Raw genomic sequence first — 57671 nt, 5'->3', positions numbered from 1 at the left:
TTCTTCTTTCAGAAATTATTACATCGTACCCAAGCACATGCTGCTGCTATTGCATCCGGAGCTGAGGCTGTGATGGAACTGGATGAAGCGGCCTTTGCATTCTAAGTCTGCGCGGAACGGTCTGGATTTATTTAGGAGTCTAAACAGAAATGGAATTTGAACATATTTTGCTTCGTCAACACAATTGTGTCGGTTATTTGACACTGAATCGTCCAGAAGTGCTGAATAGTTTCAATGAACACATGCATGGTGAAATTGCTGCAGCCTTAGATCTGTGGGCAGTTTCGAAGGAAATCAAAGTGATAGTCATCTCTGGCGCAGGCAAAGGGTTTTGTGCTGGACAGGATCTAAGATCACGGGGGATGGATGTTATTGCTGCGCCAGATTATGATGCAGGCGCGGCTTTAGAAAAATTCTATAATCCGCTGGTACTTAAAATTACAGACATGACCAAGCCTGTCATTGCTGCGGTGAATGGTGTCGCTGCCGGTGCAGGTGCCAATCTGGCATTGGCCTGTGATTTGGTGGTGGCGAAACAGTCTGCTGCCTTTATACAGTCTTTTTGCAAGGTTGGCCTGATCCCTGATGCGGGGGGAACATGGAATTTACCGCAACTGGTCGGTTTGGCCCGTGCCAAAGGGCTGGCCATGCTGGGAGAAAAGCTTTCTGCCCAGCAAGCCTTGAATTGGGGGTTAATCTGGGAGGTCTATGAAGATGAACTGTTCGAAGCGAGCGTTACTACATTGGCTGAACAGTTGGCCGAACGCCCCGGTAGTTCGATTGCATTGATAAAAAAAGCGTTAAATCGTGCTGCAGACAACACGCTCGCTGAGCAATTGCAGCTGGAGCGCGAATTTCAGCGTATCGCAGGACAATCAGACGACTATAAAGAAGGTGTGGCCGCATTTATGCAAAAGAGGAAACCTGACTTTAGCTAGATGCATTGACTATGCATGGCCTTTACATCTAAAAATGAAAAAGAGTATTTGCTATCAGAAGCACTTAAATAGGGATATAACATGAGTTTAAAAGACATGGTTTCGACAACTGAATGGGAAGCGCGTTGTCAGTTAGCGGCTTTATATCGATTGATTGCCTATTATCGGATGACGGATCTGATCGATACCCATATTAGTCTGCGTGTACCTGATGAGAAGGGGCATTTTCTGATTAATCACTATGGCATTCCATTTGAAAAAATGAAAGCCTCGGATCTGGTGAAAATTGATGGTGCAGGCAATATCGTAGAACATTATGATCAAGGTAAAACAGTCAATGTCGCCGGTTTTGTCATCCATTCCGCATTGCATGCCGCGCGTGAAGATATTCACTGTGTCATTCATACCCACACTGCCGATGGGATTGCAGTTTCAGCACAGCAGCAGGGTTTGTTACCCATCTCACAACATGCACTGAAATTTTATAAAAAAGTCAGTTATCACGAGTATGAAGGTGTCGCACTATCGACTGAGGAAAGAGTACGGCTGGTTCAGGATCTGGGCAATCATCGTGTCATGATTTTAAGAAATCATGGCTTGCTGGCAATAGGAGATAGTGTGCAGCGTGCTTTTCATGAAATATATTTTTTAGAGCGAGCATGTCAGGCCCAGATCAAGGCGCTTGCGGGTGGGGCGGAATTGCATTTTCCTTCCGAAGCGGTGTGTGAACATACAACCCAGCAGTTCGAATCTAACGGTGTTGAAAAAATTATTCTAAATGCTTGGAACGCCGCCTTGTCATTGATTGAACAGCAGCGTGAGGAATACTGTACATGATCGTAATTGCCACCACGGTGCCCAAGGTCCAAAAATGGCTTGAAGATGCATTTTTACAATATGCTCCACCAGGTTCGTACTGTCTGGCAGACAGTGAGCAGGCTCAATTTGCCACCACGGCAGTCTCATGGTTTCCCGATCTGGATCATCTGGAGAAGTTACCTGAATTAAAACTGATTCATTCCATGGCCGCTGGCGTTGAGCACCTCAATCTACAAAGAATTGGGTCGCAATATAAAGTATGTCGGGTGGTCGATCAGCTCCATCAACAAGGGATGTTCGATTATCTGCAATGGGGTGTTTTATATTATCAACGGTTTTTTGATCAGGCCTTTGCACAAAAGCAGCAACAACGCTGGCGACAATACCCGCAACGCGCGCATGCTGAAGTAAAAATCGGAATTATGGGGCTCGGCCAAATGGGTGCCTATATGGCGAAACAGTTTGCCGCACTGGGTTATCAGGTTGCTGGCTGGTCACGTAGTCCTAAACAGATCGCACAGGTCACATGCTATGCCGGTGCTGAAGATTTTCATCAGTTTTTAGCACAGGCGGAAATTCTGATTAACTTATTGCCACTTACGGAAAGTAATCAGGGGATTTTAGCAAAGTCTTTATTTGACCAGCTTCCTGAGCGGGCCTGTATCATCAATTGTGGTCGTGGTCAGCATCTGGTTGAGCAGGATTTATTAAGTTATCTGGATTCTGGACGTTTACGTGGTGCGATTCTGGATGTTTTTAGCAAAGAGCCCTTGGCTGAACATCATCCACTTTGGCAACATGAAAAAGTGGTGATCACGCCGCATGTTGCTTCACATGCACCCTGGTCAATTGTAGTGAATCAGATTTTGGAAAATGATCAACGGGTGATGCAGGGACAAGCTTTGTTGAATCAGGTGGATACCTTAAAAGGCTATTAAATCGGGGAAACAGCTATTTGTGTGGATGATCATCTATTAAGATTGATTTTTGAATTGGCTGGCGGAGCCACTCCCTTTTGATGGGACTGACTCTGCCAGTGATTTATTTTTTTAAGTGTTGTTATTCAACTGAGTTGATAGCTCATCCCAGCGTTGATTGGCGGATTGCATCGCCTGCATTTTAATATGGCCAAAACCACGTACTTCCGCTGGAAGCTCGGCAATCTGTGCAGCCACCGTCAAATCATACTGTTGAGGTGCTGCAACCAGTGTTTTCACAAATTCAATGTAGCGATCACGCCATGCATGCTCATGTTGGCGTTCTTCCTGACGTGCAAATGGGTCAAGGAAGGTTTCGCGCAGCCATTGTAAGCGGGCGAGTAACATCATCGGGAAGCGCATCCAGTAACCAAAAATGCGTTTGCGGACGTTGGTACCCAGCGTCGGTGGGGCAAGGTGATAGGATAAACGTACCCCACGTCCGAATTGTGATTCGATTGATTTTTTAAAGCTGGCTCCTGTGAGCAGGCGCGCTACTTCATATTCATCTTTATAGGCCATGACCCGATAAAGCTGTGTGGCAATCGTGCTGGCCAGTTCTTCCGGTAATACCTTCGCGGCCTGTTGTGCAAGATTTCGGTATGTATGGGCGTACGCATCATTCCAGTAGTCTTGCAAACGGACCGAACGATCATCGATCAGTTCTGGCAGTGTTTGCGGCACCTGCTGTTTAGGTAAGCTATCCAGTAGCCGCTTGGCCAGATCCGGATCGCTGGCGAGATGGCAACCTACACGGAAAGCTTCCAGATTCTTCTCGACTGCCGTACCGTTCAGTTGAATGGCTTTTTCAATGCTCTCACGCAGTAATGGAATCTGACCCGATTGCCATGCCATTCCCAGCAAGAGCTGGTTGGCAAAGATGGCATCGCCCAAGACCTGTGTCGCAATACGTGCAGCCGGTAAAGACACCAGTTTGCCCTGATCAACACGACCACGCAGACGATTGATCAAATCCGTAATCGGGGCAAACCAGTCACGTTTATTGATAAAGTCAGAGGTTGGGGAACCATCTTCATTGACGATCACCATCGCATCCGGTTTTAAACGTGATAGGGCGGCATTACTGCCTGCCACCACTGCATCGGCACCAATCAGAAGATCACATTGACCGGCGGGAATTTTGGTTGCAGAAATTTGTTCATCATCTGAGGCCAGTTGTACGTAGGAATAAACCGTACCGCCTTTTTGTGCCAGGCCAGCCATGTCCATGACGCGTGCTGCTTTACCTTCCAGATGTGCTGCCATACCGAGTAAAGCACCGACAGTGACCACACCGGTACCCCCCACACCACCAACCATGATCCGGCTTGGTGTACGATCGAGTTGAGGAAGAACCGGTCGTTCAGGCCAGCCTGGGGCAAAACCTTCAAACTTGTCGGGATGTTTCATATCACGGGTATGCACAGTCACAAAACTTGGACAGAAGCCTTCTACACAGGTGAAATCCTTATTACAACTGCTCTGGTTAATTTGACGCTTGGTGCCCAACGCGGTTTCGATCGGTTCAATCGACAGGCAATTTGATTTTTTCGAGCAATCACCGCAGCCTTCGCAGATATCGCTATTGATATAGAGACGTTCAGCGGGGTCCGGATACATATCACGTTTACGGCGACGACGTTTTTCGCTGGCACAGGTTTGCACATAGACCAAAGCGGTGACACCTGAAATATCACGCAATTCACGTTGCACCGCGTCCAGATCATTGCGGTGGCGGATTTCTACATTTGGCGCAAGGTGTTCTTCTGCATGAATCAACGCTGGCTCATCCGTTACGATGACCTGTTTTTTAATGCCTTCGGCATCCAGCTGACGCGTGAGTTGGGCGACACTCAAATGTCCATCGACATGCTGACCACCCGTCATCGCAACCGCATCGTTATAAAGGATTTTATAGGTGATATTGATATTGGCTGCAATGGCTTGCCGAATCGCCAGATAGCCTGAATGGAAATAGGTGCCGTCACCGAGATTGGCAAAAATATGCTTTTCATTGGTAAAGTGCGATGCACCGGCCCAACTCACACCTTCACCGCCCATTTGCGAGAAGGTTTCCGTCCCACGATCCAGTGACACCGCAATATAATGACAACCGATACCGCCTAAGGCGCGACTGCCTTCTGGAACCACCGTGGACGTATTATGCGGACAACCGCTACAGAAATACGGTTTGCGGTCTGCCAGATCCAGCACACGGCGGGACTCCTGTTCTGCTTTTTGTAATAGATCGATGCGATTCTGAATTTGTTGTCTTAAATTCTGTGGTAAATCAAGTTGTAGAAAACGTGCCGCCAGCATTTTGGCAATCGGTTCAGGCTGGAACTCATAATGACCAATCAGCGGCGCTTCTTCAATTGAGGTACTCCATTCACCTTTACCATGAATTGCTTTGCCGAAGACGTGTGGACGTTGCTGATCAGGCAGGGAATACAGTTCATCCTTGATTTGTGATTCAAGAATAGGGCGTTTCTCTTCAACCACAATCAGCTCTTGCAAGCCCTTGGCAAATTCACGGATCCCTTGTGGCTCTAAAGGCCAGATCAATCCAACCTGATAGACCCGTAGCCCAAGCTGTTGTGCGGTTTCGTTCTCAATCCCTAGAATGCGTAAGGCTTCAATGGTGTCGAGATAGCCTTTACCGCTGGCCACAATCCCGATACGGGCATTTTCGCACGACCAGGTGATCTGATTCAGCTGATTGGCGCGGGCATAGGCCAGCACAGCGGGTAAGCGATGTTGATACAGACGCTGTTCTTGCTGGATGCCATGATCCGGCCAGCGGATATTGACGCCGTCTGCAGGGAAGTCCACATCTTCTGGAATCACGGGAGTGACCCGATCTAAATCCACATTGACAGAAGCAGAGGTTTCTACAATTTCACTGACCAGTTTCATTGAAGTCCATACGCCAGCAAAACGTGACATTGCAACCGCATGCACACCCAGATCAAGAATATGTTGCACCGAGGTTGGATAGAAAATTGGAATGCCACAACCGATCATGACATGTTCAGATTGATGGGGAACGGTAGATGATTTACAGGAATGGTCATCACCAAATAAAGCGACTACACCGCCATGTTCAGCCGTTCCAGCCAGATTGGCATGACGCAGCACATCGCCGGAACGGTCTACACCAGGGCCTTTGCCATACCACCATGAGGTAACGCCATCATATTTTCCCTGACCTGCCAGATTGGCTTGCTGGGTGCCCCAGATTGCGGTTGCTGCTAAATCTTCATTAATACCGGGTTGAAAAACGACATGATGATCTTTAAGTATGCCTCCAATTTGCCAAAGGAAATTGTCATAGTTACCGACTGGAGAACCGCGATAACCTGAAATAAAGCCGGCAGTGTGCAATCCGTTCAATTCATCACGGCGCGTCTGTGCTAGAGGTAACCGAACGAGTGCCTGAATGCCTGTCATATAGGCTGAACCGTGATCACTGATATATTTATCGTCCAGTGATACATCTTTAGTAGCGATCATTTTTGAAGTAACTTTTGTCGCTATATTCATTTATGTCTCCTTAGAATTGTATGTAGTTTTGACTACTTTCTTTTTTCAACATCCGGTTGAATATTTGGAGTAAGTACATATTTAAAAGAATGATTGATCAGCGGCGTTCGCTAAAAAAACTGTTCAATCAATGTACATATTTGTCATTGTGGTTGATCCAAACTGGTGCAACAATGCGTAATTTAGAAAAAGATATTTACGTTATGCGCAAAAATCTTGATGGTGGACTTTTGCATGCCATGCATGCCTTCCTGAAAGTGATTGATAGCGGGAGTTTCACGGCTGCCGCTGAACAGATGGAACTGACAACTGCGCAAGTTTCGCGATTAATTAGCGAATTAGAAGGGCGTTTAGGTACAAAACTACTACAACGATCAACCCGCCAGCATGCCTTGACCGAGATTGGTGAGACCTATTCCGAGCAGTGTCGACAGGTGCTGGCCATGGTGGAGGAAGCTGAAGCGCAGGCAATGGGCATGGCCACCAAGCCGCAGGGCCGATTACGGGTGCTGAGTATGGCGAGTTTTGGTCATCATTATCTGGCACCGATGATGGCGGAGTTCTGTCAAACCTATCCCGACCTGACAGTGGAATATCGAACCTCACAAAATGTACCCGATCTATTGGGTAAGGGCATTGATGTCAGTCTTTACTTGACTGAATCTCTGGCGGATTCAAGATTTGTGGCGCGTCGCATTGGTACGATTTTTTCGGTGTTATGCGCTTCGCCTGCCTATCTGGAAAAGCATGGCGAACCTCAATCACTGGATGATTTGCAGCAACATGCCTGTTTACGTCTGGTCAATCCTTCGATTACACCGCAGTGGCATCTGACCAGTGAAAATAGCTGTTCGTATCAGATTGATATCAATGGCCCACTCATTGCCGATACTCCTGAATTGCTACTGGATGTGGTGCAGCAGGATATGGGTATTGCCTTGTTGCCTACCTTTTCCTCCATCGATGCAATTCGCACAGGTCGATTACGCCGTATTTTACCAGCGTGGCGTTCTCCCGATATTGGCGTGTATACCTTGCTGCCGTCACGGGATTTTGTCGATGTCAAAACGCGGACATGGCTGGAGTGGGTTGAGCAACATGTTTCTCCAAAAATACAGCAAGATACCGATTATTTTTTATAAATTATTTGAGGTGGGGTAGTAAAGAAACCCAAAATAATAAGGATTAAAATTAAAAGTAGAAAATGCTTCTTTAGAAAGAGGCATTTCATACAGAGATAAACCATAAATTTTAAAAAAATTGCATGAAGAATTTAATCCCAATTCCTGAATGAAATGAGATAAAGATGAGAGAGGATGATCTGGTACTTTGCTTAATATTAAGCCTTATACCAGATGCAGACCTATTTTGATTTATGATTAGGCACACTTGGTTTGCCAATACGCATTGGCATAATTCGACAAGCTTTTTCGGTTGAGTACCTTGCTAATATTCTGGCTGGCCTGCATCAGTTTTTCCAGATCAATGCCCGTTTCGAAGCCCATATGAGAGAGTAAATAAAACAGATCTTCAGTCGCTACATTACCAGAGGCACCTTTGGCATAAGGGCAGCCACCTAGTCCTGCAAGAGACGAGTCAAAAACACGAATGCCTTGCTGTAAAGACTGATAAATATTGGCAATCGCCATGCCGTAGGTATTGTGGAAATGCCCAGCTAAAACGGTGCTGTCCAGTTCAGCCAGACAGGCTTGCCAGACTTTTTGAACGCGATCTGGTGTTGCTGTGCCAATGGTTTCACCTAAAGACACTTCATAACAACCCATGTCATACAGCCGTTTCACGACTTTTACCACTTGCTCAGGGGCAATTGCGCCTTCATAGGGACAATCGACAATACAGGAGACATAACCGCGCACACGGATATGCTGTGCTTTGGCTGCACTTAGCACATCCGCGAATTTTTCAAAGCTTTCGTCGATTGAGCAGTTGATATTTTTACGGGTAAAGCTTTCCGAAGCGGCGGTAAATACCGCTACTTCTTTACATCCGACTGCTTGAGCAGTCTCAAAACCTTTGATATTGGGCGTGAGTAGGCTAAATTGCACATCGCTTATTTGGGGGAGTTGCTTAAACAGCTCGTCACTCTGCGCCATTTGTGGCACCCATTTTGCCGACACACATGAACCCACTTCAATGGATTTCAGTCCTGCATGAATCAGGTCGTTAATAAAGTTTAGGCGTTGTTCAACAGTTAACGCCTGCTTTTCATTTTGCAGGCCATCTCTGGGGCCGACCTCCACGATTTTAACAAACTCACTCATGCAACTTCCTCCTGAGCAGGTTGAAACTCCACAAGTTCATCGCCAGCTTTGACCTGATCACCGACTTGGAAATAGGAGTCTACAATCAAGCCGTCTTTAGGCGCACGGATGGTGTATTCCATTTTCATGGCTTCAAGCGTCATTAAAATATCGTCTTTCTTCACGCTATGATTTGCGCTTACTAACACTTGAGTGACCACACCTGGCATGGGTGCTTTTAAGTGGCCTTCATCGGCTTGGTGATCTGCCTGATTAAAGTCGTGACGGATATAGGCAAACTTGTAGCTTTGTCCATTTTGGAACAAGGTAATGCCTTGCTGATTTTGGTTAAAAGACAGCTTTTGCTGAGACCCACCAATTTGAACAGAGGCCGTATGCGCATCAATCAATTGGCCAGAAATCGGGTAGCTTTGACCGTTATATTCTGCGGTAAAGCCATCTTTATTTGAGGCAAATTTAATTTTAATGGGCTGATCTAAATAGTTCAGTTTAATACTGTGCTGATAAGCAATATTTAAACGCCAAAGTGGTTGAGCCTGCCAAAGCTGTTTTTGGCTTGAGCTGTTGTTATTAAGTTTGCTTAGAAACTCAATAAATGCTGCTGCCACGATAAGCTCAGGTTTTGTCTGTTGCGTGTTAAACAGAAAATCATGTTCACGTTGAATCAGGTTGGTATCAAGCTTGGCTTGTTTAAACGATTCGCTGCGAACAATTTTTTCCAGAAAGGCAATGTTGTTGCCTAAGCCATCCACATGAAACTGGCTGAGCGCATGTTGCATTTGAATAAGCGCAGCTTCACGGTTTTTACCCCATACGATCAGTTTGGCAATCATGGGGTCGTAATAGGTGGTGATTTCATCGCCTTCTACAATACCGCTGTCGACACGCACATATGGGGTTTGCGTTGGGTAATGCAAATAGTCAATTTTACCAATGGCAGGTAAAAAGCCTTTTTCAGGTTCTTCTGCATAGATTCGTGCCTCGAGCGCATGGCCGTGAATGTGCAATTGGTTTTGTAGTTTAGGCAAAGCTTCGCCATAAGCGACACGAAGCTGCCATTCAACCAAGTCTTCACCTGTAATCATTTCGGTAACAGGGTGTTCGACTTGTAGGCGGGTATTCATTTCCATGAAATAAGCGGTACCGTCTTGTTCCACAATAAACTCAACCGTACCTGCGCCAACGTAATTTACCGCACGTGCAGCATCAATGGCTGCTTGACGCATGGCATCAAGCTTTTCGCTTGGCATTTGTGGAGCAGGGGCTTCTTCGAGTACTTTTTGATGGCGACGCTGTACCGAACAATCACGTTCAAATAAATGTACATAGTTGCCATGGCTATCACCAAATACTTGTACTTCGATATGTCGTGGCTGAATCACATAACGCTCAATCAAGACATCATCATTACCAAAGCTCGATTTGGCTTCACGTTTACAAGAGGCTAAGGCATGCAAAAAGTCTTCACTGCGTTCAACCAGACTCATGCCTTTACCGCCGCCGCCAGCGCTGGCCTTGATTAAAACAGGATAGCCAATGCGATCAGCCTGTTGTTTTAAAAAGTCGGCATCTTGGTTGGTGCCGTGATAACCCGGTGTTAACGGAACACCTGCTTTTTCCATTAACGCTTTAGAGGTCGCTTTTAAACCCATTGCTAAAATGGCATCCACTGGCGGGCCAATAAAGCAAATATTGTGTTGTTGGCAAGCGAGTGCAAACTGGTCATTTTCAGACAGGAAGCCGTAGCCTGGGTGAACCGCTTGGCTGCCGGTATCAATTGCTGCTTGAATAATGCGGTCGGCTTGCAAATAACTTTGTGTTGCAGGGGACTGACCAATATAAACTGCTTCATCTGCAAGTTTGACGTGTTGTGCATTTGCGTCTGCATCTGAGTAAACGGCAACCGTTGCAATCCCTAATTTTTTAGCTGTACGAATCACGCGGCAGGCAATCTCGCCACGGTTCGCAATTAAAATCTTTTCAAACATGATGATCGTCCTTAATTGTTGTTATTCGAGTTAGAAACCCAAGCAGGCTGCTGTTTATTTAAAAAGGCACTCAGCCCTTGTTTTGCCTCACTGCCTTGACGAACTTGCGCAATATGCTGTGCTGTCTGTTGCAGCAAGTCATTGCTCATGGTCTGGTTGCTCACCATTTGAATGAGTTGTTTTGAGGCCGCTTGGGCATGCGGGCCACCGAGTAATAGCGCATCAATCATTTCTTGAACTTTTTTATCCAAGTCTTCAGCATCTGCGACTTCGTGCGCCAAACCAATCTGTTTGGCTTCACGTGCTGAAATTCGCTCGGCAGTTAAGAAGTAACGAGAGGCTTGTCTTGCACCAATCGCACGAATCACATAGGGACTAATGGTAGATGGAGCAAGTCCTAAACGAACCTCAGAAGTTGCAAACTTGGCATCCGTGCTGGCAATGCAAATATCACATGCCGATGCCAAACCCATGCCGCCACCAAAGGCAATGCCATGCACTCGGGCAATGGTCGGTTGTTTAAGGGTTGCGAGTGCATCCAACATTTGCGCAAGTTTTAAGGCATCGGCTTCATTTTCTGCTGAAGAGGCCTGACCTGCCTGTTTCATCCAGTTGAGGTCGGCACCTGCCGAAAAGCTTTTACCGCGACCCGCCAAAACCACTACACGAACATCATCACGGGTATTGATTTGCTTAAAGCAAGCATGTAGTTCTTCAATGACGGTCGTATTAAAGGCATTGTGCAATTCAGGGCGGTTCAGCCAAACATAGGCAACCTGATCGTGTTGTTCGAGTTGTAAAAATTGATAGCTCATGGACACCTCTTACATGCGGAACACGCCAAATTTGGTTGGTAGAATTGGAGCATTCATCGCAGCAGCAAGACTTAAACCGAGTACCTGACGAGTTTGCGCAGGGTCAATGACACCGTCATCCCAAAGGCGGGCAGAAGCATAGTACGGATGGCCTTGGCGTTCGTATTGTTCACGAATCGGTTGTTTAAACTCGTCTTCTTGTTGCGCTGACCATTCGGCACCTTTTTGCTCAATTTGATCACGTTTTAAGGTTGAAAGTACGCTTGCTGCTTGTTCGCCGCCCATGACTGAAATACGAGAGTTCGGCCAAGTCCATAAAAAGCGGGGTGAATAAGCACGGCCACACATGCCGTAGTTACCCGCACCAAACGAACCGCCAATAATCAGGGTGAGTTTGGGTACATTTGCGGTGGCAACTGCCATCACCAGTTTGGCGCCGTTTTTTGCAATTCCTTCATTTTCATACTGGCGACCCACCATAAAACCGGTAATGTTTTGTAAGAATAACAATGGAATATTGCGCTGAGTACATAGCTCAATAAAGTGCGCACCTTTTTGTGCGGACTCAGAGAATAAAATCCCGTTATTGGCAATAATCCCGACTGGCATACCATAGAGGGACGCAAAACCGGTAATCAGCGTTGAGCCGAAGCGCGCCTTAAACTCATCAAAACGTGAGCCATCTACAATACGGGCAATCACTTCACGTACATCAAACGGTTTACGTGCATCACTTGGGACTACGCCATAAAGTTCCGATGCATCAAACAATGGTTCATCAACTTGTTTATTTAAGTCATTAGGCTTTTTATTTAAGTTGGCAACAATGTTCCGTGCAATGGCAAGCGCATGTTCATCGTTTTCAGCTAAATGATCCGCCACACCTGAAAGACGGGTGTGAACATCACCACCACCCAAATCTTCACTGCTCACCACTTCGCCAGTTGCAGCTTTGACCAGAGGAGGTCCACCTAAGAAAATCGTACCTTGGTTTCGGACAATAATGGTTTCATCAGACATGGCAGGCACATAGGCGCCACCTGCGGTACAGCTCCCCATCACCACAGCAATTTGGGCAATCCCTAGGCTCGACATACGTGCCTGATTATAGAAAATACGTCCGAAGTGATCGCGGTCAGGGAAGACCTCATCCTGCATCGGTAAGAACGCACCACCTGAATCGACCAGATAAATACACGGCAAATGATTTTGTTCGGCAATTTCCTGGGCACGTAAATGTTTTTTCACAGTCAGGGGATAATAGGTGCCACCTTTAACTGTTGCATCATTGGCGACGATCATGCAGGTCACACCGTTGACTTGCCCAATACCTGCAATCACGCCCGCAGCAGGAATATCATCTTCATAAACTTTGTAAGCAGCCAACTGACCAATTTCTAAAAACGCGGTACCCACATCAATCAGTTGATCAATACGGTCTCGTGGCAGCAGTTTACCTCTGGCGAGATGCTTTTGACGGGCATTATCACCGCCACCAAGCGCCACTTTTTGAGCAACCTGTTGAAGGTCTGCAACCAAGGTCTGCATGGCTTGCTGGTTGGTTTTGAAGTCTTCACTTCGAACATTGATCTTGCTGTGTAATTGGTTCATACGCTGCGTCCTTATTGTTTATTATTATTTGGTTTCATTGAACAGTTCGCGGCCAATCAGCATACGGCGAATTTCAGAGGTGCCTGCACCAATTTCATAAAGTTTGGCATCACGCCATAAACGGCCTGCAGCGTATTCATTGATATAACCATTGCCGCCTAAAGTCTGAATGGTTTCACCCGCCATCCATGTGGCTTTTTCGGCCGCATATAAAATCGCACTTGCTGCATCTTTACGTAAGCTACGGTCATGATCAGCTTTGTCACAGGCAGCACCCACAGCATAGACCAGTGCTTTACACGCCAGCCAGGTGGAATACATGTCAGCCAGTTTGCCTTGCATGAGCTGGAATTCACCTAAAGCCTGACCAAATTGCTCACGCTCATGTAGGTAGGGAATCACCACATCCAGACAAGCATCCATAATCCCGAGAGGGCCAGCGCTGAGCACCGCACGTTCATAGTCCAGACCACTCATCAGTACTTTGGCACCGTTACCGACACCGCCCAACACGTTTTCGGCAGGTACTTCGACATTGTCAAAAAATAGTGGATAAGTATTGGAACCACGCATACCGAGTTTGTCTAAATGGCTGCCATGACTAAAGCCTTTCATGTCTTTTTCAATCAGGAAGGCGGTCATGCCCTTGGCACCTGCCTGTGGATCAGTTTTGGCATAAACCACCAGTACATCGGCATCACCGCCGTTGGTGATCCACATTTTCGAACCATTGAGAACAAAATGATCACCTTTTTGCTCGGCACGCAGTTTCATACTGACCACATCGGAACCTGCATTCGGTTCTGACATTGCCAAAGCACCGACAAAGTCACCTGAAATCAGTTTTGGTAAATATTTCTGTTTCTGTTGTTCGCTACCGTTCCGGTTAATCTGGTTGATACACAAGTTGGAATGCGCGCCATAAGAAAGCCCGATGGAGGCAGATGCGCGTGAAATTTCCTGTAGCACAATGATGTGTGCCAGATAGCCTAAATTGGTGCCACCGTATTCTTCAGAAACGGTAAGACCGAGCAGGCCCATATCACCAAATTTTTTCCAGAGCTGGGCCGGGAATAGATTGTCCTGATCAACTTGCTGGGCAATGGGTGCAATTTCCTTTGCACAAAATGCAGCTACTGAATCTTGTAGCGCAATTAACGTTTCATCCAGACCAAAATTCAAGCTACGTAAGTTCATTATATCGTCATCCCATTGGTTATATTTGTTGTTCCAAAAAGCGTTGTTGTATGTGCTTAAGAAGTACCATACAATGATTTTTTGAAAAAGTGAATAGTGATTCATAAAATGATTTACAATTCATTTTATTTAGTAGAGAATAAAATTCATGAGCTATAAACGATCATCTTTGATGCAGGAGCGGATGGAACAAAATCGCAAAGCGATTTTGAGTTCAGCCAGAAAATTGATCTCAGAGGGAGGGTTCAAGGATGCACAGATACAAACCATTGCTGAGCAAGCGGGCGTTTCAAGTGGACTGGTGTATCGCTACTTTGATAATAAAAGTCAGGTGCTGATTGAAGTTTTATCCGAGGCGATTAACACCGAACTGTTGGTGATTGACTCAATTACCGAAAGTAATTTAAGCGCACAGCAGAAATTACATAAGGCCGTCACCAGCTTTGTAAAACGGGCACTGAATAGTCCTCAGCTGGCCTATTCACTCATGTTTGAACCTGTTGATTCTACAGTTGAACATGAGCGTTTCCGTGTGAAACAACTGATTAAACAAAGTATTAAAAAAATCCTTGCAGATGGAAATGCAAGTGGTGAATTTGTTCTGGAGGATCTTAATACCGCAGCGTTGTGTGTGGTGGGTGCCATGACCTATGTGGTGGTTGAACCTTTAGATCCAGCACAAAATATCAAGTTTGATCAGCAGTATAAAAACTATTTTTCCAAACAGATTGCTGACTTTTGTGTGGATGCGGTGCAAAAAAAGTAAGGCCAGCAGCATCATTAGAATGACACAACAGGATGTTGGAAAAGTAGCTGTACTCAAAATAATTAGATGACTGAAAACAGAATTACAAAGAATCAAGGAGAGTGATTCAATGCAACAACAACGGTTAAGCTATGTCTCTGGAACCAGTTCTCAGCCCCTGTTGGGGATGACGATTGGAGAAAAATTTGATCAGGCCTGTGCGCAATATGCGGAGCAGGAGGCCATTGTCAGTGCTCATCAGAACAGACGATTGAGCTATAAGGCATTGCAGGATGAGGTCAATGCCTTTGCCTGTAGCCTGTTAAAACTGGGATTAAAAAAGGGTGATCGACTGGCCATCTGGTCCCCAAACTGTGTGGAATGGACCGTGACGCAGTTTGCAGCCGCAAAAGCCGGCATTATTCTGGTCAATCTGAACACGGCTTATAAAAGTCATGAACTGGAATATGTGCTGAACAAGGTGGCCTGTAAAGGGCTGGTCATTGCAGCGCAATTCAAGACCACAGATTATCAGGAATTACTAAGCAAGATTGCACCTGAACTGGCATTGAGTACAGATAAGGTACTTCATTCAGCACGTTTACCGCATTTAAAATATGTGATCAAAATTGATGAACAGCAGCATGGCGGTATTCACCGTTTTAGCGATTTGCTCGGACATCCGACACCCCAGCAACTTGAGCAGCTCAATGCTTTAGCCCAGCATTTGCAGTTTGATGAAACCATTAATATCCAATTTACTTCCGGCACTACAGGGAATCCGAAAGGAACCATGCTGACCCATCACAATATTCTCAACAATGGTTATTTTGTCGGTGAAGGCATTGGTTTAACCCCACAGGATCGGGTTTGTATTTCGGTGCCTTTATTCCATTGTTTTGGCATGGTCATGGGGAATCTGGCCTGTATTACCCACGGTTCAACCATGGTGTATCCAGCCGCCGTTTTTAATCCACTAGAGTCTTTAAAAACCATCCACCGGGAAAAATGTACCGCAGCTTATGGGGTACCGACCATGTTTATTGCCATGTTAGAGCATGAGCAATTTACCGAATTCGATTTATCCAGTTTACGTACCGGCATCATGGCAGGCAGTCCATGTCCACGAGAAATCATGCAGCGGGTCATAGACCGCATGCACATGTCTGACATTACCATTTGTTATGGCATGACCGAGACGTCACCGGTCAGTGTACAAAGTTATATTGATGATTCCATTGATAAACGGGTCAGTACAGTTGGACATGTACATCCGCATCTGCAAGTCAAAATTGTCGATCTGGAAGGCGAGATTGTTCCGCAAGGTGTGCTGGGTGAGCTTTGTGTCCGTGGTTATTCAGTCATGGCAGGTTATTGGGATGAGCCTGAAAAAACCAAAGAGGTCATTGATACGGCAGGCTGGATGCATACTGGTGATATCGCAGAAATGGATCAAGACGGTTTTATCAAAATCAAAGGCCGTATCAAGGATGTGGTGATCCGAGGCGGTGAAAACCTGTTTCCAAAAGAAATTGAAGATTTCTTATATACCCATCCTGATATTTCGGATGTTCAGGTGATTGGTCTGCCAGACAGCCGTTATGGCGAGGAACTTTGCGCCTGTATTATTTTGCATGAACATCATCAATGTGATGAAGACAGTATTAGACACTTCTGCAAAGAACATATTTCACATAATAAAGTGCCACGCTATGTCAAATTCTTTGCTGAATTCCCCATGACAGCCTCAGGAAAAGCACAGAAATTTAAATTGCAGGAAATCATGCGTGCCGAGTTAAACCTGACAGCAGAAGTCTTTGATTAAAATTAAGCACGATGAGAGCACTCAGGGTTTTAGCAATTGCTGAGTGCCACGTGACTAAAAACAGGGGATGAAATGGCCAAAGATTTTAACAGCCAGAAAGTGGTGGAGCGTTATGACCAGCATATTCGTTGTCTGATTCCGGGCTACGAGCTCCTGCATCAGCAAGTCAATGCCATTTTACAAGCCAGGTTGAGACGGGATGCGCATATTCTGGTGGTGGGTTGCGGCACAGGCTATGAGCTTGAATATTTACTGAATAAGCATCCGAACTGGTCTTTTACTGCTGTTGATCCTTCTCTCGCCATGCTTCAAAAGGCTCAAGCGCAAATTCAGGCAATCGGGCAGCAAGTACGCGTTAACTTTGTACATGGAGAGACAACTTGTTTATCCGAACTGCAAAGGTTTGATGCCGCGCTTTGTATTCTCGTTGCTCATTTTATTCCACATACGATCAAGCCCGTTTTCTTTTCCGAAATCGCAAAGCGTTTAAAAAGCAGTGGCATTTTATTGACCTACGATCTGATGCATTGTGAAGACACACAGCAAATGAAAGCCTTACCGTTGTTATGCCAGGCCCATGGACTGAGTGCGGCGCAGAGTCAGGCGATGATGGAACGTTTAGGACAGGATTTTTACACGCTGTCTTTCACGGATTATCAGCACCTGCTTAGTCAGGCCGGTTTGGGCAATGTCCATGTTTTTAGCCAGACCTTGGCCTATCAGGGGCTGATTGCACAAAAGAATTAAGCTGATCAGTGGCAATTGTCATGTTTGGACAATTCGGCTTTGGCTTGCTGTTGCCATTTAAGAATAGAAAGACCTAACAAGGATTGAAACAGAGGAGGTAAAAACCAAATAAATCAAATGATGTTGATTTTTAAAATAAAAAATGTGCTGTGAAATTGCGATTCAGGCAAAGGAAAAACACAAATAAACAATGATCTTAAAAGGTTGGGAAGATCTGCGAACAAGGAAATCGATTTAAATGGATAAGTTTATTTTAACGGTACAAAAAAGCCTGTTGGCGCTGTCGGTTATAACGGTGATGTCACCTGTTTATGCAGCAACGGATCAGGCCGAAATTGCGCAACTCCGACAGGAAGTACAACAATTAAGGGCGATGTTGCAGCAATATGTGCAGCAAAAACCATCCGTACAACCTGCCAATCCAGTGGCTGTGACGGCTTCACCCCAAGCAACCGAGACAACAGCCCCTAAGCTGAACCTGAGTAAAGGCGGTGCAGAGGTCAATTTATATGGTTATATCCGTGCCGATGCCTCTTATCAGGCCAAAGGTGCATCGACCATGTATAACAATATCAGTGCTGTACCACTGGAACACACGGCAGAGGAAGCGCAGCAAAAAGACCGTTTACACTCAACCGTCAATGTCACGCGTCTGGGGCTAAACTTTAAAACACCGAGTGTCGCTGGCGAAGTGGGCGGTAAGCTGGAAATGGATTTCTTTGGGGGTGCAACGCGGGATCAATTCCGTATCCGTCATGCGTATATCACTTTGGATCAGTGGCTGATCGGTCAGACCTGGTCGACGTTTATTGCACCTGAATATTATCCGGAAACGGTGGATGCCGGAACTTTTGTAGGAGGGGCCTTGCAACGTTCGCCGATGCTGCGCTATAGCGATAAGCTCTCGGCAAACACCAGTTTTGCGGTTGCGATTGAAGATCCAAAATATACTGCGACTTCAGATCCGGACAATGAAATGCGTATGCCTGCCTTGGTGGGACGCCTCAATCATAAATTTGACAATGGTTCGCTATTGTCAGGCCGAACGTTTATGGCTGAGAAAAAAACCAGTACCGACAAGGAATGGGCATGGGGTGTCGGGCTAGGGGGCAAATATCAATTGAGTCCGCAAACCTTCTTAAAGGCTGATTATTACCATGTCAAAGGGGATGGTCGCTTTCTGCTTTGGGCCAATAATAGTTATGTAATTGATGACCAAAATAATATTCAAAGCAACGAGTTCGATACGATTTCTGCGGGCATCACCCATCAGTTTAATTCTCAGCTGCGTTCTACTTTAGGTTATGGCTATATGAAGGCCAAGGATGACAATCGCTTTGCTGAAATCCAGAAAAGCAATCTCACCCAGAATAAAGAATTATGGCAGGGCTGGATCAATGCGATGTACAACCCGTATAAGCCCATCACCTTGGGCGTGGAATATGTCTATGGCGAGCGTGAAACCTTCGACGGCCGTAACGGGATTGATAATCGCGTCAACATGATGGCAACTTATGATTTTTAATACATCTGAGAAATGATTATTAAGGGTTGATCCTTCATTGATCTTCTTCAATCACGCTGTTGGTGAGTATCAATGAAGGATGCAAGTTTGGTCAGGAAACTGTTGGCGCTGCGGGTATAATTTTTTGCTTCAGGATGTCCATAAATGCTTTTAACACCATATTGTAATTTTTGCCTTTATGGGTAATCAGGCAAATCGGAGTGCTGTGATGGATAACCGGTTGCAGAATCGGTTGCATAAAACCATCATCGACCCATTTCTTGGCATAGTGATCGGGCAGGAAGCCAAGAAATTTCCCGGTCAGGATCAGAAAAGCAATGCCTTCACGGTCACTGGCAGTGGCCGAACAATCCAGAAGTTGATGTAGTTTTGATGCTTCAGCAGTCATCGCATAATTCGGCAGCACCGCTTGCCAGTTGTTGAGATCCTTTGATGTGATTTCATCCAGATGATTAAACAAAGGATGATTTTTGCCGCAATACAGAAATGACTTTTCTTCATATAAATGTAAATAATCGAGTCCAGACAAGGGCGTCACCAGAGGAATCACGCCCGCGTGTAAACGGTTGTCCATTACCCGACATTCGATATCGGAAAGGGTGCTCATACTGATATTAATCACCACTTCTGCATTTTCTTCCGCAAGTTGGGCCAGCGTATTGGTGATATACAGACTGGGCATGGTCACCAGATTATTAATAATCCCGATATTAAATTCTCCCTTGAGCTGGTTGTGCATCTGGTTGATTTTGGCACGGAAGTCTTCAATCGAAGCGGTTAGAACTTCGATATATTCCAAAATTTCCCGTCCTTCGTCGGTGAGGGCAAAGCCGGCACGACCGCGTTGACACAGCCGGATACCCAAGCGATTTTCCAGATCACTCATGTGCAGACTGATGGCTGAGCGACTAATCCCAAGAATACTTTCAGCGGAACTAAAACTATGGCAATCACAAACCGTTTTAAATATTTTAAGAAGTTTTATATCAAAATCAGTCACTTGATTTAATTTTTTCGGTTTCATTTAGTTTTGCTTTTTTATATCTAAACTCAAGACAATTTGAATTTATCAAAACTATTTGGCTCTGTACACTCCAGAGATAACCACAAAACAAGAAGAGTGATTATGTTTGATATCGATACCGCAAATGACCGTGATGAAGCATTGGAAGCAACATCGCCAAGTGCCCAGATGAACCTCAATTATCAAGCACACTGGATGCCATTTTCTGCCAACCGTAACTTTCATAAAGACCCACGTATCATTGTAGGAGCAAAAGGCGCCTATTTAGTGGATAGCACAGGCCGTGAAGTCTATGACTCCTTGTCTGGATTATGGACCTGTGGGGCAGGGCACACTTTGCCGGAAATCCAGCAGGCGGTGAGCCAGCAATTATCAAAACTGGATTATTCTCCGGGCTTCCAGTTCGGGCATCCCTTATCTTTTCAACTGGCTGAGAAAATCATTCAGCACATGCCTGAAAAATTACAACATGTGTTTTTTACGGATTCTGGCTCTGAGTCAGCTGATACTGCAATCAAGATGGCGCGTGCCTATTGGCGGATTAAGGGGAAACCCAGCAAGACCAAACTGATTGGCCGTGCTCGCGGATACCACGGCGTCAATGTCGCAGGAACCAGCCTTGGCGGGATCGGAGGCAACCGTAAAATGTTTGGTCAGTTGATGGATGTGGATCATTTGCCCCATACCTTGCAACCCGACTTGAGTTTTACCAAAGGCTGTGCAGAAACGGGCGGGATTGAGCTGGCAGATGAAATGCTCAAGCTGATCGAGTTACATGACGCATCCAATATTGCGGCTGTCATTGTTGAACCTGTATCAGGATCTGCAGGCTGTATTGTGCCACCCACAGGTTATTTAAAACGACTTCGGGAAATCTGTGACCAGCACGATATCTTGTTGATTTTTGATGAGGTGATTACCGGCTTTGGTCGTATGGGGAAATGGACCGCAGCCGAGTATTTTGGTGTCGCACCCGATATTCTGAATTTTGCCAAACAGATTACCAATGGTGCAATTCCACTCGGTGGCGTTGTGGCAAGTCATGACATCTATGACGCTTTCATGCAGCAAGATTTACCTGAGCATGCGGTTGAGTTCACGCATGGTTATACCTATTCCGCGCATCCGGTCGCCTGCGCAGCAGCTTTAGCCACACTGGATGTATTGGAAAAACAGAATTTATTGGCACAATCTGCGGCATTGGCACCAAGCTTTGAAACGCTACTACACGAATTAAAAGGTGCACCACATATTCTGGATATCCGTAATTGTGGACTGATTGGTGCTGTGCAACTGGCGCCACGTGATGGTGATGCCACGATCCGAGGTTTTGAACTTGGAATGAAGCTTTGGAAAGCCGGTTTCTTTGTCCGTTTTGGTGGGGATACCTTGCAGTTTGGCCCAATGTTTAATAGCACCGAGGCGCAATTATCAAGATTGATGAATGCGGTTGGCGATGCACTTTATCAGGTGCAATAAATTCAATTTTTAACTTAAAAGCAAATCAATCGGAAGACATGATCCCATATAAGGAATAAGAGATGAATAACTTAGAACATTTTTCAAGTGAAACGACGCATAGCCATGACGGTCAAGCAGCACAGACAACACAGGTGGTTGGACATTTTATCAATGGAAAGGTGGTGTCCAAGTCTGCCAAAAGACAGCCTGTTTATAATCCGGCAACGGGTGAAATCAGTAAAGTGGTTGAAATTGCAGATTCTCAAACGGTGAATGACGTGGTTCACGTGGCAGAGCAGGCTTTTCCGGCATGGCGTGACACACCGGTGATCAAGCGTGCGCGCGTGATGTTTAAGTTCAAACAGTTACTGGAAGAAAATGCTGAAAAAATCTGTGAATTGATTGGACAGGAGCATGGCAAGATTTCCCATGACGCGAAAGGGGAACTGCAACGCGGCATTGAAAATGTGGAGTACGCCTGTGGTGCACCAGAGCTACTCAAAGGTGAATATTCAAAAAATGTCGGGCCAGATATTGATTCGTGGAGTGAGTTTCAGCCATTAGGTGTAGTTGCAGGCATTACCCCATTTAATTTCCCGGCCATGGTGGCGTTGTGGATGTTCCCGATGGCGCTGGTCTGTGGAAACTGCTTTGTACTGAAGCCATCAGAAAAAGCGCCGTCAGTGGTATTATTCCTGGCTGAATTACTAAAACAGGCGGGCTTACCCGATGGGGTATTTAATGTGGTGAACGGTGATAAAGAAGCCGTCGATACCTTATTGCACCATCCAAAAATTCAGGCGGTCAGTTTTGTCGGTTCAACCCCTATTGCTGAATATATCTATCGTACGGCCACTGCAGCAGGTAAGCGTTGTCAGGCATTGGGTGGTGCAAAAAACCACGCGATTATTATGCCCGATGCAGATATTGATAATGTAGTGACTTCATTATTAGGTGCTGCTTTCGGTTCTTCAGGCGAGCGTTGTATGGCGCTTTCAGTCGCTGTAGCGATTGGTGATGAAGTCGCAGATATTGTGATTGAAAAGCTGACCCAGGAAATGCAGAAACTGAAATTTGGGCATTATGCCGATAGCAATAATGATTTTGGCCCCTTGATCACGCAAGCCCATAAAGATAAGGTGCAAGCCTATATTCAGAGTGCAGAACAGCAAGGTGCCAAAATTGTGGTCGATGGTCGTGATGCCAAACCTGCTGGTTATGAAAATGGTTTCTTTGTCGGGCCAACCTTAATCGATCAGGTCACACCGAAGATGACCAGCTATCAACAGGAAATTTTTGGGCCAGTATTGCAAGTGATGCGGGTGGATACCATGCAGCAAGCCATGCAACTGATCAATGAACATGAATATGGTAACGGAACCTGCATTTATACCCGTGATGGTGAGGCCGCACGTTACTTTAGCAGCCATATCCAAGTGGGAATGGTCGGGATCAATGTACCGTTACCGGTACCAGTTGCCTATCATAGTTTTGGTGGCTGGAAGCGTTCTTTATTTGGTGATCTGCATGCCTATGGCCCAGATGGCGTGCGTTTCTATACCCGTCGTAAAACCATTACCCAACGCTGGCCTTCTGCGCAAGTCCGTGAAGCCAAACAGTTCGCGATGCCAACTTTAAATTAATTTTTGCACCAAGGGAAAACCTGAGTTTTCCCTTTTTCTTTGGATAGGAATTGAAACATGTCGTGAACTAACCCAAATTATTTTAAGGAATAAAATATGGATAGCGTTAAAACAAAAAAATTAGGCGAAGGACTTTCAAATCGCCACATTACAATGATTAGTATCGGCGGTGTGATTGGTGCAGGTTTATTTGTCGGTTCATCGGCGGCGATTGCCAAGGCAGGACCTGCAGTGATTCTGGCCTACCTGACCACCAGCATCATGGTGTTTCTGGTGATGCGTATGCTCGGAGAAATGGCGGTATTGGAACCCGATACCGGTTCATTCTCAACTTATGCACGGAAGGCGATAGGTCCTTGGGCTGGGTTTACGATTGGCTGGTTATATTGGTGGTTCTGGGTATTGGCGATTCCTGTCGAAGCAATTGCGGGTGCGCAAATTTTATATTCATGGTTTCCTTATTTTTCTGTTTCCACTTATGCCTTCTGTTTTATCGTTTTTTTGAGTCTGGCCAACTTTTTCAGTACCAAAAGTTTTGGTGAATTTGAATTCTGGTTCTCTTTAATCAAAGTGGTTGCCATTATTGGATTTATTATCATTGGCATATTGGCGATTTCCGGGTTCTGGCCTTTAGCGCAAGGTGTCAGCGGTGTAGCCAATTTATACAACAATTCGGGATTCATGCCACATGGCGTTGGCGGCATTTTAGCCGCAATCCTGATTACGGCATTTTCATTTTTCGGTGTAGAGATTGTGTCGATTGCGGCAGCAGAATCATCTAATCCGCAACAGAAAATAAGACGGGCCACCAATCTGGTGCTGTACCGCATTATCTTATTTTTTGTGGTCTCGATGTTTATTGCGGTTGCCTTGGTCGACTGGCGCTCGCCAGACTTGCAAAAGTATGGCACTTTCCAGTATGTCCTGATGAGCCTGAATGTGCCCGGAACTAAACTTATTATTGATGCGGTCGTATTTATTGCAGTCGCAAGCTGTATGAATGCGGCGATCTATACCTCCTCCCGTATGTTATTCCGTTTAGGTACCCGTCATGAAGCACCGAGCAAAGTTACTCATATCAATTATGCGGGTGTACCTGCAGTAGCGGTGTTCTCCTCAACATTTATTGGCCTCATTTGTTGTGTCATCAATTATGCATTTCCAGGCAAGGTGTTCGGGTTGTTACTCTCCAGTACCGGTTCAATTGCCTTACTGGTCTATCTGGTGATTGCTTTTTCACAACTACGCCTAAGAACAAAACTGGAGCAAGCTGGTGTGGAAGTGCCATTTAAAATGTGGTTATTTCCGTGGCTAACCTGGTTCGTAATCATCATTATCCTGAGTGTATTGGCTTATATGTTTTTTTCACCGCAGTATAGTTATGAAACCACCTTATCCTTGAGTGTCACCATAGGTGTGGTAATTTGTGGACTGATTGTGACCCGAAAGAAGAAAACCACTAGAACTGTGGTGATGCATCTGGATTGATAGCAAGAGCAGCAAAATAGAACCTTGTCTTGTTCGGCTAAGGTTCTATTTTTATATAAAAATGAATTAACTGGGGGCAGGGAATAATAATATTAAGCGCTGAATGATTAGAAATATTGTCTTGCAAACATACGGCACTCGGCGATCAGGGCCAGCAGATTTGGATCGCGCTCTTTACTTTTAAGAAATACCAGACCAATTTCCTGTTTGATCTGATAAGGGGCCTGTAGTGGAATAAGTTTGACCGAGCTTTCATAAATTGTTGAAATGCGTCCCGGCAACAGGGCCAAGCCTACACCCGTGCTGACCATACTGATCAAGGTAAAAATATCACTGACTTGTAAAAACACTTTGGGATCGATGCCAGCCTTTTCAAACAAAATGTCCGAATCATTGCGCGTTGCAAAGCCTTGGGAAAGGGTTAAAAATTTTTCGTCTTTCAAGCTGCTCAGGTCGATATTGTCCAAGGTCGCCAATGCAGAGTTTTTATTGACAGCCAAATAAATATTGTCCTGAAACATCGGCAGCTTTTCAAAATCAGCATCACAGGTGGTGTCATTTAGCGCCACAATGATGGCATCCAGTTCGGTCGATTTCAGTTTCTTGACTAGATCCAGATTTGAGCTGAGCAGCAACTGTATGTCCAGTTCGCCTCGTCTTAATTTCAACCCGCTTATGACATTGGGAATGGTATTGACCGTCAAGGAATAGAGTGAACCCAGTTTTAAAATCTTTGCAGCAAAGCCTGCTGCTTCACGGGTTTTATTGACAGCATTGAGCAGATCCTGGACCAGTTGTTGCGAATGCTCCTGTAACACGTAGGCGCTTTTCAGGGGGATCAGGTTTCGTCCTTCATTTTTAAATAAAGGACAACCCAGAGAACTTTCCAGTGAATGCAGGGCCTTATGCACACTGACGTTACTGATTTGCATTTCATCAGCAGTTTTTGACAAGTTGCCATGGCGCATAAACGCTAAAAAAATCTGGATTTTTTTCAGGGTCAATTCTTCTTCTATTTTCATGCGCACATCTAGATTAAAATAATGAAAACAATTGTATAGACTTAATGACAGGCTTGGGTAGCTGGATTGTTTCTTATTGAAAAGCGGATACAGCCTGCGCAAAAACCTGTTTTAGAAATATAACCCGATCGCTCAACTGAATTTTAAGGGACTATGCTTTAAAGCGGGAACAATACTGACCTCATGTGCCAGTATTGTCCTGAGACTCTACTGATTCAGGTAATTTGTTACAGCATTAAAGAACAGGGCATTTTCATTTTCAATCTCTGCCGATGGACGTGCGGAATCCCAGGCACTCCATTGCACCATCACAATATTATTTTTAGGATTAATCGCCATGCGTTGCCCGAATATACCGCGTCCCCAGAAGGTCGCATCCATATTTTTCGAGCTTAAGGGTGTGCCTGAGGTTGGATGATAATTCCACCATTGATAGCCGTATTGACCTTTAGGATATTCAGGCGTGACCGAATTACGGGCTTGAGTCCAGTGGCTTAAATCTGTGAGCCATCGATCTGGCAGCAGTTTTTCTCCATTGGATAAGCGTCCTTCCTGGGAAACAAAAAGTGCAAATCTTGCGTAATCCCTTAAGGTGGCATTGAAACCATGGCCTCCCATGTCCGTCACATTACGTTGATAGGAGTGCCATACACCTTCACGTTCCATGCCTGCTTTTTTCCATAGATTGTCCTGTAAATAGGCAGCAATATTTTGTCCTGTCGCAGCTTCCAGTACTTTACCGACCAGCCATGCACCGCCGGTATTATAAGACCAGACTTCGCCAGGCTTATGTTTTGCTTTTACATTTTTGACTAGCTGATAGACACATGGATCAGGCTGAGCTTGAGCTTCACAATAAGTCATATGTGCAAAATCGGAGTCTGGGTCGGTGTAGTCTTCATTCCATTCTACTCCAGAGGCATGTTGCAGGAGTTGCTTCAAGGTCACATGTTGCCATGCAGTTCCTTGTAAATCAGGAAGATATTTGATAATCGGATCATCAACGGAATGAATTTTACCCTGTTTAATGGCGATACCGATTAAAGTTGAAACCACAGACTTACCAATTGAGCGCGATGTCCATAAGGTGGTCGGGGTGTTGCCATGACCATAATATTCCAAGGCAATTTTGCCGTCTTTTAAAATAATCAGACCGGTGACATTCTGATTTTTCAGATAAGCATCGAGGTTGTATTTTTTGTTATTTACGCTATAGCTGATCGTATTTTCTTTAATGTACAAATCGCTTTTCGGAAGAGCAAGAATATGCTTGGGATCAGGGCGAAAAACACTGCCATCATATAAACGATAGGTATTTCTGAAACCAACGATTCTGTCTGCTGCTGTCCAGGAGAGCATATCATGTGCGGGAGGTAATTGTGCATCTACAGGCGATGGACAGTCTTTTAAACCCAGACTTTTACAATCATATTGAGCAAAAGTATGACTTGTCATAAATAATGTTCCTAAAATAATTCCGGTCTTCATTAATTTCATATTTTTATTCCTTGCGTAAATCTATAGGGCATTTCCTTAGCTTTTAAATATTGATCCAGATTTTATAAGATTTAAAACTCTATACATTTTTACAATATATTGAATGCGATAGAGTGATATTTAAATAAATCTCCTATAATTAATTCATTCTTTTAAGATATTTTTTTAGAACAGGCGAATCAATAAACGATACTGCGCAAATATTAACTTTAAGCTAATGTTGAACATTCGCTGAAAAAGCTAAAGGGGAAATAAAGCCCCCAGCGAATTAAAAAATTATTTTCTTATAAATAAATAAGACTTCGAGTGCGACTGCAAGGATAAATGTAATTAAAAAAGGAAAGTAATGAGTGCCAAGCGTTTCCAATAAAATCCCACCGATAATTCCACTACAGGCAAATGAGAGGTTAAATACCGTGACCAATAATGACTGGGCAATATCTGCATTTTCCTGAGCGGCATTGGCTAATACGGTTTGTAATAAGGTGGGTGCACCACTAAAGCTTAACCCCCAAATCACAGTAAATAGTGTAAAAAGCATTAAACCAAGATGGTTGAAACTGAGGCTCAGTAAAACTGAAATGATTAAGAATGTAGTGAGACTAATGAAGATCAGCTTTTTTAGATGTTGATCAACCAGCAGACCAATCAGCCAGATTCCGACTAAGGTCGATAGCCCAAACACCAGCAGGATGAAATCAATCTGCGTCTTTAAGCCAATATCTGTGAGTAATGGCGTGATATAGGTATAGAGCAGATAATGTGAAAGAATCCAGGCCATGACCAGAAATAAAATCGGGCGTACACCTGGCATGGTAAACACGGTTTTTAATGCGACAGAGCGCTGACTGGTGTTTTTGTGATAATTCGGCACTTTAAAAAATACCCACACTGTCAACAAGAGCGCAGTCATGGATAAAATAATAAAGATATTACGCCAACCAATAAAAGCACTTAACCACGCACTGAGGGGAACGCCCAAAGCCAATGCCAAAGGAATACCCAACATGGCAATAGCCAAGGCTCGGCCCTGTAAATGTGGAGGTGCCATACTGCGTGCATAGGTTGCAAGAATGCTCCATGCCAGTCCTGTTGCCAGTCCGATAAGAAAGCGTAAAAACAAAACAAAAATGAAATGAGTGGATAAGGCAGTGAGCAGATTACAGACTGAAAAGGTGATTAAGCTGATCAGTAATAAATTACGCTGCGGGTGTTTTTTAGTCAGTACGGTCAAAGGAATCGCTGCGATTCCTGCACCTAATGCGCAAAGCGTTACGGTTTGGCCAGCCCAGGCTTCACTGGTCATGAAACCTGTGGCAATCTGGTCCAGTAAACCTGCGGGAATGGTTTCATTGGCTGTAGCCAGAAAACTGGCTAAGGTCAGTGCCAGTAACTGGATTAAGGGCAGCCGTTCCGGGCTTGCTATTGTATCCGCAGCAGGCATGAGGAATTCAGTTTGTTCTTTCATAAATCAAATACAAATATTCGTTGTTATTAGTTTGATTGATTCAATTCAATTTGATAATGTCTCTATTCATTGAGTAACTTTCTAATCTAAGTTTAAAATGGCAACTGATCGTTTAGGTGATATGCGGCTCTTCGTCGAGGCAACAGAATTAAAAAGCCTGTCTGCGGCCGGGCGTAAGATGGGAATCTCTCCCGCTGCTGCCAGTGCCCGACTGATCAAGCTGGAATCCTCTCTCGAAGCTAAATTATTTGACCGGACAACACGCAGTTTAAGGCTAACCGATGAAGGGCAGGTTTTTTTAAGGTATTGTAAAATTGCCTTGCAAGCCATTGATGATGCAGAGATTGCCTTGCAGGATAAACAGTCTGCTGTCAAAGGAAAGATCCGGATTTCTGCGGCAGTAGATTTAGGACGCAATTTACTCAGTCACTGGATTGAAGAGTTTAGTGCAATTTATCCAGATCTTAGTATTGCCTTGACTTTGACCGATTCAAATTCGAATCTGATCCATGACGATATCGATATTGCGATCAGATTTGGCTTACCCGAAAATGACTTGCTGGTGGCGCGTTATTTGGCACCCAACTGGCGAGTACTCTGTGCATCGCCTGCCTATCTGGAAAAAAATGGAATCCCTGAACGGCCTTCGGATCTGTTCAAACACAAGTTTATTGTGTTGGTGACGGAAAGTGGTCCCCTGAATGAATATTATTTTAATTTTGACCAGCAAAATTTAACGCATACGGTACAGATGGAGACTGCCTGGGAGACCAATGATAGTGTTCAAGCCAGAATGTGGGCACTGGCAGGCCATGGTATTACACGAAAAATTATCTGGGATGTCGCTTCAGATCTAAAAAAGGGAGATCTACAAGCGATTTTGACCGATGGTATCGTACGCGAAGCCGGAATCTATGCAGTTATGCATAAAAATAAATATATCGCGCCAAGAATCCGTTTTTTTCTGGATTACTTGATTAAAAAGTTTGAAGTATTGGCTCCTAATATTTTAGATCAACTGCCTCAACCCAAAAACTGATCGGTACTAATGCAATGGACGGATATATCCTGAGCCAGTTTTTTGCTCCCGAATATAATCTCGGGGATTTTTACCGGTCCAGCCTCTAAATGCCCTAGAAAAAGCATTGATATGGCTATAGCCAAGAATATCCGAGATTTCCTGAATACTTTTATTGGACGAAATCAATTGTTTGGTCAATGCAAACTTTTTGGTCTGTATCAACGTAGAAAATGTGGTATTAGCGAGCATGAGCTCTCTCTTCAGGACTCTTTCAGAGACACGTAGTTTTTTAGCCGTATCGGTGAGTGTCGGAAAGCCTTCGTGCGGTACCAGCTTAATATTTTTATTGACCAAGGAAACAATTTGATTTTCTTGGTCCTGAGAAATTAAATATTCTTCCTCGACATGATGAATAGCAAAAATGTACGCCGATTTGGAACTGAATTTAAGGGGTAAATCCATGCATTTAAGATCAAAAATGATCTGGTTTTTTTCCTGATTAAATTTAAACGAGGGAAGACGTTTTTCAAATCCAGAATGATAATGATTTTTCCCCCACATGACCTGAACCTGCATGCCTGTAATTTCATACTCTGTAATTTCTTTAAGGTTCGTAATTATATTCACGATCGCCGCTTCTGTTAAGAACTGGATAATGGCTTCTCGTTTTTCTATCTCCATGTCCTTGGGCAATTGATAAAGTGGATGTACGGTAATGATGACTTTATCATTGTGATTATGAATATTAAGTTCCATCTTGTGCAGACGGATATTAAAATATTTTTGTAGATCCAGAATTACATTGCCCAGCGTATCATTTGAAAGCATGGCAAAGCCTAATGTTTCATGCGATGTAACACGGCAATTCAGACCGAACCTATAACCAATTCCTGTGTCCGGTGCCAGTTCAAGCAGAGAAGAAATAATCTTGATCCATTCGCTAAATTTAATTTTCTCTGGCACACGTTGTTCATGGAAAAAAGATGAGGGAAGTTGGCTTTTATTTATAAGATCCTGTTTTGAAATACGAAATTCTGTAGCAGTATCAAGCAGAATATTGAGATAGTTACTTTGAATCATCAAGGTCTGTTCTTTCATAAAGGCGTATATCAGCCAAAGGAAGGCAAAAAAAGATAAATTTTTTTTATTTTAGTTGTGCTGTTCTGAATTGATAATACCTCCTGAAATTGAATAACTTTCAAATTTGGATTGTATAATCCATCATTTCTCCCCAGTGTTTTACACCCTGTGTTTGAGCTGTAAAGTTTTAATGAAATATCCATTTTCCTATTTTTTAGCCGCTATGATGCGTTTTCCGTAAGTCTCCCTTATGGTCTAAATTTGAAGGAAACTGAAATGAAAAAATTGATCAAAACCGCTATCGTAACAAGCAGCATGGTTGTTTCTGTCTCGGCTTTTGCTCACATTGGCGCACATGTAAATGGTTCAGCTCAGGCAAATGTTGATGCTGGTCATTTGGCAAAAGGTGTAACAGGGGCAATAAAAAATACCGGTCAAAACACAGTGAATGCTGGTGCTGGTATTGCTCAAAAAACGCTTGGTACCGCAATCACTCATGGCACCGGGATTGCCCGTCAAACAGGCGAAACCGTAAAAAATGCTCAAGGGGCAGTCAATGGTTCAGCTCAAGTGAATGTTAATGCCAATGGTTCGGCTAATGGCGTAGTTAACGCTGCTCAGACGGCACAAAATACAGCGCACGCCGCAATGCAAGCGGGTTCGCAACATGCTCAACAAAGCGTAAATGCAGTCACTCAGACAGGTTCAAATGCGATTAATCAAAGTGAAAATGCAATCAGCAAAGCCAAAGGATATGGTGCTGGTACAGTTAAAGCCGCTGGAAAAGTGAGTTCAGATACACAAGCAAATCTGAACAAAAAAGTCAGCACTCAAAAGAACAAGATCAAAAAAATTAAATCGAATACTCAGGCTCGCTTGAAGTCGCAAATGAATGGTCAATTGAAGGCTTCGGCAAAAGGACAGAGTCAGTCAGGTACGAATGCAAAACTCGGTGTAAGTGCAAATATGAAAACCAAGACATCCGCAAGCGTTCATTAATTTTATGACACAAGGAGCCTTACCCAAGGCTCCTTGTTACTTGTATCAATGTTAAAGTTTATGCCCGGTCCTAGCTGAATTTTTTCAGAACCGCATAAATCGGACTAGCTTCATTATTTTTAAAATCAATAGCTTCTGTTATGTAATAGGCAGTACCAATCTTTTTAATAAGGAGGATAAACTCCGGGAAAATGAGGGTGCTGGCATAATACCTGTTTCTGCTGCAGGTAAAACACTTTAAATGAACCAAAAAAACTGTTGGATGTAGTTGTTTTATTTTTTCAACTTCATATTCATCTGCATTGTTGTTCAACTCCTCTAGAAAGTTAAAAATCATGTTTTTACGTTGGAGCGCAGTTCTGGTGAGATAGTTAAAATCATTGGTAAAGAAAAGCTCAGCTTCAGCGTAGTTCGATCTTTTTAAATCAGTTAAATGTTCTAGCAGCATTTTGATGGAGTTGAGTATGTTCTCTTTTTCATCATTCATATATTTATAAGGGTTATATTTTTAAGAGGTAGACTATTTCTATACTGTAATTTGGTGTTAATTTCCATACTTGGCCTAATAGGTTTGTTTTTTTTGATTAATCTATCTTTGTATTTTATTTGAATTTTTAAAAAAGCAGATAATGTTAATTTTTAGTGTTTATCGTGTTTAATTTAAGCTCGATTTTTTTATTATGATGGTTTTATTTTTGAGCCAGATAATGAGAAAGTGGGTTTGTAAAAAATGTGGATTATATAAAAAAATCATTGCAAGTGACATAAAAGTAGGAAGAAAGGTTTATTTTATAAAGTTGAATAATGATTTTCATGGATTGAGCAAACAAGAAATAGATAGGGGTGTCGTGTTAAGTCGTAATGGTAACTCATTAATTATATTAAGTAATAATCTTCTGTTTGTGGTTAAAGATACTGATGTCTATCCGGAGGATGCACCTGTATCTTTTGTCTATAATATGTTTGGTGTCTGTGAATGTTAAATTTTTTATTTAAAATCAAATAATTTTAAATGGATTGGCACGAATAGTTAAATCCTGAAATATATGGTCAAGAATTATTTTTATAGCACCTATATGGTTGCGTCGTCAGACTTGTCATATACCGTATTTGCTGGTGGATAAAGTCTTTTGTGATTCTAGCTAGTCTTACTGTTTAGCGCCTCAGCTGAGGCTGAGAAAAGAATGAGCTATTTTTATAATTTTTGTGCAATTGCAGGGAACAACACATGCCTAAATATATTGTGATGACGCAACAGATTAATGCACCTTTAGACCTGGTTTTTCCTATGTTTTGCCGACATAGAATATTTAATACCATCTTATGGCCACTCACGTCTGTAGTCGTTAAAACGGCCGAGGATCCAAATAATAGCGATGGGGTTGGTTCGATAAGAAAAATAGGGATTGGACCTTTGAAGTCGATTCAGGAGGAAATTACAAAAATCATTCCCAATCAGCTGATTGAGTATCAAATGCTAAAAAACTGTCTGTTTTCTTTCCACTTAGGTCGTCTGGAATTTGAAGAAAAAGAGGGGATTAGTTATTTGAGTTATAGCATCTGGTTGCAAAGTAAAATTCCTTTACTGGCTATTCTCGTATTGGCACAGCTCAAATGGTCAGCCACGCGGGGATTAAAAAAAGTTGCTACAAAAATTGATCAATATAAGCCCCAATGAGGATCGCTAGCATAGAGAATATTTAGGTATATTCTAAGCGAATATATTGGAATGCTGTGGCAAAAGGGAAAAGCGATGAATCTTCGCGATAAGACGATTATAATTACCGGTTCTTCCAGTGGTATTGGTGAAGAAGCGGCAATTCAACTGGCACAAGCAGGTGCAAAAGTTTGCCTTATTGCACGTCGTGCTGAAGAATTACAACGTATTCAGAAGGCGATTCAGGCACAAGGGAGGCAGGCCTTTATTTATCCGGCAGATATTACCGATCCTGTGCAGTTAAAAGCCTGCGTCTCATTGATTTTAGCCGAGCATCAAAAAATTGATGTGTTGGTCAATAATGCAGCGCGATCCATTCGACGTCCTATACTCGACTCACTTGATCGTTTGCATGACTACGAGCGTACCATGCAGATTAATTATTTTGCTGCAGTAAATATGACTCTGCATGTATTGCCTCATTTTCTGGAATATGGTGCAGGACATATTGTTAATATTTCGACCATGTCAACGCAAGTTCCCATTCCTTTATTCTCAGCTTATCTGGCCAGTAAATCTGCACTTGAATCTTTTTCCCGCTCTTTGTCTATGGAGTTAAAGGATAAAGGTATTGATGTCAGTATTGTGTATTTTCCGATGGTCAGAACGCCAATGTCATCTAAAACGGCGATTTATAAGCATATGAAAATGCTGGATACACCAACGGCAGCTGGATGGATTGTGAAGGCGATTACTCAAAAATCATATCGCATCAGCAGCAAGACCGGGCTGGTGGCCAATGCACTGTTAAATACCGTACCTACCTGGATGATGAATCTGTCCAGACCACTGTTTCAGCGCATGGATAAACGTTTAAAAAATAAATTGGAAGCAGATCTTTAAGCCAAAACCAGAACTTGGCAATTCAGAGTTAAAAGAAAAGCAGCGAAAGCTGCTTTTTATATTAGTAAATAAATTTAGAAATCTTGTCTGCAGTCTGAATAACCGCTTCGGCAACTTCATTTCTAAAATACTGTTCATCATAACTGCCAAGCGGGCAACTCACGGATAAAACGGCAGCCATTTTACTGGTGGATTGTTTATAAATCGGCGCGGCGCAGGCCGCCATATCATGATTGTAATGGCCCCAGCTCACCATGGAGCGTTGCGTCTTTACAAAATGGAGACGCTGTAACAGCTCTTTGAGATTTTTGGGGGTGAGTTCAGAAAAAGTGTCCCATTGTTGAAAACCTTTATAACGCTCTTTAATTTCTGTTTCTGTTAAATCTGCCAACAGCATTTGCCCAATCACGGTTGCATGTGCAGGCCAACGTGTGCCCAGACCGATGTTACTGGTAAAGGTACCATTGGATTGAATGTTATTGATAAAGACAATGTGTGTGCCTTCCAGAATTGAAAGATGGACTGCGAGCTGGGTTTGATCACGCAGCTCTTTCATTAATGGTGTGGCTAAATCCAGTAATGATTGTTTGGATAAACTATTAAAGCCGAGTTCCATGACTTTTGAATCGAGGGCATAGGTTTTTTGTGACGCCTTACGTAGAAAGCCACAGGACTCCAGTGTATAGATAAGACGGAAGGCACTGGAACGGTTTACATCTAAAACTTCAGCGATTTCGGTAATGGTCATTTCTTGGGTTTGCTGGTTAAACGCCTGCAAGATTGCCAAACCACGTACTAAGCCAGGGACTAAATAACGTTCTTCATTTTTTATTGCATCAGATTCTTGGGAGTCTGTTTCAATGCTTGAGTTCATCTGTTCAATTTTCCTATCAAAAAAGCACACTGCTGTACATTTCGTTTTCTTCGATTTGTATTGTAACTGCAAATAGATTTATAAAATATTTTTTTATATATAAAACAAAATTTTTTTAGTAAAACGTAAAAGAATGTGTTCTAAAAATCAAATTATTGAATTTTATGAATTTATTTAATTTGACAGAAAAAACATCATGGGAGTATTCTTATCTAAAGTTTGTTATATCAAATAATGTTTTATATATAAAACAAATGAGGATACAAGGATGAGTTGGATCTCAGTTTGTCAGCAAGACGACATCACCGAAGACGAGCCAAAAGCCATTGAAGTCGACGGTAAGAAAATTGGCGTATTTTTCATCGATGACAATTATTTTGCTATCGAGAATGTTTGCCCCCATGCCTTTGCCTTGTTAACCGAAGGTTTTATCGAAGACCAGACCGTGGAATGTCCATTGCATGAGGCGATCTTCGATATTCAGACAGGTGAGTTGAAGAGTGGGCCAGGATGCCGTGATTTGTGCACCTATCCGGTACGGGTTGAAGGGCAGGACGTTCAAATTCAACTATAAGTTTATTTTTAAGGATGGAATCTCATGAAAACTTTTAATGAGAAGCTAGCGAACTGGATTCATGCCACGCCAGCAACCGAAGCAGGGATTAACAATATTCAGATACCAGGACAGGCAGAACTACTGGTTTGGCAAACACGTTATAAAGAGCCAACGGTCTATGAACAGGACTTTGTGCAACATCTCATCAAAGCCTTTTCTGCTGGTGTTACAGAACTCACAGATTTAGTCCAGTCTTTAAACCAGCAAGGTTTCCGCTGTGAATCGGGTGAGCTGTGGACTTCTGAAAAGTTCTCAGAAGAAATGCAATGTTTGGGTTATTAATTCAAGGAAGAATAGTGATGAACGCAGCAGTATCAGTGACTCCAAGTGTAGAAGAGTATTTGGATTTAGGTTTACGTGATCAGTGGCATCCTGTGTTAGCAAGCTGGGAAGTGGCAGCAAATCCTGTCGGTATTACCCGTTTAGGTGAAAATATCGTGGTTTGGCGTGATGCAGAAGGTCAGGTGCATGCCTTGGAAGACCGTTGTCCGCATCGTGGCGCACGCCTTTCTTTAGGTTGGAATCTGGGCAATCGCGTAGCTTGCTGGTATCACGGTGTAGAAGTTCGCCACGATGGTGTGGTAGAAGATGTGCCAGCGGTACATGACTGTCCAATGAAAGGCAGTTCATGTGTTAAAAGCTATCCCGTGATCGAGCAGCATGGTGCAATTTTCATGTGGTTCGGTATTGATGCCAGTGAAGCTCCTAAGCCGTTAGATTTTCCTGAACAACTGGCAAGTGAAGAATGGAGTTCATTCTTATGTCAGGCGGACTGGAAAGTGAATCATCAATACGCGATTGATAATGTCATGGACCCGATGCACGGCAGTTATTTGCATTGCACTTCACACTCAATGGCAGAGGGTGACCGTACTGCGGAAATGAAACACCGTTCAACCCCAAATGGCTTTATTTTTGAAAAAGAAGGCCAGGTTGGTGTGAATTTTGACTGGGTTGAATATGCCAATACCGGTGCAAGCTGGTTACGCCTCTCAATTCCGTATCGTAAAGACTTTGGACCAGGTGGCGAGTTCTGGATTGTGGGTTATGCCACACCGATTGATGAAAAAAATACCCGGGTATTCTTCTGGCGTTGCCGTAAAGTCAGTGGCTGGCAACGTAATGTCTGGCGTTTCCTTTACCGCAATCACTTAGAAAAATTGCACTGGGATGTATTGGAACAGGATCGCATTATTTTAGAAAATCTTGCACCAAATGCCCGTCAACACGAATTCCTGTATCAACATGATGTTGGTCTGTCCCGTTTACGCCGTTTAATGAAAAAAGAAGCGGAAAAACAGTTAAAGAAAATTGCAGCATTGAATACGTCGAATCGTATTGAAATGCAGGAAGAAGTTCATGGTTAATGTCGCATTGTTACAGGACAAAAAAGTCCTTGTCACAGGCGCGGCAAGAGGCTTGGGTCGAGACTTTGCACAAGCGATTGCGGAAGCAGGTGCGCAAGTGGTCATGGCGGATATCTTGACTGATCTGGTGCAACAAGCAGCTGCTGCTTTGCAAGCACAAGGCTTAAAGGTTGATGCGGTAAGCATTGATCTGGCCAATGCCGACTCGATCCAGCAAGCAGTTCAGCAAGCGGCTGAACGCATGGGCGGAATAGATGGTCTGGTGAATTGTGCCGCACTGGCAACCAATGTCGGTGGTAAAAGCATGATGGATTATGACCCTGATCTCTGGGATCGTGTCATGAACATCAATGTCAAAGGTACCTGGTTGGTGACCAAGGCTGCGGTGCCTTATCTCCAGCAATCTAGTGCAGGAAAAATTATTAATGTGGCTTCGGATACCGCTTTATGGGGCGCACCGAATCTGATGGCCTATGTGGCGAGCAAAGGTGCATTAACCGCCATGACCCGTTCCATGGCGAGAGAACTTGGATCGTTCAATATCTGTATCAATACGCTTTCACCGGGACTGACTTTGGTGGAAGCTACAGCCTATGTGCCGCAAGAACGCCATGATCTCTATGTGAATGGTCGTGCGATTCAACGTCAGCAATTACCACAGGATTTGAACGGAACAGCCCTTTATTTGCTATCAGATTTGTCCTCGTTTGTGACAGGACAGAATATTCCGGTAAATGGCGGTTTTGTCTTTAATTAAGGAGTTGTCTCATGATTACAGGGATTGAGATTTTAAAGTTTGGCGTTGAAGACAGAGCTGCTTCGAATAAATTTTTGGCAGATTTCGGTCTCAAGCAAAGCCAGTCAGATATTGAAGGGACTGATCTTTATCAGACCCAAAATGGTAGCAAGATTTACTTATTTGATTGTGATGATCAGCGTTTACCAAAAGCCATTGAGGCCGGTTCAACGTTACGTGAAGTAACTTGGGGACTGGATGATACTGATCAGGATTTGGCAAATTTAGCGTCGGCTTTAAATGATGTAGACGGTTATCAGGCGACTGAGGATATGGTGCAGTGTCTAGATCCGAATGGCATGACCATTCGTTTCCAGAAAAGCTTTACCCAGGATTTACCTGACTTGAAAACTGAAGGCATTAACCAGTACGGCAACGTACAGCGTGTCAATGCAGCCAGCCCTGTTTATGACAAGGGGCAACCCGTAGCGATTGGTCATGTGGTGTTTTTCACGCCTGATTTAGCAAAGACGGAACAGTTCTATATCGAAAAGCTAGGTTTCTTCTTGTCGGATGCTTATCGCAATCGTGGTGCATTCTTACGTTGTCGCGGTAAGGGTTTCCATCATGATCTGTTCCTGCTTTCGATTCCAAATAAACCTGCAGGACTCAATCACGTCGCATTCGTCGTTCGTGATATCCATGAGGTGATTGGTGGTGGACTGCACATGAACCGTTCTGATTGGTCAACCTTTATTGGCCCGGGACGTCATCCGATTTCTTCAGCTTATTTCTGGTATGTCAATTCACCGCTTGGTGGCGCATTTGAGTATTACACAAATGATGACTACCTGACCGAAGAGTGGCAGCCACGCATCGAAGAACATCGTCTGGAACTCTTTACAGAATGGGCGATTGAAGGTGGTTTAGATGATCATACTCGTCGTCAAGTCAAACCTGCATAAGTACAGATCAGGCAGGGAGAACAAGCTATGGACAGAATCGTAATTGTAGGTGCAGGGCAAGCAGCAGGCTGGGCGGTCAGTACTTTACGCCAGCATGGATATTCAGGTGAAATTCATTTGGTCTCTAATGAAGACCGAGTATTTTATGAACGCCCACCCTTGTCAAAACAGGTACTTTCAAAAGAAGCGACTTATGAAAGTTTGCATCTGTTTTCTCCAGAGCAGGTACAGGATTTCAATATTCAATGGCACAAGCCAGCACTTGCTACACAGGTCGATCGCCAGCAGAAGCAGGTGATTCTGGAAAACGGTCAAGTTTTACCCTATGACAAATTATTGATCGCCACCGGCAGTCGTGCGCGTGTGCCTGTGAATACGTGGCAGTTTATTCCGAATGTGGTGACGTTACGCAATGTTCAGGATTGTGAGCGCTTGGCTGAAATCTTGCAGCATTCACAAAAGCTGGCTGTGATTGGTGGGGGCTGGATCGGTCTGGAAATTGCTGCGACCGCACGTAAACAGGGTAAGGAAGTGCATATTTTTGAATATGGCGATCGTCTGTGTGCACGTAGTGTCAGCCCCGATGTCTCTGATTTTCTGAAAAACATGCATGAGCAGCAGGGCACCCAGATTCATTTAGACAGTAAAAACCTGCATTTGATTGAAGCCGGTCAGCAAAAAGTTGAAGTGGTGAATCATCCGAATGCAAGTGAACTGTTCGACTGTGTGGTGGTCGGTGCCGGTGCGGATATTGCGAAAGAACTAGGTGTCAATGCAGGTCTGGACGTTAAGGATGGCATTGTGGTGAATGGTTTTGGACAGACGTCTGACCAGGATATTTATGCTGCAGGTGATGTGGCGATTCATCCGGGGCTTGGCTATTGCATCCAGTCATGGGCCAATGCACAGAATCAGGCGATTGCCGCAGCAAAATCAATGCTGGGTATTGCAACCGAATATAGCGATATTCCGTGGTTATGGTCAGATCAGTATCACTTCAATATTCAGATCTTAGGCACCTATCAAGCTGAAAAAACCGGGCAGATTGTAGTTCGCAAAAGCGCAGAGGATCAATGCAGTTATCTATATCTGGATGATCAGAACCGTTTGTTGAACATGATCGCCATCAATGATTCAAAACTGGTCAAACTGGCAAAGCGCTGGATGCAGTCGAATACCGTGTTAGACCCAAAATTATTAGCAGACCCTGAATTTAATGTCATGAAATTAAAACCATAAACATTAAATCCGGTTCATGACTCAATCGAAGGAATGAAGTATGAGTAATGAAGAAAAAAGTGGATTAAAGCATTGGGTTCCTGCTTTTGTCCTGATGGTGTGTGTCGTACTGGCATTCTTCGACAAGATTAGTATTGCCGTGTTATTTGCAGACCCGCACTTTCAAGGTGCTATGGGGATTGCACAAGATAAGGCAAAGCTCGGATGGCTGATGACCAGCTTCTTGCTGGCTTATGGGTTTTCCTCGGTGTTTTTAAGCTTCCTCGGTGACATTTTTAATCCCAAGAAAATGCTGTTCTGGAGCGTTGCATCGTGGGGCATCCTGATGTTCTGCATGGGCTTTACCACCAATTACACGGGCATGTTGATTTTACGGGTATTACTCGGCCTCGCTGAAGGACCTTTGTTTGCACTGGCTTATGCCATTGTCAAACAAACCTATACCGATCGCCAGCAGGCACGTGCTTCCACCATGTTCCTGTTAGGAACACCGATTGGGGCATTTCTGGGTTTTCCAATTACTGCGGCAGTGCTTGCGAAGCATGACTGGCACACCACATTTTTTGTGATGGCAGGTTTAACGGTGATTGCATTACTTGCGATTGCTTTTGGGTTACGTAATTTACAACTCAAGAAAACCATTGAACTGGAATCGACCAGTAAACGCGTCAATTTCAAAGGCCATATTCACAATACCAAGTTGTTATTGCAAAACAGCTCATTCTGGCTGGTATGTATTTTCAATATTGCCTTGATGACTTATCTGTGGGGCTTAAATAGCTGGGTGCCTTCTTATCTGATTCAGGACAAAGGCTTTAACCTCAAAGAGTTTGGTATTTATTCAAGCTTGCCATTTATTGCCATGCTGATTGGTGAAGTGATTGGAGCTTTCCTTTCCGACAAACTGGGTCGCCGTGCCGTTCAGGTCTTCAGTGGACTGTTTGTTGCGGGCATCTTTATGTATGTCATGGTCATTATGACTGACCCGATTTTAGTGATTGCGGCCATGTCTTTAAGCGCAATGGCGTGGGGCTTTGGTGTCGCAGCCGTATTCGCTTTACTTGCCCGTGTCACCACCGCCGATGTGGGGGCAACTGCAGGTGGAATTTTCAACGGAATGGGGAATTTTGCCAGTGCAATTGCACCTGTTCTGATCGGTTACATCGTGATGCAAACCCACAGTTTTAATTTAGGAATTACTTTCCTGGCAGCCGTCGCCGTGATCGGATCGTTTTTCTTGGTTCCTTTATTGAAACGTTATTAATCAAACTATTGAACAAAAACCTAGGAGTTCAAACATGACTACTCAACAATTTGAATCATGGACACAACCTGAAGGTACAAGCTTACAAGACTGGTTAAATACCCGTATCGCACGCTTTGAAACACGTAAATATGATTTCGATGCCTTGAAGTTTCAGGCGGATTACGATCCGAAATATCGCCGTGCACAAATGCGTTATATGGGCACAGGTGCAACCGGTGTGATGAATGATGGCAATACGGTTCCAGCAGAAAACTTCACCTTTTCAACCATGGTACTTCCAGCACAGTGCGAAGGGCCTTTGCACATTCATCACGATGTGGAAGAAGTGTTTTTCATGTTACGTGGCGAAATTGACCTGTTCATTGAACATAACGGTGAAAAATTCGAGACCCGACTGAAAGAGCGTGACCTGATTTCAATTCCACCTGGAATTTATCGTGGCTTGTTTAATCCGGGTCAGGAAGATGCCTTGATGTGTGTGATGTTGGGTGCGGGTAAGCCGACCATTCCGAACTACCCACCTGAGCATCCATTGTCTCAAATCAAACGTTAATCCGATTGATTTCATAACTGTAGAAGGAATGACATGATGACCCTGACTGAGCGCTTAACTCACTATCCCGTTAAAACCGTTGTCGTCAATGGCGCTGTGCAAGCTTATCGCGAAGCAGGTCAAGGCCAGCCGCTGATTTTGCTACACGGTATTAGCTCGGGTTCAGCATCCTGGATTAACCAGCTAGAGATACTTGGTCAGCATTTTCATGTCATTGCCTGGGATGCACCGGGTTATGGCTTATCCGATGGCTTAAGCACAGATCAACCCAATGCAGCCGATTATGCGGAGCGAGTATTGGGCTTGATGGATGCGTTGAACATTGCAAAAGCCATGCTGATTGGTCATTCATTGGGTGCTTTACAGGCCAGTGCGTTTGCCCATCTTTATCCTGAACGGGTACAGACTTTAGTGCTTGCCAATGCAGCACAAGGCTATCAACGTTCCGATGAGGACACTAAAGCACAGGTCTATCAAAAACGACCGAATATGTTGAAAAGCTTGGGCAATGCAGGCATGGCAGCCAGTCGTGGACCACATTTGATTTATAAACAGGAGCCTCAGGCACTGGCATTGGTCAGTGAAGTGATGGGGCAACTGACATTAGACGGTTTTACCCGAGCATCTTATTTGCTGGCGTATGACGAAATTCGAAATTATTTAACAGAACTGACAGTTCCTTGTGTGGTGATTGCGGGTGACAAGGATGGAATTACCCCTGCGCAAGCGATCAAGGAACTGGCTATAGAAATGCAATTGAGCCGATGTCATCTCATTACCGATGCAGGTCATCTGAGTTATGTCGATCAACCTGAACAGTTTAACGACATTGTTTTATCGGCACATTAAGACTTAAACGAGAGATATGGATATGAGCTTCCAAGTTGAAGGAAAAGTAGCAGTTGTCACAGGTGGCTCGTCAGGCATTGGTTTGGCTGCAGTCGAAATTTTAGTTGCAGAAGGTGCCAAGGTGGCGTGGTGTGGTCGAGATGAGCAGCGTTTGGCGGCATCAAGACTATATATTTTAGAAAAATATCCGCATGCCAATATTTTCACCAGCGCATGCAATGTCTTGGATAAAGAAGATGTGAAACGCTTCGCCCAACAGGTCAATCAGCATCTGGGCAATGTCGACATGCTGATCAATAACGCAGGTCAGGGCCGTGTGTCTAATTTTGAAAATACTCAAGACGAAGACTGGATGAAAGAAATTGAACTGAAGTATTTCAGTGTGTTACATCCTGTTCGTGCATTTTTAAATGATTTAAAACATTCGGCATGCGGGTCGATTACCAATGTCAATTCTTTGCTGGCACTGCAACCTGAACCGCACATGATTGCGACTTCATCTGCGCGTGCGGCATTGCTGAATTTAACCCATTCACTGGCGCATGAATTTACCCAGTACGGCATTCGGGTCAATTCAATCCTGTTGGGTATGGTGGAATCGGCCCAGTGGAAACGTCGTTTTGAAACCCGTTCTGATCCCAATGCAACATGGGAACAATGGACAGGCAATATTGCCAAAAACCGTGGCATTCCAATGCAACGTCTAGGCAAGCCTGAAGAACCGGCACGTGCCTTGGTGTTCCTTGCATCACCTTTAGCATCCTATACCACAGGTTCGACACTCGATGTCTCTGGTGGATTTAATAAACATTTATAAGGTGTTCACATGAAACAGTTGATGATGATCGGTTTTGGCGCCATGGCAGCAGAAGTGTATGCGCATATGCCTCAAGACCTGCAACTTAAATGGATTGTGGTCCCTGCACGCAGTGTCGAAAAAGTACGGGCGCAGGTTGCGGCTGATGTACAGGTCATTTCTTCAATTGATGAATGCCAGGGCACACCTGACTATGTGATTGAAGTGGCAGGTCAGGCAGCGGTGAAAGAACATGCGCAAAAAGTGCTGGAAAAAGGCTGGACCATTGGCCTGATTTCCGTGGGCACTCTGGCGGATAACGAATTTTTAATTCAACTGAAAACCACCGCAGAACAACATGATGCGCATCTGCATTTGTTGGCGGGTGCAATTGCAGGGATTGATGGGATCTCTGCGGCCAAAGAAGGCGGTCTGGAAAAGGTCACTTACAAGGGCTGTAAGAGTCCGAAAAGCTGGCGTGGCAGCTATGCTGAACAACTGGTCAACCTCGATCAGGTCAGCGAAGCAACGGTTTTTTTCCGTGGTACAGCCAGAGAAGCAGCCTTGAAGTTTCCAGCCAATGCCAATGTGGCCGCCACGATTGCACTGGCTGGACTGGGTATGGATGAGACCTTGGTGGAGCTGACGGTTGATCCAAATATCAACAAAAACAAACACACCATTGTGGCAGAAGGCGTGTTTGGTGAAATGACCATTGAACTGGTGGGGGTCCCATTGGCGAGTAATCCCAAAACCTCAACCTTGGCTGCATTAAGTGTGATTCGCGCTTGCCGCAATAGTGTTGAAGCAATTCAGATTTAAAAGGATTTGATCATGGTAAAGGAAATTTATATCGCTGGTGAATGGCGATTAGGTAAAGGCGCTACGATTCAAAGTTTATTTCCAGCAGATCAATCGGTGAATGCTGAAATTTCAACGGCGAGTCTGGAGGATGTCAATGAAGCCATTGAAAAGGCAGATGCGGCTTGGCGTAAGGCGGAATGGCGCAATAGCATGCCGCATGAACGTGCCCGTATTTTATATAAAGTGGCTGACATTATTGAAGCGCGTGTGGATGAACTTTCAAAGCTACAAACCCGCGATAATGGCAAGCCCTTGGCTGAAACCCGTGCCCTGACCCTAAGTGCAGCGGCAACAGCGCGTTATGTAGCAGCAGCCTGCGAAACCTTAAATGATGAGCTAACCACGCAACGTGCTGCAGATTTCATGACCATGAGTGTGCATGAACCTGTGGGCGTGGTGGCTGCAATTACCCCGTGGAACTCGCCGATTGCCAGTGAAGTACAGAAACTGGCACCTGCGCTTGCGGGAGGTAATGCCGTGATTCTAAAGCCTGCAGAAGTGACTTCTTTGATTGCATTGGAACTCGCCAAAATCTTTGAAGAAGCAGGACTACCGAAAGGTTTACTCAGTGTACTGGTCGGACGTGGTTCGGTGATTGGAGATGCGATCGTAAAGCATCCTCTGGTACGTAAAATTTCATTTACCGGTGGAACCACCACGGGTCGTCATCTGGCACATTTGGCAGCCGATAAACTGATTACCACCTCTTTGGAATTGGGTGGAAAGTCTCCAACGATTGTATTGCCAGATGCAGATATTGAACTGGCAGCCAAGGGCGTGGCTTACGGCATCTTTAGTTCGGCTGGACAAGCCTGTATTGCAGGTTCACGTTTATTTGTACACAGCAACATCTATGATCAGTTCCTTAGTCGTCTGGTCGAGATCACCAAAGGCTTACGGGTTGGACATCCGGAAACTGCAGGCGTACACCTTGGCTCTTTGATCAATCCGAAACATCTGGCCTCTGTCGATGCCTATGTCCAACTGGCTAAGCAGGAAGGTGGGCAAGTGCTGGTGGGTGGGCATGCCTTGACAGAAGGTGAGTTTGCCAAAGGCAGCTATTATTTACCCACCATCATTACCGGTTTAAGCAATTCAGCGCAGACCTGTCAGGAAGAGATTTTTGGCCCTGTACTGGTGGTCATGAAATATGACGATGAACAAGATTTGCTTGCACAAGCCAATGACAGCTGTTTTGGACTTGCTGCAGGTATCTGGACGGAAAACTATCGTAAGGCATGGCAAATTGCCCGTGCTTTAGAAGTGGGTACGGTCTGGATCAATACCTATAAGAAATTCTCGATTTCTGCGCCATTTGGCGGCTTTAAAGAAAGTGGCATTGGGCGTGAAAAAGGTCGTTTAGGCATTTTGTCTTATATGCAACAAAAAAGTATCTATATGGGATTAAGCGAGCAGCCAAATCCTTGGGCGAATTAATACATTCATGGAATGAACCGTTTTTGAGGAATATACAAATGACAGAACGTGTAAATGTCGGCGAAGCCATCGCCCGTGTTTTAGAAGCACATCAGGTAGACAGTATTTACGGGGTAATCTCGATCCATAACTTACCGATTGCCGATGCAGTGGGTCGACGTGAAAAAATCCGTTTTGTGGCGGCACGCGGTGAAGCGGGTGCGGTCACGATGGCCGATGGTCATTCACGTTTTAAAGGACTCGGTGTAGCGCTCACCAGTACTGGTGCCGGTGCAGGTAATGCAGTCGGCTCATTGATTGAAGCGATGAATGCAGGCAGTCCAGTGTTGCATTTAACCGGACAGGTAGAGCGTGAATATCTGGATCGTGATGCCAGTTTTATTCATGAAACCAAAGATCAGCTGACTTTCTTGCGTGCATCTAGCAAAGCAGCATTTCGTATCACCAGTCCTGACAATGCAGTGGGCGTGATTCGTGAAGCGATTCGTGTCGCCACGACGGTACCGATGGGGCCAGTCAGTGTCGAGTTGCCGATTGATGTACAGGCAGCAGAAATCGATTTACCGCTGAACTTGGGGCCAGTAAAAGCACTGGAATTGCCACAAGCTGAACAGGTGGAAGTTGACCTGATTGTCGATGAACTGAAGAAAGCCAAACGCCCAGTGTTCTGGATTGGTGGTGGAACGCTGAACAGTGTTGCAGAAGTCAAGGCGATTGCCGATCTTGGGATTCCGGTGGTGTCATCGACCCATGCACGTGGTGTGTTGGCAGATGATCATCCGCGTAGCCTAGGCGCATTCCATAACTCGGCAGGGGTTGAGCAGTTGCTCAAAGAGGCTGATCTATTGGTGGTCGTGGGTTCTCGGTTACGTAGTAATGAAACCAAAACCTATTCGGTACAGTTCCCTGACAATATTATCCAGATTGACGCCAATCCTGTGGCACAGCAGCGTAATTACAAAGTTCGTAATTTTATTTGTGGCGATGCCAAAGATGTATTGCAACGTGTCTTGAAGGGGTTGCAAGGCGTATCCAAAGTCGACGCAGATTATGATGCAGCTGTGGTGAAGGCCAAGCAGGCGGCAATCGATGCGCTACGTACCCAGTTAGATCAGTATGCTTTGATCTGTGATCACTTACGTGCTGCATTACCACAAGACGGTATTTTTGTACGTGACATTACCATGTCTGGCAGTACCTGGGGCAGCCGTTTATTCCCGGTACAAGCACCAAACCAGAATATTCACTCTCTCGCAGGCGCCATTGGTTTGGGATTAGCCACTGCAATTGGTGCCTCAATTGCCAATCCTGATAAAAAAGTCATTGGCTTGGTCGGTGATGGCGGTTTGATGTTAGGCATCGGTGAAATCGCCACCATGGCGCAAGAAAATACCAATATGGTGCTGATGATCATGAATGATGGCGGTTATGGCGTAATGCGTGGCATTCAAAATAACTACTTCGGTGGTCGCCAGTATTTCAATGAATTGCATACCCCGGACTATAAGGTTTTAGGCGAAGCCATGGGCGTGAAGAGCTGGAAAGTGGGCAGTGCGGATGAATTCAAGACCGTGATTCAGCAAGCGGTTGATTTTAAAGGTCCAAGTGTAATTGAGCTGGATATGCATTCAATTGGGCCATTGAACTTCGCAGGTCCGCCACAGAAAAAACTGTACTAATCCCACTGAGCATTGGCAGTCCGTGCTGATGTGAAGACCGCGATATGGGCAAAAATTTTTGCCCATATCGCCATAAAAACTATGTTTTATAGGTAAAACAACAACAAGACCAACAGGATCGTTGGGACGAAAGCGAAGGAACAACCGATGAAAAAGACAGTGATGGTCGCGATGCTTGCTGCATGTTATTTGGGTACACCATCCCAGGTGTTTGCACAAAGCTCAGCCCTAGAATGGAAAAGTGAAGATGGAACCGATTCAGTTAAACTCGGCGGGGTGGTACGGCTGAATCAGCGTTATGAAGCTTGGGAAGGACCGAATGGCGGATTCGGTAAGCTTTATTTTGATATTTTCAGGGTCGACCTGAAAGGCAAGTTTGACGATGCCTATTTTAATGCCAGTTACCTGTTTCAGGATCAGGAAAAGCGTTCGGTCGAGAAAGCCTATGTCGGCTATAATCTTGACCAGAACAACAGTATTGAAGCCGGTCTGGTGTACAAACCTTTTGCGATTTATCCTTATCCGCAAAATGGCTGGACTTACCATATTCCTTTTTTCCTGGGCTATGGCAATAATATCGCACCCGGATTGAACTGGAATTTTAATAACAAGGACTGGGATATCAAGCTGGGCTATTATCCGCAAATGCTGGATACCAGCCTACGCTATTCGCCTGAAAGTGCCACTTATGATGATTTGGCTGAAAATGCTTTCCCAACCCAAAAAGCCTATCAGAATGAAAAGCGCCATCAGTTTAATACCCGTATTGTACGCAAACTGGAAACTGAATTCGGTAAGCAGGAATTTGGTGTGTCGGGTGCGATTGCGCAATTGCATAACAAGACCACAGATAAGAATGGTCAGTATTATGCGGTCGGTCTGCATAGCGACAATAATTACAAACGCTTTAATCTACAAAGCTCGGTGATTCATTATCAATATGATGCCAAAAATCCGGATGGGGTGAGCAATGATGTGACCTTGATGGGCAACAATGGCTTTACGCCTGCCTATTTCATTGCGTCAGAAGCCACCGTAGCCAGTTTAAATCTGGCTTATACCTTGCCGGTGCAGAATATGGGCAAACTCAAGGCCATCCGTTTCTATAATGACTATAGTTATATGGACAAGAAACGTGATGACTGGTCGGCTTCACAAATGAATACCACCGGGATGATGTTTATTGCTTCGCCGTTTATGGTCTGGGCCGATTATACCTGGGGTAAAAACTCCAATATTATCGGCGGGGCTTCTAATGCCACAGGCTATACCTCAACGGTTTCGCCCTATAGTGACCAATGGTTATACCGCATCAATCTAAATATAGGCTTTAGCTTCTAAACCTTCATCTATAAATTCTTGAGAGGGGTGAATCATTTCGATGATTCACCCCTTTTGCTTTTAAGCATGTGCTAGGGAGGATGATTTTTTCGATAATCAGAGGGAGACATATTTTCCCACTGTTTAAAGGCACGGCTAAAGGCGCTTTGTTCTGCATAACCCAGTAAGAAGGCGATTTCTGTGAGCGAGAGTTCTGAGCTGGTGAGATAGGTTTTTGCCAGTTCCAAACGAATGCTTTTGACCAGATCACTATATTGCAATTGATAGCCACTCAGTTTGCGATAAAAACTTCTTAAGGACAGATTGAGCTGTCTGGCAATATGATCTGCTGAAGGCTCGCCGGTTTTAAGCATATGGACAATCAGTAACTGCAAGTCTTTTAAAAATGTATCCGGATTGGGAATGCTCTTAAGCAGTGCTTCTGCTTGCTGGTCAAGAATTTTTTTGAGATGTGGATCGCTGCTGGGAATCGGGTACTGCAGAATTTCATTGGGTAACCAGAGTTTTAACGCATCAGCATCAAAGCTGACAGGACAGTCATAAATTTCTGGATAGGGTGTTGGATCTGCAGGTGTAACAGCAGAAAATTCGATTTTCGCAGCCTTGATGTCTGGACGATGTAGGATTTTGCGGATGGTATTGAGTATACCTGAGATGAGAACCTCATTGGTCAGTTGTGAATTCTTCTCTGTGACCGGAGTCCAGCACATGCAAAACTGATCTGCTGTATGTGTAATTGAAAAAGCAGCGGAGTTTTGCAGGATCAGTTGAAAGTTCTTAAAGCTGTTTAAAAAACCATATAAATCAGGACTTGAAAGGGCAAGATAGCCCATGATATGGATATGATGCGGTTCGACCAACTCGCCAATATAATATCCCATTACTGGTACAGGATGCTGCTGGTAAATATCTTCGAGCAGTTGACTCCATTTATGCAGGGGCATCCGCTGTTGATGCGCATATTGCTTGCTCAATTCATTGAGTTGGAGATTGGTTATATTTTTTTGCTGGAGATATTTGGCAATCAGTTCCAGAAGAACCGAGGGAATACTTGGAATTTCAGTCATCATTGCTCAGCTCATTCTAAAGTCAGGTCCTTTAACTCTATTTCGATCCGCTAGTCTAGTATCATAATTCAGTCAATTATTTATTTTAGCTGAATCAGTTATAAAGATATTTATCATCATGGGACAAAATTACAGGGCAAATCTACATAATATGATGAATTAAAAATATAATGGTTTTTCCACCGCTTTATTTGACTTTGGTTATTTTAGTTTGGCATTAACGGTCAAGTGTTTATCCGGCATTCGAATTATTTTCCATAGCTAGGTCTGTTAATAATTTGATTAATTTATTAACGGCTTGAAGTGAAAATATTTTTATATTTTGGAGTTGGAAATGCCAGATTTAAAGCAAGATGTTGTATTAAATCAACATCAATTTGATGTGGTCATTATCGGTGCGGGGTTTTCTGGAATTGCAGCAGGTATCAGGCTGAAACAGCAAAACATCGATAATTTTATCATTATTGAAAAATCAGGTGAGGTCGGTGGGGTCTGGCGAGAAAATACCTATCCGGGTTGTGAATGTGACGTGCCATCTTCTATTTATTCCTATTCGTTCGCGCCGAATCCCAATTGGAGTCATATATTCGCAAAGCAAAAGGAAATACAGCAATATATTAAAGATGTGACCAGACGTTATAACATCGATCGACATATTTTATTTAATACCGAACTTTATACAGCGCAGTGGTCAACTGAAGATCATGTCTGGGGGCTTGCAACCAGTCAGGGCAACTATACGGCCAGATTTGTCTTTTTTGCTACAGGGCCTTTAAGCGAACCTGCTAGCCCTATGGTTAAGGGGCTGGACCGCTTTAAGGGCAAAGTGTTTCATTCAGCACAATGGGATCATTCGGTCGATTTAAGCAATAAACGTGTTGCGGTGGTCGGTACGGGGGCATCTGCGATTCAGATTATTCCTGCAATTCAGTCTATTGTTGATCAGCTGTATGTATTTCAGCGTACTGCACCTTGGGTAATTCCAAAACCGAATCTGGTATTGCATGATGTGTCTAAAAGTGTTCAGCAAAAAGTTCCTTTTACCATGCATTCTCTACGCAAAGTGACCAGTATTTCCATGGACATGTTCAGTTCCAGTGTCAATCAACCGAAGACCCTGGATCTATTCGGTAAAGGCTTGATTAACTGGATGCATTACCAGATTCAGGATCCGGTATTGCGAGAGAAAGTCCGACCAAAATTTACCTTGGGATGTAAACGGATTTTATTTTCGAATACCTACTATCCTGCATTAGCAGCTAAAAATGTACAACTCATTAATCAGGGTCTCAAGCAAGTGACAGAAAATGGGGTGCTTGTGGAGGGCAAGGAAATTCCACTGGATATCATTGTGTGGAGTACCGGCTTTGAGGTGGCAAAACCTCCTATTGCCAAGCGGATTATGACCAAAACCGGTGTGATACTGGATGAGGTTTGGCAAACCCATACGGTACAAGCTTATAAAGGTTGTGTCGTAAAAGATCTGCCTAATGCATTTATGCTACTGGGGCCAAATAGTATTAGCTATAACTCTTTAATTAGCGCTGCGGAGCATCAGGTCAATTATGCAGTGAAAGCCATTCGCTTTATTCTGGATAATCAATTGAAAAGTTTTGAGATTAATGTTCATGCGGATAAACGCTATAATCAGAAGCTACAGAATAAGCTTTCGGGCACTGTATTTAATCAGGGTGGATGTGCGAGTTATTATCTTGACGAGCATAAAACCAATGTGGTGAATTATCCATGGACCCTGCAATATATGCAAAATGATATGAAAGAATTTGATAGCTATAGTTATATCTTTCATCGATAAATCTGAAATAAAAAAGCCTTATTTCTATAAGGCTTTTTTATTTGTGCGTTAAATAGGGAAAATAAAAAAAGGCACGGGGAGGTGCCTAAAAGAGGAAAAGTATAATCGGGTGTCTTAACAAACCCGTAACTGCTGGGTTAAGGCTTTGACTGCGGGTGAGTTGTCGATCACCTGTAAGGCTTTAAACGTGTCGCCCTCATAAAATGGATGATAGCTCGGCTTTAACCAATGTCTTAGGCTCAACATCATTGAGAAAAAGCTCGGCACCTGTTTGTTGCGGGCATTTTCAATCACGGTTTGGGCCAGTGAGCGAAGCAGACCATAGTGATGATAGCGTTTGGCCCGTGCATCTTGCTGTGTCAGCTTCTTGAAGCATTGATAGATTGCAAAGGTAAAGCCCGGGGCCACCGCTGTCATGATGATTTGACGTTGCAAGTAGGCAAAGACTTTATTTTCCTCGCCGCATAAATGCATATATAAATCAAAAGCAACACTACGATGCTCAACTTCTTCTGCCAGATGCCAGGTCATCAGATCAGACATCATTTCGTCCGCAGTTTTATTTTGCCAAGGTTGGTCATCCAGACACCAGGTGCCTAACATGGTGGTAAAATGTTCAACGGCAGCGGCGATACCTACGCGAATGGTCAGCCAGCGATATTCCAGATTTTTTGACAGTGCCAGGCCTAAAGGTGCGGTATTCAGTTGCTTGGCGATCGTATCTAAGGATCCAATAAATTCATCAATTTCATAGTCATAATGTCTTAAATAGTCTTGAGCAACTTTATGGGCTGCTGCGTGATGGGCTTCTTGATGTACAAAGCCTTTTACATCGGCGCGAAGTTTTTCATCTGTGACATAGGGAAGCGCTTCATTAAAGGTACGACACATCCACAGCTCGCCAACAGGTAAAATCAAATGCACGGCATTGATTAAGTGGGTTGCAAATGGGTTGTCATAAATCCAGTGTTCGGGGGTATGACTAAAATCAAATTGGACACGACGCTGTTTAAGATAGTGATTTTCCATTCGTTGTTTAGGATGCATGATTTTCTCCTCCATTTACGGCATTAATAAAATAATGGCTCAACTGCTCGGCATTTTGTGAAGGGATCCAATGTGTGGCATCCAGATAGACCGCTTGGTACGAGCCTGAAAAAAACTGTTGATTGAGTTGAGCACTTTTCTTGCCAACCGCAATATCCTTATCTCCCCAGATAAACAGGGTGGGTACTTTTACCTTCTTAAAGGTGGACCGAATCGGTGCCAATGGCATGCTGCGATACCAGTGAATCGCTGTGCCGATACGATTTTCCTGAATGAGATATTGCTGAAAATCCTGGATTTGCGCTGCATTCATGCCTGAGTTTTTCAGCAAGAAATGGCTGAGTGTCTTGGCTCTCTTAAATAACAGTTCAGGAATAAAGGGCAGTTGGAAAAAGCCGATATAGTACGAGCTGAAAATTTGCGAGCTACTGAACATGGCCTTTAGGAATGCACCTGTATGCGGTACCGAGATTAAGGTCAGGTGTTTGACCAGATCGGGATGCTGCTGGGCCAATTCACAGGCCACGATTGAGCCCCAGTCATGACCAATCACGTACACTGGCTGTCCAAGTAGATCGATAAAGCTTTTGACATCGGCAGCCAGTTCGTCAATGGCATACTTAAAACGCCCTTTGGGTGAAGCGGCTTGGCTGTAGCCACGTTGTTCAATGGCAAAGGTGCGGAAGTTATGCTGATTCAGAAGGGCGCTGGTGGCTTGCCAGCTGTGTGCCGTTTCGGGAAAACCGTGTAATAGAATAACCGGTTTGCCATCAATTGGGCCTGAATCAATCACATTAAAAATCAGATTATTACGGCTATACTGGCTGTATCGTTTCTCTGTCTGTTTGACCATACTGACTTACTCATCAAAGCTGTCTATTTCTCTGGATAGTAGTCAGCGTTGTAGAGGCTGTCTTGACAGTAAAAGAAGGGATTTAACTTCCTGTGCCATGGCTGTTATTTTTGGCACATAGAGCCTAGGACTTGGCACTTAAAGACGGTAGATGGATTGAGCGATTATTTCAGATTCATCCTCCTGCGGTTCTGCTCTGATCAAAACGATGTTGCAGCACCGCAGTCATTTGCTCGACCAGCTGAGCTACCGGACCCTCCTTATCCCAGGCATAGATCGAAACCGTCATGGGATGAGCCTGACCCAGCCCAGAATATTCACGTACCCGATAGCCCCAGGTGGTTGCCACCGGGAGCAGTGACAAGCCCAGCCCTGTTTCAACGCCCACCAGTACACTGGCGAGACTATTACTGGTAAATGCGATATACCAATGTCGCCGTTCACGTTCAATTTGCTCGAACATGTCTTCCCGATACAGCCCGCCTTGTGGAAAGGTCACCAGTGGAACTGGATCAGACCAGTTCCCGCCATGATCGATACTTTCAAACCATGCCATTTGCTCTGGAAAAGTCGCATGACGATCCGCACTGGCAATGGCTTCTTTCACAATCACCAGATCAAATTGTCCACTTCGATAGCCTTCCATCAGATCCCGACTCAGTCCAGCGGTTACATCTAGCCGAATACTACGATGCTGTTTGCTAAATGCACTTAATGCCAGCGCCATGTCAGTATTCATAATATCTTCCGGCAAACCGATATGAATCGGGATGGTGCCTGTTGGATCACCGAGCACATTCTGGGCCTCTTGCTGCAGTGCCAGAATGCGTCGGGCATAACTAATCAGATATTCACCTGCGCTGGTCAGCTGCATTGGCCGGGCATGACGATCAATCAGCTGCTTTCCTGTAGCTTGTTCCAGCCTTGCCAGTTGCTGGCTAACCGTTGATTGCGTCATGTGCAAGCGTTCGGCCGCGAGAGTAAAACTACCTGCTTCAATAATCGTGACAAAAGCACGTAACAAGCGTGGATCAAACATGGTACTAACTCATTGATTTAAATTGTTTTGAAAGTTTAGCTATTCATTATCTTAATACATTTGATTCAATAATTTAATTTTTAAATAGCCATGAACCTCGTTATGCTCAACTCAGAGGCGAATTGATTTGAAGGATGGTATTGATCAACCACAAGGTTGTCGGCATCTTTGCTGCCTTTTTATGTTTGCTAGGAGGAAGTCGATGAACAAGTCCTTAATCGCTGCTGCTTTGGTGATGACATTATCCGCCTGTGGTAATGCCAGCTCAGGAGATACGATGCAAAATGATGCTTTACATCAGGCGGCAGCACACAATGATGTGGCCCGTATCGAGCAACTCTTGTCTAAAAGTCCAGACATCGATGTACGTGACTCATCAGGTGCAACCGCGTTAATGATTGCTACACGCGCCAACCATATTCAGGCGGCTCAGGCGTTGATCAAGGCTGGGGCTGATGTCAATGCCAAGGACGATATTCAGGACAGTCCTTATCTTTATGCAGGTGCAAGAGGACATTTAGAGATCTTGAACATGACCTTGCAACATGGTGCAGACCTGAAAAGTACCAATCGTTATGGCGGCACAGCCTTGATTCCTGCAACTGAGCGGGGACATGTAGACACGGTAAAAACCCTAATTGCGGCTGGTGTGAATGTTGATCATGTCAATCATCTGGGCTGGACGGCATTACTGGAAGCCATCATGCTGGGCAATGGTGATAAGCAATACCAGCAAATCGTCGATCTTCTAATTAAGGCAGGGGCCAATGTCAATCTGGCTGATCGTGATGGTGTAACACCTCTAGCCCATGCGCAGACGCGTGGCTATAAGCAGATTGAAAATGCATTATTGGCGGCTGGTGCAAAATAAGGCTGAGAGTATGAACATGAATAACGATACAGATTTTCTTCGTCAGGCCATTGAACTTGCCTATCAGAATAGTGAGGCGGGTGGCCGTCCATTCGGGGCGGTGATTGTCAAAGATGGCGTGGTCATTGCGACCGGTGTGAATCAGATTCTCAGCAGCAATGATCCCACTGCGCATGCAGAGTTACAGGCCATCCGTGCAGCCAGCAAACAGCTGAACTCGGCCAATCTGGAAGGATGTTCGGTGTTTGCCAGTGGACATCCCTGTCCGATGTGTATGGCTGCCATGCGTATGGCAGGTATACAAGCCGTGACTTATGCCTATTCAAATGAAGCGGGTGAACCCTTTGGCTTATCTACTGCCGCAATTTATGCCGACCTGGCCAAGCCTTTTGCCGAGCAGTCGATGCAGATTCGCTATGTTCCTGTACGGCTGGAGCACAAGCCCGATTTGTATGCATACTGGAAATCACTGGTCTGAATCATGCTGACTTCTCCTCAACATCGTCCGTTACTCATCGCGACCGTGGCACTGGTCGGGCTAAATTTGCGGCCTTTTATGACCAGTATCGGGCCGGTCGCGAATTCGATAAGAACGGGAACTGGCCTCAGTTTGCAAGGCATCGCTTTACTCACCTTGGTGCCGATGCTGCTGATGGGTATCATTGCCTTCGTTGGGCCGGCGATACAAAGTGCCTTGGGTGAACGTAAGGCCATTCTGATGGCTTTAGCAATTATCTGTCTCGGCTGTGCATTACGTTTTATCAGTCCGAATGGCGGATTCCTGATTGTGACTGCGGCCATTATTGGCTTAGGGGTGGCGATGGTACAGGCCAGTTTTCCGAGCATGATCAAAAGAGAATTTGCGGATCATCTGGGGCCGATGATGGGGCTGTATTCTGCCATGTTGATGGGCGGTGGCGCTTTGGGGGCTTTGATTGCACCTCTGGTAACCGGTATGACCGGAAACTGGAAAATTGGTTTATCTGTGTTTAGCTTGCCTGCAATAGCTGCATTTCTACTGGCTAGTTGTTTTTTAGCTCGACCTGCAAAATCTCAGTACACCTTGCCATCGGTTGGGGTGTTGTTGAAACAGCCACGTACCTGGTTATTGATTTGCTGTTTTGGACTGATTAATGGCGGCTATAGTTCGATCGTGGCATGGCTGGCGCCTGCCTATCAGGAGCTGGGCTGGAGTGCGACCGCGAGCGGTAATCTGATGGCGCTACTGACACTGAGTCAGGCTGTAGCAGCGCTGCTGTTGCCTTATTTATCCCGACGCAATCAGGATCGCCGTTTCTGGATTGCCTTAACCCTGATCATGCAATTGCTTGGATTTGCAGGTCTGGCTTTTATGCCCGAATCTTTGCCTTATTTTTGGGTAGTGAGTTTAGGCGCAGGCTTGGGTGGCTGTTTTGCCTTGCTGATGATTGTGGTACTCGATCATCTGGCTGATCCTGCCCATGCCGGACAGCTTTCCGCCTTGATGCAGGGCGGCGGATTTTTACTTGCAGCGCTTGCGCCTTGGCTGCTTGCAGTATTTCATGGCGTTACAGGTCATTATACACTCGGCTGGATCTGGCACTTTGCCATGGTCGTAGTGGTGGCCATATTGGTGATCAGACTCAACCCAACACATTACGGTAAAGTCATCCGCTTGACCAAATAAATCCGCAGCGGCTGAGCAAAGGGAAACGTCTTTTTGAGCAGCAGCGTGTGCAGTACTTAACAGGGAAGTTTAAAAAAATAAATAGAATGTGACAATTATGGTCATCTATAGACAGAACTGTATAGACATTAAATCGTTTTTTTGAGTAAAATATGGCAAATTTAATGAAATGTTCTATAAAAAATGCTGAACAATATTTTTCAGGCTCTGGAAAGTTTAGGCCTTACAGCACAAAAACGTGCCATTCATATTCAGTTTTCGAATCAAAATTTAAATACCCAAGTTTTCCTGCAACGCATTGATGGTCAGCATGCGCTGAATGCCGGTTTTAAGGCTGAGCTGATCTGCCTGTCGACCAATGCCACCATTCCCCTGAAACAGTTCATCGGCAGCCAAGCTGCCATTGATACCGTCACCGATCAGGGACAACTCAGCCGTGTCACAGGCATTATCA

Annotated in this window: 52 protein-coding genes and 1 pseudogene (1 of these 53 running past the window's edge); 36 read left to right on the top strand and 17 right to left on the bottom strand. The window is 44.5% G+C overall.

Translation table 11 applies throughout. The features are described from left to right. From ACNQO6_RS14790 to ACNQO6_RS14775, 4 genes are all read left to right on the top strand, one after another. Nucleotides 1-105: the end of an acyl-CoA dehydrogenase C-terminal domain-containing protein gene (locus tag ACNQO6_RS14790; protein ID WP_440209446.1), read on the top strand. The gene continues 1698 nt to the left of window position 1, outside the view; the window shows 105 of its 1803 coding nt (coding positions 1699-1803); its start codon lies off the left edge, out of view; its stop codon occupies nucleotides 103-105. 44 nt (nucleotides 106-149) lie between these two features. Then, a complete protein-coding gene (gene paaG / locus ACNQO6_RS14785) occupies nucleotides 150-938 on the top strand; it encodes a 2-(1,2-epoxy-1,2-dihydrophenyl)acetyl-CoA isomerase PaaG (RefSeq protein ID WP_440209445.1) in 789 nt (262 codons plus the stop codon). An 81-nt stretch (nucleotides 939-1019) separates the two neighbouring features. After that, nucleotides 1020-1775 carry a class II aldolase/adducin family protein gene (locus tag ACNQO6_RS14780; RefSeq protein ID WP_440209444.1) on the top strand — a complete coding sequence of 252 codons (756 nt, stop codon included), beginning with the start codon at nucleotides 1020-1022 and terminating at the stop codon, nucleotides 1773-1775. After that, nucleotides 1772-2695, top strand: coding sequence for a 2-hydroxyacid dehydrogenase (locus ACNQO6_RS14775; protein ID WP_440209443.1), 924 nt, complete (start codon nucleotides 1772-1774; stop codon nucleotides 2693-2695). The genes ACNQO6_RS14780 and ACNQO6_RS14775 overlap by 4 nt, the downstream gene beginning before the upstream one ends. 111 nt (nucleotides 2696-2806) lie before the next feature. On the opposite strand, the gene ACNQO6_RS14770 is transcribed toward ACNQO6_RS14775, so the two are convergent. Continuing rightward, on the bottom strand, nucleotides 2807-6277 hold the full coding sequence (locus ACNQO6_RS14770; protein WP_440209442.1) for an indolepyruvate ferredoxin oxidoreductase family protein: 3471 nt from the start codon (nucleotides 6275-6277) through the stop codon (nucleotides 2807-2809). 203 nt (nucleotides 6278-6480) lie between these two features. Here ACNQO6_RS14770 and ACNQO6_RS14765 point away from each other — a divergent pair, with 203 nt between their 5' ends. Beyond that, the gene (locus tag ACNQO6_RS14765; protein ID WP_324622291.1) at nucleotides 6481-7419 is read left to right on the top strand and encodes a LysR family transcriptional regulator; all 939 of its coding nucleotides are present in this window, start codon (nucleotides 6481-6483) and stop codon (nucleotides 7417-7419) included. A 237-nt stretch (nucleotides 7420-7656) separates the two neighbouring features. On the opposite strand, the gene ACNQO6_RS14760 is transcribed toward ACNQO6_RS14765, so the two are convergent. From ACNQO6_RS14760 to ACNQO6_RS14740, 5 genes are read right to left on the bottom strand one after another with little or no spacing between them, the layout of a single operon-like run. After that, complete coding sequence (locus ACNQO6_RS14760; RefSeq protein WP_343578707.1) at nucleotides 7657-8559, bottom strand: hydroxymethylglutaryl-CoA lyase; 903 nt, start codon at nucleotides 8557-8559, stop codon at nucleotides 7657-7659. Further along, nucleotides 8556-10547, bottom strand: coding sequence for an acetyl/propionyl/methylcrotonyl-CoA carboxylase subunit alpha (locus ACNQO6_RS14755; RefSeq protein ID WP_440209441.1), 1992 nt, complete (start codon nucleotides 10545-10547; stop codon nucleotides 8556-8558). The genes ACNQO6_RS14760 and ACNQO6_RS14755 overlap by 4 nt, the downstream gene beginning before the upstream one ends. A gap of 11 nt (nucleotides 10548-10558) precedes the next feature. After that, entirely contained in the window at nucleotides 10559-11362 is an 804-nt protein-coding gene (locus ACNQO6_RS14750; protein ID WP_440209440.1) for an enoyl-CoA hydratase/isomerase family protein, read from the bottom strand. Between the two features lie 9 nt (nucleotides 11363-11371). Next, entirely contained in the window at nucleotides 11372-12973 is a 1602-nt protein-coding gene (locus ACNQO6_RS14745; protein ID WP_343578704.1) for a carboxyl transferase domain-containing protein, read from the bottom strand. Between the two features lie 24 nt (nucleotides 12974-12997). Beyond that, nucleotides 12998-14170, bottom strand: coding sequence for an isovaleryl-CoA dehydrogenase (locus tag ACNQO6_RS14740; protein ID WP_032868219.1), 1173 nt, complete (start codon nucleotides 14168-14170; stop codon nucleotides 12998-13000). Nucleotides 14171-14318: 148 nt separating this feature from the next. On the opposite strand from ACNQO6_RS14740, the gene ACNQO6_RS14735 reads away from it, so the two are divergent. From ACNQO6_RS14735 to ACNQO6_RS14720, 4 genes are all read left to right on the top strand, one after another. Next, on the top strand, nucleotides 14319-14936 hold the full coding sequence (locus ACNQO6_RS14735) for a TetR/AcrR family transcriptional regulator (protein WP_005231201.1): 618 nt from the start codon (nucleotides 14319-14321) through the stop codon (nucleotides 14934-14936). A gap of 109 nt (nucleotides 14937-15045) precedes the next feature. Further along, entirely contained in the window at nucleotides 15046-16740 is a 1695-nt protein-coding gene (locus ACNQO6_RS14730) for an AMP-binding protein (protein ID WP_440209439.1), read from the top strand. Between the two features lie 72 nt (nucleotides 16741-16812). Then, on the top strand, nucleotides 16813-17487 hold the full coding sequence (locus ACNQO6_RS14725) for a class I SAM-dependent methyltransferase (protein WP_440209438.1): 675 nt from the start codon (nucleotides 16813-16815) through the stop codon (nucleotides 17485-17487). A gap of 238 nt (nucleotides 17488-17725) precedes the next feature. Next, a complete protein-coding gene (locus tag ACNQO6_RS14720; protein WP_440209437.1) occupies nucleotides 17726-19012 on the top strand; it encodes a DcaP family trimeric outer membrane transporter in 1287 nt (428 codons plus the stop codon). Between the two features lie 91 nt (nucleotides 19013-19103). Here the strand turns inward: ACNQO6_RS14720 and ACNQO6_RS14715 are convergent, their stop codons facing one another. Next, on the bottom strand, nucleotides 19104-20036 hold the full coding sequence (locus ACNQO6_RS14715) for a LysR family transcriptional regulator (protein WP_440209436.1): 933 nt from the start codon (nucleotides 20034-20036) through the stop codon (nucleotides 19104-19106). Nucleotides 20037-20132: 96 nt separating this feature from the next. Between ACNQO6_RS14715 and ACNQO6_RS14710 the strand changes: the two genes are divergently transcribed. From ACNQO6_RS14710 to ACNQO6_RS14700, 3 genes are all read left to right on the top strand, one after another. After that, the gene (locus ACNQO6_RS14710) at nucleotides 20133-21515 is read left to right on the top strand and encodes an aspartate aminotransferase family protein (protein WP_440209435.1); all 1383 of its coding nucleotides are present in this window, start codon (nucleotides 20133-20135) and stop codon (nucleotides 21513-21515) included. A 62-nt stretch (nucleotides 21516-21577) separates the two neighbouring features. Further along, the gene (locus tag ACNQO6_RS14705) at nucleotides 21578-23140 is read left to right on the top strand and encodes a CoA-acylating methylmalonate-semialdehyde dehydrogenase (RefSeq protein WP_440209434.1); all 1563 of its coding nucleotides are present in this window, start codon (nucleotides 21578-21580) and stop codon (nucleotides 23138-23140) included. A gap of 96 nt (nucleotides 23141-23236) precedes the next feature. Beyond that, entirely contained in the window at nucleotides 23237-24628 is a 1392-nt protein-coding gene (locus tag ACNQO6_RS14700; protein ID WP_440209433.1) for an amino acid permease, read from the top strand. Between the two features lie 107 nt (nucleotides 24629-24735). Here the strand turns inward: ACNQO6_RS14700 and ACNQO6_RS14695 are convergent, their stop codons facing one another. The 3 genes from ACNQO6_RS14695 to ACNQO6_RS14685 all read right to left on the bottom strand — a co-directional run bounded on the left by ACNQO6_RS14695 (nucleotide 24736) and on the right by ACNQO6_RS14685 (nucleotide 28615). Continuing rightward, on the bottom strand, nucleotides 24736-25650 hold the full coding sequence (locus tag ACNQO6_RS14695; RefSeq protein WP_005287006.1) for a LysR family transcriptional regulator: 915 nt from the start codon (nucleotides 25648-25650) through the stop codon (nucleotides 24736-24738). 207 nt (nucleotides 25651-25857) lie between these two features. After that, a complete protein-coding gene (locus ACNQO6_RS14690) occupies nucleotides 25858-27147 on the bottom strand; it encodes a serine hydrolase domain-containing protein (protein WP_440209432.1) in 1290 nt (429 codons plus the stop codon). Nucleotides 27148-27415: 268 nt separating this feature from the next. Then, nucleotides 27416-28615, bottom strand: a complete 1200-nt coding sequence (locus tag ACNQO6_RS14685; protein ID WP_440209431.1) for an MFS transporter — start codon at nucleotides 28613-28615, stop codon at nucleotides 27416-27418. 97 nt (nucleotides 28616-28712) lie between these two features. Between ACNQO6_RS14685 and ACNQO6_RS14680 the strand changes: the two genes are divergently transcribed. Next, nucleotides 28713-29654, top strand: coding sequence for a LysR family transcriptional regulator (locus ACNQO6_RS14680; protein ID WP_440209430.1), 942 nt, complete (start codon nucleotides 28713-28715; stop codon nucleotides 29652-29654). A gap of 6 nt (nucleotides 29655-29660) precedes the next feature. On the opposite strand, the gene ACNQO6_RS14675 is transcribed toward ACNQO6_RS14680, so the two are convergent. Then, nucleotides 29661-30734, bottom strand: coding sequence for a helix-turn-helix domain-containing protein (locus ACNQO6_RS14675; protein WP_440209429.1), 1074 nt, complete (start codon nucleotides 30732-30734; stop codon nucleotides 29661-29663). Nucleotides 30735-30992: 258 nt separating this feature from the next. On the opposite strand from ACNQO6_RS14675, the gene ACNQO6_RS14670 reads away from it, so the two are divergent. Further along, on the top strand, nucleotides 30993-31715 hold the full coding sequence (locus tag ACNQO6_RS14670; RefSeq protein ID WP_440209428.1) for a hypothetical protein: 723 nt from the start codon (nucleotides 30993-30995) through the stop codon (nucleotides 31713-31715). 70 nt (nucleotides 31716-31785) lie between these two features. Here the strand turns inward: ACNQO6_RS14670 and ACNQO6_RS14665 are convergent, their stop codons facing one another. Beyond that, nucleotides 31786-32202, bottom strand: a complete 417-nt coding sequence (locus ACNQO6_RS14665) for a hypothetical protein (protein ID WP_343578690.1) — start codon at nucleotides 32200-32202, stop codon at nucleotides 31786-31788. A 220-nt stretch (nucleotides 32203-32422) separates the two neighbouring features. On the opposite strand from ACNQO6_RS14665, the gene ACNQO6_RS14660 reads away from it, so the two are divergent. The 3 genes from ACNQO6_RS14660 to ACNQO6_RS14650 all read left to right on the top strand — a co-directional run bounded on the left by ACNQO6_RS14660 (nucleotide 32423) and on the right by ACNQO6_RS14650 (nucleotide 34275). Next, entirely contained in the window at nucleotides 32423-32698 is a 276-nt protein-coding gene (locus tag ACNQO6_RS14660) for a hypothetical protein (protein ID WP_343578689.1), read from the top strand. Nucleotides 32699-32943: 245 nt separating this feature from the next. Then, nucleotides 32944-33393 (top strand): SRPBCC family protein, encoded by a 450-nt coding sequence (locus ACNQO6_RS14655; protein WP_440209427.1) that lies wholly within the window; start codon nucleotides 32944-32946, stop codon nucleotides 33391-33393. 75 nt (nucleotides 33394-33468) lie between these two features. Continuing rightward, nucleotides 33469-34275 carry an SDR family NAD(P)-dependent oxidoreductase gene (locus tag ACNQO6_RS14650; protein ID WP_440209426.1) on the top strand — a complete coding sequence of 269 codons (807 nt, stop codon included), beginning with the start codon at nucleotides 33469-33471 and terminating at the stop codon, nucleotides 34273-34275. 61 nt (nucleotides 34276-34336) lie between these two features. Here the strand turns inward: ACNQO6_RS14650 and ACNQO6_RS14645 are convergent, their stop codons facing one another. Further along, the gene (locus ACNQO6_RS14645) at nucleotides 34337-35149 is read right to left on the bottom strand and encodes an IclR family transcriptional regulator (protein ID WP_343578686.1); all 813 of its coding nucleotides are present in this window, start codon (nucleotides 35147-35149) and stop codon (nucleotides 34337-34339) included. Between the two features lie 268 nt (nucleotides 35150-35417). On the opposite strand from ACNQO6_RS14645, the gene ACNQO6_RS14640 reads away from it, so the two are divergent. The 14 genes from ACNQO6_RS14640 to ACNQO6_RS14575 all read left to right on the top strand — a co-directional run bounded on the left by ACNQO6_RS14640 (nucleotide 35418) and on the right by ACNQO6_RS14575 (nucleotide 48858). Beyond that, entirely contained in the window at nucleotides 35418-35723 is a 306-nt protein-coding gene (locus ACNQO6_RS14640; RefSeq protein ID WP_004772876.1) for a non-heme iron oxygenase ferredoxin subunit, read from the top strand. A gap of 24 nt (nucleotides 35724-35747) precedes the next feature. Next, on the top strand, nucleotides 35748-36047 hold the full coding sequence (locus ACNQO6_RS14635) for a recombinase-like helix-turn-helix domain-containing protein (protein WP_440209425.1): 300 nt from the start codon (nucleotides 35748-35750) through the stop codon (nucleotides 36045-36047). A gap of 17 nt (nucleotides 36048-36064) precedes the next feature. Next, the gene (locus ACNQO6_RS14630; RefSeq protein WP_440209424.1) at nucleotides 36065-37132 is read left to right on the top strand and encodes a Rieske 2Fe-2S domain-containing protein; all 1068 of its coding nucleotides are present in this window, start codon (nucleotides 36065-36067) and stop codon (nucleotides 37130-37132) included. Then, the gene (locus ACNQO6_RS14625) at nucleotides 37125-37889 is read left to right on the top strand and encodes an SDR family oxidoreductase (RefSeq protein ID WP_440209423.1); all 765 of its coding nucleotides are present in this window, start codon (nucleotides 37125-37127) and stop codon (nucleotides 37887-37889) included. Before ACNQO6_RS14630 ends, ACNQO6_RS14625 begins: the two co-directional genes overlap by 8 nt. Nucleotides 37890-37900: 11 nt before the next feature. Further along, nucleotides 37901-38833 (top strand): VOC family protein, encoded by a 933-nt coding sequence (locus tag ACNQO6_RS14620; RefSeq protein ID WP_440209422.1) that lies wholly within the window; start codon nucleotides 37901-37903, stop codon nucleotides 38831-38833. A 27-nt stretch (nucleotides 38834-38860) separates the two neighbouring features. Next, nucleotides 38861-40072 carry an NAD(P)/FAD-dependent oxidoreductase gene (locus tag ACNQO6_RS14615; protein ID WP_440209421.1) on the top strand — a complete coding sequence of 404 codons (1212 nt, stop codon included), beginning with the start codon at nucleotides 38861-38863 and terminating at the stop codon, nucleotides 40070-40072. 40 nt (nucleotides 40073-40112) lie between these two features. Then, complete coding sequence (locus ACNQO6_RS14610; RefSeq protein WP_032866941.1) at nucleotides 40113-41336, top strand: MFS transporter; 1224 nt, start codon at nucleotides 40113-40115, stop codon at nucleotides 41334-41336. A 34-nt stretch (nucleotides 41337-41370) separates the two neighbouring features. Next, nucleotides 41371-41892 carry a cupin domain-containing protein gene (locus ACNQO6_RS14605; RefSeq protein ID WP_440209420.1) on the top strand — a complete coding sequence of 174 codons (522 nt, stop codon included), beginning with the start codon at nucleotides 41371-41373 and terminating at the stop codon, nucleotides 41890-41892. 33 nt (nucleotides 41893-41925) lie between these two features. Beyond that, complete coding sequence (locus ACNQO6_RS14600; RefSeq protein WP_440209419.1) at nucleotides 41926-42741, top strand: alpha/beta fold hydrolase; 816 nt, start codon at nucleotides 41926-41928, stop codon at nucleotides 42739-42741. 22 nt (nucleotides 42742-42763) lie between these two features. Further along, entirely contained in the window at nucleotides 42764-43558 is a 795-nt protein-coding gene (locus ACNQO6_RS14595; RefSeq protein ID WP_343578672.1) for an SDR family oxidoreductase, read from the top strand. Nucleotides 43559-43567: 9 nt separating this feature from the next. Continuing rightward, a complete protein-coding gene (locus ACNQO6_RS14590) occupies nucleotides 43568-44359 on the top strand; it encodes an aspartate dehydrogenase (RefSeq protein WP_343578670.1) in 792 nt (263 codons plus the stop codon). 12 nt (nucleotides 44360-44371) lie between these two features. Further along, nucleotides 44372-45838: an aldehyde dehydrogenase gene (locus tag ACNQO6_RS14585; RefSeq protein WP_440209418.1), complete on the top strand. Its 1467-nt coding sequence runs from the start codon at nucleotides 44372-44374 to the stop codon at nucleotides 45836-45838. Between the two features lie 38 nt (nucleotides 45839-45876). After that, on the top strand, nucleotides 45877-47517 hold the full coding sequence (locus ACNQO6_RS14580; RefSeq protein WP_440209417.1) for a thiamine pyrophosphate-binding protein: 1641 nt from the start codon (nucleotides 45877-45879) through the stop codon (nucleotides 47515-47517). A gap of 147 nt (nucleotides 47518-47664) precedes the next feature. Continuing rightward, nucleotides 47665-48858: a hypothetical protein gene (locus tag ACNQO6_RS14575; RefSeq protein ID WP_262473986.1), complete on the top strand. Its 1194-nt coding sequence runs from the start codon at nucleotides 47665-47667 to the stop codon at nucleotides 48856-48858. A gap of 71 nt (nucleotides 48859-48929) precedes the next feature. Here ACNQO6_RS14575 and ACNQO6_RS14570 read toward each other — a convergent pair whose 3' ends face one another. Further along, a complete protein-coding gene (locus ACNQO6_RS14570) occupies nucleotides 48930-49925 on the bottom strand; it encodes an AraC family transcriptional regulator ligand-binding domain-containing protein (protein WP_440209512.1) in 996 nt (331 codons plus the stop codon). A 334-nt stretch (nucleotides 49926-50259) separates the two neighbouring features. Here ACNQO6_RS14570 and ACNQO6_RS14565 point away from each other — a divergent pair, with 334 nt between their 5' ends. Next, nucleotides 50260-51741, top strand: coding sequence for a flavin-containing monooxygenase (locus tag ACNQO6_RS14565; protein WP_440209416.1), 1482 nt, complete (start codon nucleotides 50260-50262; stop codon nucleotides 51739-51741). A 114-nt stretch (nucleotides 51742-51855) separates the two neighbouring features. On the opposite strand, the gene ACNQO6_RS14560 is transcribed toward ACNQO6_RS14565, so the two are convergent. From ACNQO6_RS14560 to ACNQO6_RS14550, 3 genes are all read right to left on the bottom strand, one after another. Then, complete coding sequence (locus ACNQO6_RS14560; RefSeq protein ID WP_440209415.1) at nucleotides 51856-52788, bottom strand: metal-dependent hydrolase; 933 nt, start codon at nucleotides 52786-52788, stop codon at nucleotides 51856-51858. Then, nucleotides 52778-53641 carry an alpha/beta fold hydrolase gene (locus ACNQO6_RS14555; protein WP_440209414.1) on the bottom strand — a complete coding sequence of 288 codons (864 nt, stop codon included), beginning with the start codon at nucleotides 53639-53641 and terminating at the stop codon, nucleotides 52778-52780. The genes ACNQO6_RS14560 and ACNQO6_RS14555 overlap by 11 nt, the downstream gene beginning before the upstream one ends. Before the next feature lie 175 nt (nucleotides 53642-53816). After that, nucleotides 53817-54680, bottom strand: a complete 864-nt coding sequence (locus ACNQO6_RS14550; RefSeq protein ID WP_440209413.1) for a LysR family transcriptional regulator — start codon at nucleotides 54678-54680, stop codon at nucleotides 53817-53819. A gap of 202 nt (nucleotides 54681-54882) precedes the next feature. Here ACNQO6_RS14550 and ACNQO6_RS14545 point away from each other — a divergent pair, with 202 nt between their 5' ends. The 4 genes and pseudogenes from ACNQO6_RS14545 to ACNQO6_RS14530 all read left to right on the top strand — a co-directional run. After that, nucleotides 54883-55551, top strand: a complete 669-nt coding sequence (locus ACNQO6_RS14545) for an ankyrin repeat domain-containing protein (protein WP_343578662.1) — start codon at nucleotides 54883-54885, stop codon at nucleotides 55549-55551. A 16-nt stretch (nucleotides 55552-55567) separates the two neighbouring features. Next, nucleotides 55568-56029: a nucleoside deaminase gene (locus tag ACNQO6_RS14540; protein ID WP_440209412.1), complete on the top strand. Its 462-nt coding sequence runs from the start codon at nucleotides 55568-55570 to the stop codon at nucleotides 56027-56029. 3 nt (nucleotides 56030-56032) lie between these two features. Beyond that, entirely contained in the window at nucleotides 56033-57217 is a 1185-nt protein-coding gene (locus ACNQO6_RS14535) for a cyanate transporter (RefSeq protein WP_343578660.1), read from the top strand. A gap of 183 nt (nucleotides 57218-57400) precedes the next feature. Then, nucleotides 57401-57671, top strand: a pseudogene (locus ACNQO6_RS14530) (type VI secretion system tip protein VgrG); the annotation flags it as partial.

It is taken from the genome of Acinetobacter calcoaceticus (genome assembly GCF_051947995.1).
GTDB lineage: Bacteria > Pseudomonadota > Gammaproteobacteria > Pseudomonadales > Moraxellaceae > Acinetobacter.
This window is presented reverse-complemented; position numbering and strand designations above follow the sequence as displayed.

Bases quoted from the DNA above. Each gene is read 5' to 3' on its own strand.
- paaG (WP_440209445.1), top strand. From the start codon at position 150: ATGGAATTTGAACATATTTTGCTTCGTCAACACAATTGTGTCGGTTAT.
- ACNQO6_RS14780 (WP_440209444.1), top strand. From the start codon at position 1,020: ATGAGTTTAAAAGACATGGTTTCGACAACTGAATGGGAAGCGCGTTGT.
- ACNQO6_RS14775 (WP_440209443.1), top strand. From the start codon at position 1,772: ATGATCGTAATTGCCACCACGGTGCCCAAGGTCCAAAAATGGCTTGAA.
- ACNQO6_RS14770 (WP_440209442.1), bottom strand. From the start codon at position 6,277: ATGAATATAGCGACAAAAGTTACTTCAAAAATGATCGCTACTAAAGAT.
- ACNQO6_RS14765 (WP_324622291.1), top strand. From the start codon at position 6,481: ATGCGCAAAAATCTTGATGGTGGACTTTTGCATGCCATGCATGCCTTC.
- ACNQO6_RS14760 (WP_343578707.1), bottom strand. From the start codon at position 8,559: ATGAGTGAGTTTGTTAAAATCGTGGAGGTCGGCCCCAGAGATGGCCTG.
- ACNQO6_RS14755 (WP_440209441.1), bottom strand. From the start codon at position 10,547: ATGTTTGAAAAGATTTTAATTGCGAACCGTGGCGAGATTGCCTGCCGC.
- ACNQO6_RS14750 (WP_440209440.1), bottom strand. From the start codon at position 11,362: ATGAGCTATCAATTTTTACAACTCGAACAACACGATCAGGTTGCCTAT.
- ACNQO6_RS14745 (WP_343578704.1), bottom strand. From the start codon at position 12,973: ATGAACCAATTACACAGCAAGATCAATGTTCGAAGTGAAGACTTCAAA.
- ACNQO6_RS14740 (WP_032868219.1), bottom strand. From the start codon at position 14,170: ATGAACTTACGTAGCTTGAATTTTGGTCTGGATGAAACGTTAATTGCG.
- ACNQO6_RS14735 (WP_005231201.1), top strand. From the start codon at position 14,319: ATGAGCTATAAACGATCATCTTTGATGCAGGAGCGGATGGAACAAAAT.
- ACNQO6_RS14730 (WP_440209439.1), top strand. From the start codon at position 15,046: ATGCAACAACAACGGTTAAGCTATGTCTCTGGAACCAGTTCTCAGCCC.
- ACNQO6_RS14725 (WP_440209438.1), top strand. From the start codon at position 16,813: ATGGCCAAAGATTTTAACAGCCAGAAAGTGGTGGAGCGTTATGACCAG.
- ACNQO6_RS14720 (WP_440209437.1), top strand. From the start codon at position 17,726: ATGGATAAGTTTATTTTAACGGTACAAAAAAGCCTGTTGGCGCTGTCG.
- ACNQO6_RS14715 (WP_440209436.1), bottom strand. From the start codon at position 20,036: ATGAAACCGAAAAAATTAAATCAAGTGACTGATTTTGATATAAAACTT.
- ACNQO6_RS14705 (WP_440209434.1), top strand. From the start codon at position 21,578: ATGAATAACTTAGAACATTTTTCAAGTGAAACGACGCATAGCCATGAC.
- ACNQO6_RS14700 (WP_440209433.1), top strand. From the start codon at position 23,237: ATGGATAGCGTTAAAACAAAAAAATTAGGCGAAGGACTTTCAAATCGC.
- ACNQO6_RS14695 (WP_005287006.1), bottom strand. From the start codon at position 25,650: ATGAAAATAGAAGAAGAATTGACCCTGAAAAAAATCCAGATTTTTTTA.
- ACNQO6_RS14690 (WP_440209432.1), bottom strand. From the start codon at position 27,147: ATGAAATTAATGAAGACCGGAATTATTTTAGGAACATTATTTATGACA.
- ACNQO6_RS14685 (WP_440209431.1), bottom strand. From the start codon at position 28,615: ATGAAAGAACAAACTGAATTCCTCATGCCTGCTGCGGATACAATAGCA.
- ACNQO6_RS14680 (WP_440209430.1), top strand. From the start codon at position 28,713: ATGGCAACTGATCGTTTAGGTGATATGCGGCTCTTCGTCGAGGCAACA.
- ACNQO6_RS14675 (WP_440209429.1), bottom strand. From the start codon at position 30,734: ATGAAAGAACAGACCTTGATGATTCAAAGTAACTATCTCAATATTCTG.
- ACNQO6_RS14670 (WP_440209428.1), top strand. From the start codon at position 30,993: ATGAAAAAATTGATCAAAACCGCTATCGTAACAAGCAGCATGGTTGTT.
- ACNQO6_RS14665 (WP_343578690.1), bottom strand. From the start codon at position 32,202: ATGAATGATGAAAAAGAGAACATACTCAACTCCATCAAAATGCTGCTA.
- ACNQO6_RS14660 (WP_343578689.1), top strand. From the start codon at position 32,423: ATGAGAAAGTGGGTTTGTAAAAAATGTGGATTATATAAAAAAATCATT.
- ACNQO6_RS14655 (WP_440209427.1), top strand. From the start codon at position 32,944: ATGCCTAAATATATTGTGATGACGCAACAGATTAATGCACCTTTAGAC.
- ACNQO6_RS14650 (WP_440209426.1), top strand. From the start codon at position 33,469: ATGAATCTTCGCGATAAGACGATTATAATTACCGGTTCTTCCAGTGGT.
- ACNQO6_RS14645 (WP_343578686.1), bottom strand. From the start codon at position 35,149: ATGAACTCAAGCATTGAAACAGACTCCCAAGAATCTGATGCAATAAAA.
- ACNQO6_RS14640 (WP_004772876.1), top strand. From the start codon at position 35,418: ATGAGTTGGATCTCAGTTTGTCAGCAAGACGACATCACCGAAGACGAG.
- ACNQO6_RS14635 (WP_440209425.1), top strand. From the start codon at position 35,748: ATGAAAACTTTTAATGAGAAGCTAGCGAACTGGATTCATGCCACGCCA.
- ACNQO6_RS14630 (WP_440209424.1), top strand. From the start codon at position 36,065: ATGAACGCAGCAGTATCAGTGACTCCAAGTGTAGAAGAGTATTTGGAT.
- ACNQO6_RS14625 (WP_440209423.1), top strand. From the start codon at position 37,125: ATGGTTAATGTCGCATTGTTACAGGACAAAAAAGTCCTTGTCACAGGC.
- ACNQO6_RS14620 (WP_440209422.1), top strand. From the start codon at position 37,901: ATGATTACAGGGATTGAGATTTTAAAGTTTGGCGTTGAAGACAGAGCT.
- ACNQO6_RS14615 (WP_440209421.1), top strand. From the start codon at position 38,861: ATGGACAGAATCGTAATTGTAGGTGCAGGGCAAGCAGCAGGCTGGGCG.
- ACNQO6_RS14610 (WP_032866941.1), top strand. From the start codon at position 40,113: ATGAGTAATGAAGAAAAAAGTGGATTAAAGCATTGGGTTCCTGCTTTT.
- ACNQO6_RS14605 (WP_440209420.1), top strand. From the start codon at position 41,371: ATGACTACTCAACAATTTGAATCATGGACACAACCTGAAGGTACAAGC.
- ACNQO6_RS14600 (WP_440209419.1), top strand. From the start codon at position 41,926: ATGATGACCCTGACTGAGCGCTTAACTCACTATCCCGTTAAAACCGTT.
- ACNQO6_RS14595 (WP_343578672.1), top strand. From the start codon at position 42,764: ATGAGCTTCCAAGTTGAAGGAAAAGTAGCAGTTGTCACAGGTGGCTCG.
- ACNQO6_RS14590 (WP_343578670.1), top strand. From the start codon at position 43,568: ATGAAACAGTTGATGATGATCGGTTTTGGCGCCATGGCAGCAGAAGTG.
- ACNQO6_RS14585 (WP_440209418.1), top strand. From the start codon at position 44,372: ATGGTAAAGGAAATTTATATCGCTGGTGAATGGCGATTAGGTAAAGGC.
- ACNQO6_RS14580 (WP_440209417.1), top strand. From the start codon at position 45,877: ATGACAGAACGTGTAAATGTCGGCGAAGCCATCGCCCGTGTTTTAGAA.
- ACNQO6_RS14575 (WP_262473986.1), top strand. From the start codon at position 47,665: ATGAAAAAGACAGTGATGGTCGCGATGCTTGCTGCATGTTATTTGGGT.
- ACNQO6_RS14570 (WP_440209512.1), bottom strand. From the start codon at position 49,925: ATGACTGAAATTCCAAGTATTCCCTCGGTTCTTCTGGAACTGATTGCC.
- ACNQO6_RS14565 (WP_440209416.1), top strand. From the start codon at position 50,260: ATGCCAGATTTAAAGCAAGATGTTGTATTAAATCAACATCAATTTGAT.
- ACNQO6_RS14560 (WP_440209415.1), bottom strand. From the start codon at position 52,788: ATGCATCCTAAACAACGAATGGAAAATCACTATCTTAAACAGCGTCGT.
- ACNQO6_RS14555 (WP_440209414.1), bottom strand. From the start codon at position 53,641: ATGGTCAAACAGACAGAGAAACGATACAGCCAGTATAGCCGTAATAAT.
- ACNQO6_RS14550 (WP_440209413.1), bottom strand. From the start codon at position 54,680: ATGTTTGATCCACGCTTGTTACGTGCTTTTGTCACGATTATTGAAGCA.
- ACNQO6_RS14545 (WP_343578662.1), top strand. From the start codon at position 54,883: ATGAACAAGTCCTTAATCGCTGCTGCTTTGGTGATGACATTATCCGCC.
- ACNQO6_RS14540 (WP_440209412.1), top strand. From the start codon at position 55,568: ATGAATAACGATACAGATTTTCTTCGTCAGGCCATTGAACTTGCCTAT.
- ACNQO6_RS14535 (WP_343578660.1), top strand. From the start codon at position 56,033: ATGCTGACTTCTCCTCAACATCGTCCGTTACTCATCGCGACCGTGGCA.